Genomic DNA, 57,671 nt, shown 5'->3' on the forward strand with positions numbered 1-57,671 from the left:
TATCAGACTGCCTCAACGTCGAGAACTTTTGCTTCCTTACTCAGACTGTCCCCCTCCGGGTTGAAAGGGAAAGGGGTAAAAAACGTGGGAGTCAAAGAGACGCTTTTGACAGTCTCGTTCATATCAGCGATTGGAGGAATGCTTCGTTCTCGGAGCGTCTCCCCACGCACGAAAAGAGTGCCCCGCCCCAAGCCCTGAATTGTTTCAATTATGACATGATACACAGCGATTGAGGCTTCTTTTAATGGCTTTTTGCAGCTTCCTCTTCGGTACTGGCTGTGTCCAGTAATGCCGCGTTGATGCCGTTCAAGAAAGCTAACGCACTGGCTTTGATAATATCCATGTCCATGGCCCGCCCGGAATAGGTTTTGCCTTGATAATCGATTTGAATATTGACCCGGCCGATGGCTTCTTTGCCGCCGGATATGCTGTTAATTTTGTAATGCTTTAATGTCACGTCCAACCCGGTCAATGTTTTGATGGCGCTATACAACGCATCAATCGGGCCATCCCCCACGGCGCTTCCCTTCAACGGCTGGCCGTTCCTGCTTAATTCGATTGTTGCGGTTGGATTCAGATTGTTGGTGATCACCTGGAATGAATCCAATTCGTACAAGGAATGGCCACTGTGCGCTTGTTCACGAATGCTATTGACCAAGTAGAAGATATCGTGATCATATACTTCCTTCTTCATATCGGCGAGAGCAATAAATTTCTGGAACAGCGCTTCGAACTCGGCCGCTTCGCCTGTTGCAAAGCCCATCTTCTCCACCGCATGCTTGAAGGCATGCCGTCCAGAGCGCGCAGTCAAAATCAATTCCATGCTCTCTGCGCCGACTTCCTCAGGGGACATAATCTCATACACGTTCTTATCCTTAAGCAATCCGTCCTGATGTATGCCGGAGGAATGAGCAAATGCGTTATCACCTGTGATGGCTTTGTTCACCTGAACATCGAGTCCTGTCAGATAGGTCAGCAACCTTGAAGTTCTGAGCAGCTCTGTCGTTTGAATACGCGTCGTGCACTGATAGCGGTTCTCTCTTACTTTCAGAGCCATGACCACTTCCTCCAAAGAAGTGTTGCCTGCTCTTTCGCCCAATCCGTTGATCGTGCACTCGATTTTATCCGCTCCGTTCTTGATCGCGCTGAGCGTATTCGCAGTGGCCAGCCCGAGATCATTATGGCAATGGACGCTAAGAATGGTTTTGTCGTTTATATTTTTCAAGCGTTCGTTGATTCTATGGATCAAGTCTCCGAATTCTTCCGGCTCCGCGTATCCGACCGTATCGGGAACATTGATCATGGTTGCGCCTGCCTTCACAACAGCCTCGATGGTTTTCCACAAATATTCAAAATCCGCCCGGGACGCATCCTCCGTGGAATATTGCACCTGGGGCAGCAGTGTTTTGGCATATTTGACCGCATCCACCCCCATTTGCAGCACGGCATCCTTGGAACGGTTGAATTTTTTCTCCACATGAATGTTCGACGCACCCAGCACAATATGAATGAGCGGGTCCTGCGCCAATTTCACGCTTTCATATACGGCATCAATATCGCTCTGCACTGCCCTGGCCAAGGCCGTGATCGATACGCTATCGCCCACACTGCGAGCAATCTCCTGTACGGCTTGAAAGTCTCCTGCTGAAGATGCCGGAAAACCTGCTTCGATGATATCTACCTGGAGCCGCTTCAGTTGCTGGGCAAACTCCACCTTTTGCTTCACATTCAATTTTGCGCCCGGAACCTGTTCTCCATCACGCAAAGTAGTATCCAGTACGATAACGCTGCGATTCATCTGAAGTTCCTCCTCCATCCATTATAGAAGCATCTATAATCAAGCGGTGTTGGTCAAACCCGGACTTTCACCAACCAAAAAAACCCCGTCTCTATTATAGAGACGAGGTTTAACCCGCGGTACCACTCTAATTCATATCCAATATGGAAAATGATCTCTTTCGATGGCTGTCACCATCTATCCTTGTAACGGCGGAATCCCGGCTAACCCTACATTGTCAGGCCAGCAGTTCATAGACGAGTTCAAGGTGCTCGACACTACCGCTTCTCACCACCCAGCGGCTCTCTGAAAGGTTGTGTCACCTTTACTATTTCTAATCAGCACATTTTGGATATGGAATTTACAGGTGATTATAATGGGCTTAAGCGCACTTGTCAATGGGATAGTAAAGTTGCTCTTGCAAGATTACAGTGCTATAATACTGAACGGACGTTCGGTGTATGAATTGAGGTGAGTACCATGAACCAGAAACAGCTTCAAAGCGAACAAACGAAGAAAAAAATAGCAGATGCGGCTCGGATGCTTTTTATACAAAAAGGCTATAAAGCGACTTCAATTGAAGATATTGTAGGAGCAACCGGCAGCAGTAAAGGAAATATCTATTACCACTTCAAGAGTAAGGAAGGCTTGTTCCTTTATCTTATGGAGGAATGGGATCGCGAGTGGAGCCTCAATTGGAGCCAAAATGTGCACCTCTATAAAACAACCGCTGATAAGCTCTACGGCATGGCCGAGCAGCTAGCATCTGACGATTTAAACCACCCGCTGACGAAGGCTGCGGATGAATTTTTCCACAATGAAGAAAAGACATCTGAGGTAGAGTCCAGAATGGCCAAGATGATGGCAGATCATTTGGAATTTAATCAGAAGCTGCTGCAGGAAGGAATCGACAGTGGTGAATTTTGCCCGAATCATGCGGAACGCCTTGCCGTTATACTGGAAGCACTCTTGTTCGGAGCCAGCCAATTATCGCGTAACCTTACTCCAGATAAAACGCGCATGCTCTATCAAGACGCCATCACTGTCTTTCTAAATGGCATGTCCCGGAATACGCTAAAGGGGACCGGTGACGAGTAATCGTACTTTATTCTTCTGCGCATCAATACAAAACGAACGTTCAGTATAGGAAAATATGGAGGACCCTTACGATGTCATTGCTTCTTAGAAATAGGGGAGCGATTCTGCTCCTCATGCTTAATATTTTCATTATTTTCACAGGTATTGGCTTGATTGTTCCTATTATGCCTAGTTACATGAATATGCTGCATATTAATGGGAGCATGCTGGGCTTGCTGGTCGCTGCTTTCTCAATTACGCAGCTTATTTTCTCACCGCTGGCAGGCCGGCTGTCTGATACTATTGGCCGCAAGAAGGTTATTCTGGCCGGTATGCTGCTTTTTGCCGTCTCGGAGTGGATGTTTGGCGCTGTCAGCACGCTGCCCCTCCTCTTTCTTGCAAGAATGCTGGGCGGGATTAGTGCTGCCTTAGTTATGCCTGCCGTTATGGCTTACACGGCGGATGTCACCACCGACGAAGAACGCGGTAAAGGGATGGGGTTTATTAACGCGGCCATCACAACAGGCTTTATCATCGGCCCCGGGATTGGCGGATACATTGCGGAATTCGGGATTCGTATCCCCTTCTATGCTGCTGCAGTTGGCGGCTTGCTCGCCATGCTTCTTAGCGCTCTCTTTCTGCCTGAAGTTTCGAAGGACGCACACGCCCAAAATGCGGTTAAGCCAGTACAAATCGGTCTGCTGAGACAACTCATGAACTCCTATCGTGCGCCTTATTTTATCAGCCTGATCGTCGTGTTCGTCGCTTCCTTCGGACTGGCTAATTTTGAAACGGTGTTTGGACTGTTTGTCGATCATAAATTCGGCTTTACGCCAAAAGATATTGCCTTCATTATTACATTTGGTTCGGTCGCTGGAGCCGTCGTGCAGATTACCATCTTTGGTTGGATCATTAACCAGTTCGGGGAGAAAAAAGTGATCACCGTGAGCCTCTTCGTCTCTGCTCTCTTCACCGTCCTTGCGCTCTTGGTGCACAGTTTCTGGTTAATGGTTGCCGTTACCTTTGTTCTATTTCTTGCGATCGATCTCTTGCGTCCCGCCATCGGCACGCAAATGTCCAAGTTCGCTGCTGAGCAGCAGGGTTACGTGGCAGGTCTAAATTCAGCCTTTACCAGCCTTGGCAATATCATTGGTCCAATCGTGGCAGGCGCGCTATTTGACTTTAATATAGGCTATCCTTACTTGCTGGCTGGTGTTGTTTTATTTTTGGGCTTCATACTTTCCTTTAGGTCCAAAGAAACGCCACATAGTGCAGTGAAATCTGAGAACTAAGATATAAGCATCCAGAGATAAAAGCCGGACTCCCCGATTTTGGAGGTCCGGCTTTTTACGGTCGCTTGAGGCTGCTTATTCTGGCTTCCATGATTCATTGTTCCGCTCAGAGAGAGTCGCCACGCAACCGTTCTACAGCTTAGCCTGAACGATCAGGCGCTGATCTCCTCCAGGAGTACAAGTGATCAATGTCAAAATGGCCTCCTGTCCCCTTTCGGAGAGTACGGAAAGGTCAGTCGGCTCAACCACCTTAATCCGATCGACGGTGTAAATAAAGCTTCCTGAAGGGGTGGATACCGAAATGGTATCGCCCATCTTCACTTCATCTAGCCTGTTGAACAGCCGTCCTTCGGTTCTTGCCCGGTGAGCCGCTACTGCTGTATTCCCTACGGCCCCAAGCTCCGCAGTTCCGGTCATGTGCACAGCCGCATGGCGCATATTTTCCTCGGTTGCTCCTTCCAGAACTGGGAGTTTAACATCGATAACTGGAATCTCAATAACCGCAATGGGTGTCTTTCCATCCACACTCTGCAACAGCTCAGGCTGAACAATCGGCTCTGATTCAACGGCTTCCGTCTCCTCCAGGAGGCGGGATGCCCGTTGAAATTCAGATGCCAAAGACCGGGCCTGACTGTTGTTTTGCTGCTGTGCTTCCCACAGCTCCGTCTTCTGCATCAGCTCATTCTGCTTATGATCTTCAATCTGCTCGATCAGCTTGGGAGCGATGATGATCAGGACTCCGAGCAGAATCAGCAGGTATGGCAGCAGTTTACGCATTTGTTTTCATCCTCCTCTTATTCAACAAGTATATAAAAAAAAGCACCTCATGTCCTCCTTTCCAAGCGACTTCTCAGACAAAGCGGTCCGAGACGAGAAACTGCACCATTTCCGAATGCTCGCCACTCAGGCTGATGATATTCGTCTGCAGTGCAACACCCGCTACTTCAGATACATCTATCGGAACAAGAAGCCGGTCGCGTACTTCATTACGTACGCATACTCCTGGCAGAAAGCAGACCCCGACTTTGTTCAAAACGAGCTTCTTGGCCATCTCTGCGTTATCGGTATGAATATGAATCGCAGGAGGCTTGTTCAGGCTTTGGAATACCCGGTGAACCCGCAGCCAATCCAGAGCCCCGCATTCAAAGAAGACGAACGGCTGATCAACGATCATGTCTGCCGATGCTTCTGTTATCCCTGCCAAAGGATGGTCTGCATACACGTATAGACGAATCGGGTCCTCGTAATACTTCACGGATTGCAGGTACGGATGACTTACACTGCGGACGAAGCCGATATCGAGCTCCCTGTTCAGCACCTTGGCTACAATGTCATCGGTAGTGGATGTTGTCACCTTGATTTGCAGCCCCGGATATTCCGCCTTTAGCTTGGGCAGCAGCTCTGGAATAATATAGTTGGAGACGGAGACGGTGCATCCAATCCGCAGCTCATTCGGGATCTTCCCCTGTCTTTGGATATGCTGCTTCCCCTTCTGGTAAATTTGCAGTAGTTGCTGAGCATAAGGCAGAAACTGCCTTCCTTTCTCGGTCAATTGCACCTGCTTGCCCAACCGATCAAACAGCCGGCAGTCCAGCTCACGCTCCAGCGTTTGAATTCTTGCGGTAACCGACGGCTGTGACAGAAATAATATTTCTGCGGCCTTATTAAAGCTTCCGTAATGAAATACATAGACAAAAGCCTCGATGTTTTCAATATTCATACACACTTCTCCTGCTTGAATCAGAATAGGATTTACCTCTCCAAAGCAAAAAGAGACCTCCAAAGCAAATAACCCGTGCATCTCTCTCAGGTTACATGCCTTGCAAGGTCTCCGGTTGACCGGTTGATTATCCTATACTTTACAGTTCTATAGCCAAGTATGTCAATAAGATTTTAGATATTAAACTCCCGAATCGTGACGTAGGCCTCATAAATGATATACTGCAGCCTTTAAGCGTCGTACGCCTGTTTGATTCGCTCGATTTGCCCTAGATGATTGTGTACATGCTTCGTAAAACCGTTAACGACATCGGCGACCCGCACGGTTTCCCCTTTGGCGTTAACGGCGGCTTTCACCCAATCTTCGTCGCTCAAACGTTGAAATAGATGGCCGTTGTATTCGAGCAGGTGTCCGAATAGCGCCAAAATGTCGGCCTTTTCTCCCTCATTCGCTTTCTGCCCGCTCACCCACGCATCTTGATCGAAAGCCGGCAGCTTTACCGTCGTGCCTGCCAGAATGTCACGGATTCGGAATGAGACGACGATATTATGATCGGCAAGATGAGCCAGCACCTCGGTCACGCTCCACGATTCCGGGTCTGCCTTCCAGGTTAATTGCTCTTTATTTAATTCTTCTGTAGCTTGAGCTAGCTGTCGGCGCGTATCAAGGTATGCCTGAATATCAACTTGACTCATCTGATTTCCTCCCTTTCTATTCCCACCTTCTCACTTGGATATAACCAAACTTTACCATCCTTGTTCTCATGTGACTAATAGAATCGATCTATGTTTGTATTGAAAAGATTAATTGGACGCTATGGAATAGCAGTGTTAGGGTTGCAATATATTTGACTTTATCAATCGGAATAATTGTAATTACACCCCGAACAACGATGACAAAGGAGTGAACGAAACATGATCAGTGTAAAAGCACCCGATCATTATTGGAATGAACCTGACATTTTGTTGAAAAGCGGTCCGCTGATCGCACCCTATGGCAAGAATGCTTTTGTTGTCACAGGGCAAAAAGCCCTGAACGCAGTAGGCCACGCATTCTTCGAAAGCTTGAAGCAGGCGGGAATCGCCCACACGATTGCCTCCTTCGGTGGAAAAGTCACGATAGCTGAAATCGAAGTGTATACCGCTCAAGCTTCCGCCCAGCAAGCGGATGTGATCATTGGGGTTGGTGGAGGCAAGGCTCTTGATCTTGCCAAAGCGGTCGGCGGCAAGCTCCGGCTGCCGGTCATTGCTGTCCCGACTATAGCAGCAACTTGCGCATCCTGGGCGGCTGTCTCCATACTCTACGACGATCTGGGCCGTTCCTCGGAATATTTGATGAATGAACGTTCACCGGCATTGGTCCTTGTGGATACGAGGGTGATTGCTTCTGCCCCTAAACGTTATTTAGCTTCAGGCATTGGCGATACCATTGTGAAATGGTATGAAATCGCCGTGAATTTAAGCGAAGAGTCTGGCGAGCTCGATATTCAAATCGCAGGCCAGACCGCCAAGCTGGCGCTGGACAGATTGCGCAGCCACGCGTTGGCTGCTTATGAAACGGCTGGAAGCGGGAAAGTGACCCCTGCCCTTACAGAGACGATCAATGACATCATCGTCCTCGCGGGCCTAGCCGGAACCGTTCAGGGTTCCAAGCCCCGTGCCGCGATTGCCCACGCTATTCACAACAGTTTAACCTTTGTCCATCAGACCAGTGATACCCTTCACGGCGAGAAGGTAGCTTTCGGACTGCTTGCTCAGACGGTGCTTGAAGGAAGAGCTGGGGACGAAATCGATGAGCTGGCGGTATGGCTGCATAGCTTCGGGCTTCCAATTACACTTCGTGGACTGGGGATCACCGGGGACTCGGCAAGTATCACGCTTGAAATCGCCAAAAGGGTTCAACTGCGGGAAGATGCGACGACAGGCTTAGCCTTCGCTGTAAATGAAGCAAGCCTTGCCGAAGCCATACAACAAGCGGATCAATGGGGGCAGCGCATTCAGCAGGAATCTGTTTACGCTAATTCATAAAACGTTATTTATAGAGGAAAGGTGGAATCCCGGTATGCTTCAGATCAAAACATGGCCTACTCTTTTTACTGTTTCCTTAATGAGCCTTATATTGGTGGCCGGCTGTGGCAGCAATTCTGCCTCCTCAGGGGATTCGAAAGCATTGACGACGCCCTCTTCAACTCCGGCGGCAGGGTCCGGCGAGCCTTCTTCCGTTGACCTCAGTAAAGTTACGTTACGTGTCGGTCAGACGGGCTGGAGCAATTTGGAGCTGGGCTTTAAGGCCGCAGGACTGAGCGATACCCCGTATCAGGTTCAATACAGTGTATTCCAGGGCGGTAATCTGCAGTTGGAGGCGATGGCGGCGAATAATCTGGATTTGAGCTCCACAAGTGAAATCCCCCCTCTTTTCGCTTCCCAGGCGGCAAACGGAGGAAACTTCAAAATCATCGCCTCGTTCGAGTCCACAACGCTAAATCAAGAGCTTGTCGTTCCAAAGGGCTCTCCGATCAAAAGTGTAGCCGAGCTGAAAGGGAAAAAGGTAGCTTATGTGAATGCTACAACAGCCCATTACTTCCTGGTGAAAATGCTGGAATCGGCAGGCTTGTCCTGGGAGGATATCGAACCCGTGCCATTATCGACATCGGACGGTTTAAGCGCATTAATCAGCGGCAAAGTGGACGCACTCGCAAGCTATGGCAACGCGATTATTACCGCTCATCAGAATGGGGCGACGGTATTGGCCAGCGCCAAGGATATTCTATCCGGAAATTTCTTGTATGAGGCCAGTCCCCAAGCGATTAGTGATCCGGCCAAACACGCTGCGATTGTTGATTTCTTGAGTCGTCTGAACAAATTTTACGCCTGGACCCGCAGCAACCAGCAGCAGTGGGCCGAAATTACGGCTGCTAACACCAAGCAGCCTGTCGAGCAAGCGCTCAATACACTGAAACAAGGGGAAGAACAGCAGCCATCCCGACTCTCCTCCAACTTCGAGAAGGCCATCGCTTCCCAACAGGAGGTTGCTGATACGTTGGCCGGGCTAGGTCTTCTAGAGAGTGATATAGATGTTGGCTCTATTTGGAGCAGGAAGTTTGAAGAGGAGCTGAAACAAATAACGGCGCAATCCGAGTAGAAATGATGACTTTAAGGAAGGAGAGTAGTGCCATTGAAATCACCTAAATCAAAACGGCTCTTCCAGCAAGCGGCCCCCTGGATTATTCCCCTACTGATTCTTCTCGCCTGGCAGACGCTCACCGGCACTGGCATGATTGCCAATAACGTGCTGCCGCAGCCGCTTCAAGTATTGAACGCTCTTATCAGCATGCTGAAATCCGGCGAGCTATTGACTCATATCGGAATTAGTGCCAAACGTGCGTTTAGCGGTTTTCTAATCGGTGGCGGCCTCGGATTTCTATTTGGTTTAATCAACGGCTTTTGGCGCACAGCCGAAAGACTGACCGACTCGTCCATCCAGATGATCCGCACGATCCCCCATCTTTCTCTGATTCCGCTGGTCATTATCTGGTTCGGGATTGAGGAGCCTGCCAAACTGGTGCTGGTCTCACTTGGCGTCTTTTTCCCGATTTATTTGAACACGTTCCATGGCATCCGGTCGATTGATCCGGGTTTGGTTGAGATGGGGCAAGTATATGGTTTAAAACGCTTCAGACTCTATCTGCATATCTTTTTGCCGGGAGCGCTGCCTTCCATTCTGGTCGGCGTTCGTTACGCTCTTGGCATCATGTGGCTGACGTTGATCGTCGCCGAGACGGTAGCGGCTAATTCCGGATTGGGGTATATGGCCATGAATGCGCGGGAATTTTTTCAGATGGATGTCATCGTCCTGAGTATCTTGATCTATGCGCTGTTAGGCAAGCTATCTGACAGCGCAGCAAAGCTGCTGGAGAAGTGGTGGCTGCAGTGGAACCCAAACTATTCGGCACGATAAATCAATGAAGGGAGACACAAAGCATGCCGCAGAAAACAGAGGGGTCCCATATTCATATTCATCAGATTTCGAAGCGATTTGACGAGCATCCGGTATTAACGGACGTAAATGTTACGATTGAGCAAGGGGAATTTATCGCGATTGTAGGACGGAGCGGATGCGGAAAAAGCACGTTACTCCGGTTAATCGCGGGCCTGGATCAGCCTTCCGAGGGCTCTATCTATCTTGACGGCCAAGGTGTCGACACAGGGCATGAGGATACACGAGTTCTGTTTCAGGAGGCGCGTCTTCTTCCCTGGAAACGCGTGCTTGATAACGTGCGTATCGCCGCCGTCAATCAAGATAAAGCAAGCGCTGCGGAGGCATTGGCATTGGTTGGGCTGGATGAGCGCGGAGGTGATTGGCCGAGGGTGCTTTCCGGAGGACAAAAACAAAGGGTCGCTTTGGCACGGGCGCTGGTAAGCCGGCCCCGTCTCCTGCTGCTGGATGAGCCGCTTGGCGCATTGGATGCTCTAACCCGAATTGAAATGCAGCAATTGATTGAACGGCTGTGGCTGGAACAAGGATTCACCGTCATATTGGTTACACATGATGTCAGTGAAGCCGTTGCTCTGGCGGATCGTGTGCTTCTGATCGAGCATGGGAAAATCGCGATGGACGTCACGGTAAGTATGGCGCGTCCGCGAGAACGGGATAACACCTTCGTTCACTATGAGAACCGCATTCTGAACCGGGTCTTAAACAAGGATACTCGGGACACAGAGCTCATGCAGTCCAGAAAGCTTACGTACTCCATTTGAAAGATAACTTTCGCGAAAGCGGGTGAAATGATGACCACGCCATTCGAAGCCTTTTCATTTGCCAAACGAATCCCTTCCACGCCGTCCATCGGCAGCACCACCGTCACAAAGCCGGATCATATCCATCTCTCCTTCGGTTTCGCCGCGCCACATTTATTCCCCATTGAAGAGCTATCCCAGGCGGCTTATGAAGCAGTATCACTGCATGGAAGAACAGCGCTGCAGTATTCTGGCTCAGGCGGCCCACGTAAAATCCTTGAATGGATTCAGAATCGCTCACTCGTTCATGGAATCCAGGCGGAATTACCGCAAATTCTGGTGACTTATGGCTCAACCCAAGGCATTGATATAGCGGCGAGGATTTTACTCGATCCGGGGGATCATGTATGGGTGGAATCCCCCTCCTTCTTCAGTGCGCTGCAGGCTTTCCGCGCTGCGGAGGCGGTGATCACCTCCTTCCCTATCGATGAGGATGGACTGCGTGTCGATTTGGTGGAGAATGCTCTTCTCGAAGCTAGGCGACAAAACAAGCCCATACCCAAATTCGTTTATACGATGCCTACCTATCATAATCCTGGCGGCGTCACCTTAACGACCGAACGGCGAGCACGCTTGGCGGAATTGGCCGAGACCTATAATTTTTTTATCGTTGAAGATGATGCCTACTCGGAACTGAACTTTACCGGCAACAAGTATCCTCCCCTCTATACGCTGCTGCCGGGGAGAGTTATCTATCTGAATACCTTCTCCAAAATTATTGGCCCCGGTCTGCGACTGGGATGGATGATCGCTGACAGACGGGTTATCGATAAGGCAAGACTGCTGAATCTTGGCGGCAGCATTGGCGTGTTTACACAGGAAATTTTGGCGCAATTGCTCGATCGTCTTGCCTTTCAGGAGCATGTGGATCAGTTAAGTCAGCATTACCACAAGCAAAGAGATATCATGGCGGAGGCTATCAAATCCAGCTTTGGAGATCATGTGACATTTCATTTGCCTGAAGGCGGCTTTTATATATGGCTAAGATTCGGCGAGGCTGTAAATACGAGCGACTTTCTGCGGGAAGCGGCAGAGCGAGGCGTCAGCTTCGTGGATGGAAAAAGCTTTTTTGCAAAGCCGGAAGGGTATCATTATGCAAGGCTATGCTTCAGCTATGTGAGCGAGGAGCAAATCTTGCGGGGTGTGAATATTTTGGCGGATGCTTATTTTGCTTATGAGGAGCAGCGACTCTTTGGAGTGACAAAGCAGCGGCATCTGTAGTGTTTGCGTTCTTTCGCAGGTTGTAAGGCGCTCCGAGAACGAAGCATTCCTCCAATCGCTGTTACCCCCGAATTTCAATGATTATACTTTTTAGCTGTAGAAATTCGGGGGTAAAGGCGAACGCTACCGCTTTTCCGGAATCGCTTCGTCCTCTCCGCTGCATCGTGCATATCCATACCTAAAACCAAAAAAAGATAGGGGTAGCGTCAGGAAAATGCGGACTTACAACGTTAAGCATATAAAAATCCCAATTCCCCTTTATGTATTACGGGAAATCGGGATTTCGTTATTCAACAAAAGCACCCGTTTCTGGAACAAGCATAACAGTATTTAAAATACTTACTGTCAATAAAGTGAAGTTATTCCCTGTTGGGGTAGTTCCCTTTTTCCAATTCCTTAAACGGTTCCGGCCGCAGCCTGTAGATTCGCGAATTGGCAACTGCCTGCACTTTGACAACCCCCGCCTTGCTTAATACATGAAGATGTTTTGATACCTGGGGCTGGCGAAGTTCAAGCCGATCAGTAATTTCTCTTACGGTGAAAGGGCCTTCGCGTAAAAGTTCAACAATGTGCAAACGATTGGGTTTGGCAAGAGCACTCCATTCTGTCGTATACATTGTTTTTTCTACAATCTGTCCATTCGAATTTTCATAAATCTTGGAGATCTTTTTCAAGTGGACCATCATTTCTTTGAATTTTTCATGCCGTCTGAAGTTCTTCCAAAAGCTCAGCCAATTTACCGTTAATGGTCATTGAAAGTCCTTCCTTCATGCCCATTTTCAACGTTGTCTCGAGTTCTTCGGCTGAATCAAACTCGATCCGAACCGTAAGATTGGTGCCTGAAGGAGCCAACGCAGCTTGCTCGAAGCCTCCCTAAGCTTTGTAAGACTATCTCTGCTTAAGCTAAAGCATAGCAGTTAAATACGAGTTATTTATGCGATGTACTAAGGGACGGTTGAAGCTGGTATCTCCTTTAATGCGTTAACGTCGACCTCGGGGCATATCCGCCCAGTTCGGCCACCAGTTCAGCCAATGCGTCATCCAGACGCTCTTTTAGTTTCTCCGTTAGCTTGAACCCACCGTCTTCCAAGCGGCCCACCCATTGATCCACGGAAAATACACCGCCGAGAATGCGGGTTCCGCCCAAGGCGGCAACCACTGACTTCAGCGCGTAATCAACAGCAAGCAGATGCATGACCGATTGTCCGATGAACAGAGGGAGCACGGGTTTGTCCGCAAATCCTTTTTGCGGGATCAGATCCAATATTGTTTTCAGTGCCCCCGAATAAGCGGCCTTATAGAGCGGACTCGCGATAACAATGGCATCAGCCTCCTCAATCACGGAAACAGCATTCTGGATGACCGGATGGCTGAAGTCGGCTCTAAGCAATTCCTCTGCAGGCAGCTCTGTTGCTGACACGACAGCAACACTGTAGCCGGCAAGCGTAAGCTGCTCTTCCAAATAGTCTGTCAGTCCGAACAAACGGGAGCCCTCCTTCGGGCTCCCAATAATAAAAACGATCCTGCTCATTTTGCTCCTCCTTGCCCTGCAGTTGCCTTCTTTCTGGCATAGCGGTTTTCTGGCACAGACAGCCCCAGATTGCCGCGCAGGGTGTCGCTTTCATATTCGGTTCTGTAAATGCCTCTCTCCTGCAAAATCGGCACGACCAGGTCCACAAATTCCTCAAGACCTTTTGGGACAGCAGCTGTAATCATAAACCCGTCAGCAGCCTCCGCTTCAAACCATGCCTGAATTTGATCCGCTACCTGCTCAGGGGTTCCAATGAAGCCGCTGCGCGGCGTCGCCGATTGAAGCGCCACCTGCCTAAGCGTCAGTCCTTTCTCTCTAGCATTCTTTTTAATTTTGTCCGTACCGCTTTGGAAGCTGTTTTTACCGAGATCCCCTACATCCGGGAACGGTTCATCCAGCGAATACTGGGAGAAATCATGGTGCTCAAAAAATCTGCCTAGATAATTCAGCGCATTCTCAATGGTCACCAGCCCGGCAACCTCCTGATATTTGCGTTCAGCCTCCTCCGGTGTGCTGCCGATTATCGGCGCAATGCCCGGAAAGATCAGCACCTCCCCCGGATTTCGCCCAAAGGCGGCCACACGATCTTTGACGTCCCGATAAAACTCCGCCGCCTCCGCCAGCGTCTCATGACCGGTAAATACCGCATCAGCTTCCCTTGAGGCGTAATTTTTACCAACCTCGGATGATCCCGCCTGGAAGATGACGGGCTGACCCTGCTTGGAGCGGGCGATGTTCAGCGGTCCTTTAACCGAGAAGTACTTGCCTTCGTGATTTAAGGGATGCATTTTTTGCGGATCAAAAAACACACCCGTTTCCTTATCCCGCACAAATGCATCATCCTCCCAGGAATCCCACAGACCGCGGGTGACTTCAAGGTATTCGGCTGCGATGTCATACCGCTTGTCGTGCTCGGGATGCTCTTTCCCGCCATAGTTCAGGGCCGAGCCCTCTAGCGGGGATGTTACGACATTCCACCCGGCGCGTCCACCACTGATCATGTCCAGCGAGGCAAATTGACGGGCTACTGTAAAAGGCTCGCTATAGGTGGTCGACAATGTGCCGACAAGCCCGATATGCTTACTCACGGCGGCTAATGTGCTCAGAATCGTGATCGGCTCAAACCGGTTCAGAAAGTGGGGAATCGACTTCTCGTTAATGTACAAACCATCTGCAATAAAAATCAGGTCAAACTTGCCCGCCTCAGCCTTTTGAATCCAACGTTTGTACAACTCAAAATCTACGCTTGCGTCAGGCAACGCGTCCGGATGACGCCACATCGACGTTCCTCCACCTACACCGTGCAGAAGCGCCCCCAGTTTTAGCTGTTTATGTTTGACCATATTTCATCCCCTCATTTCTGCGTACTAGTTCTCTTCCGGTGCCTTGGCATACTCCGCAAGCGTTCGTATTGCTGCACCGGCTAAATAATCCGCTGCAATCGGCAGTGCCCGTTCGTCCAGATCAAATGCCGGATGATGCCACTCCCGTTTGCCCGACGTGCCCAGAAAAACAAATAAACCCGGAACATGCTTCTGATATACGGCAAAGTCTTCACCCGCAGGTGATGGGGCAGGAATAACCGGCTGCAGCCCCAAACGCTCTGTCTCCTCCCAGGCCAGCTTCGCCAAGGTCTCATCATTGAGAACCGGAGGAGGCCCCTCGATCCAGCGAATGGATGCGCTAGTTCCATAAGCGGCTGCGACTCCTTCAACCACTTGAGTGAATCGTGTAAGCACCCGATTGCGAACCTCCTCATCAAACGTGCGGATCGTTCCCTCCAGCACTGCTTGCTCGGCAATCACATTCCAGGCCGTGCCGCTGTGAAGCTTGGTTACACTGATGATGGCACTATCAAGGGCACTAACATTGCGGCTGACAATGGATTGCAGCGCTGTAACCATATATGATGCCGTTACAATTGGATCATTACCTGCTTCAGGCACCGCCGCATGGGAGCCGATTCCCTTGACTTCAATTACAAATCCGTCTCCGCCAGCCATAAGCGGACCGTGCTTAATGCCGATTGTGCCTACCGGCAGATCAGGCTTGTTGTGCAGGCCGAATATGGCCCGGACGTTTTCAAGAGCGCCGCTTTCAATCACCAGGCGAGCGCCAGAGGCTTTTTCCTCAGCAGGCTGGAATAGCAAGCGAACGGTACCCTCAAGCTCTTCCTCGCGCTCTTTGAGCAGCCAGGCTGCTCCAATAAGCGAAGCGGTATGGAAATCGTGGCCGCAAGCATGCATTTTGCCCGGAACAACAGAGGCGAACGGCAGCTCTGTTTCCTCTTGTACAGGCAGCGCGTCGATATCCGCCCGAAGCGCGATGACGGGTCCTCCGTGCTTGCCGCCCACTTCTGCTATTACACCCGTCCGAAGCGGGTATTCCAGAATGCGTATGCCTAATGCTTCAAGCCAGCGCCTGATTCTTGCCGTCGTCTCGAACTCTTCATTCGACAGCTCTGGATATTGATGCAGTTCTCTCCGAATTTCCGTCAAGCGGCCAGCCAGTGATGCAGCGCTCAATAGCTTTGTCTCCTTGCTCACACACAACTACCCCTTCCGTTTATAAAGTCTTAACCTCTGCGAACGCTTCGCTGAGTAGCTCGTATGAGCGCAGCCGTTTTTCGAACGGTGTTATGTTGGTGGTGACAATGAACTCGTTAACGCCGGTTGCTTCCTGCAGCGCAAGCAATTTATCACGGACGGTCTCCTTAGAGCCTGCGGTGATCAAGGGCACCTTTTCCTCAATCGTGTACGGCTCATTGGCCTGGCGACCGAACTCTTCAGCTTGTTCCAGCGTGCTGAGCGTAACCGTGCGACCGCCGGCCAAATATACCTTCACCAGCTTTTGGGATGGAATCAGGCTTTGCGCTTCTTCATCGGTATCCGCCACGATTGCTGACAGCGCCATAATAATTTGCGGCTTCGTCCCCGCCCCGCTATTAAAATTGGCCCGATATCGATACACTGCTTCAACAGCGGCTTGCTCATCACCGCCAATAAATAATGAGAATACGTAGGGAAGTCCCAAGCTTGCGGCAAGCTCGCTGCTGCTGCTGGTCGCTCCCAGCAGATGAAGCACGGGGGCAATCGGTGGAATCGGAGTTGCCTTCAATCCGGCGAGCGGACCGCCTTCGTCCAGATCAACTGCCAAATACTTGCGCAGCTCAATAATTTTGTCTGTCAAGGATAACGGATTTACAATATTTGTTTGCAGCGCCTGTGTACTGCGAGGCAGTCCGCCAGGCGCACGGCCAATGCCAAGATCGATCCGGTCAGGGGCAAGCGAGGCAAGCACATGGAAATTCTCTGCAACCTTATATGGACTGTAATGCTGCAGCATAATACCTCCCGAGCCGATGCGGATGCGAGACGTCTTCGCCAATAGATACGACATCAATACTTCCGGCGACGATCCTGCCAGTTGCTCCGAATCGTGATGCTCCGATACCCAGAAGCGCTTGAAGCCAAGTTTTTCCGCTTTTTGTGCCAATATAACCGTATTCCTGAGAGCCTCCACAACTGTTTCACCCGGGGAAATCGGGCTTTGATCCAAAACGCTTATTGTAATCGTCATTGCTTTCTGCCTCCTAGATGGAATAGCTTGGCTCTTCCTTCGGTCTGCCGATGTGCATGACTCCGTCGCTCGGCCTTTAACTTGATCAAGCCACGCCTCCCTTTCTGTAAATGTTAATTCTACGTTCGATCATCCCGGTAATCCGCTCGATCAGAATCGTCAATGCCCAGAAAATGATCGCTGCGGCGAGGTATGCCTCAAAAAACCTCCAGTTGGTTGAAGCGACGATCTGGGCTTTTGCGTTCAAATCAACCACCGACACCGTAAATGCCAGCGTTGAACCGTGAAGCATACCGATGACCGAGTTGGATAAATTCGGCAAGCTAGCCGCCAATGCTTGAGGAAATACGATGCGGCGCAGCGCCTGAGACGTGGTCATGCCAACAGACCAGGCCGCTTCCACCTGCCCCCGGTCCACAGCCTGCAGTCCGGAACGGACTACCTCGGACATATAAGCGCCGGCTGTGATCGAGAAGGAGATGAAGGCAAAAGCGATCATGGGGATTTTTGCCGAGCTCCATCCTAGCCCCAGCAGAGCCGACAGTCCATCAACGATCATCGGCAAGCCGAAATAGATTAACAGCAAATGAGTCAGCATCGGTGTTCCGCGAATGAAGGTCACATAGGCTGTGGAAAACTGGGAAAGCACCGGGGTGCGCCGCATTCGAAAAAGTGCCGTGGCGGTGCCGATCACAAAACCGCAAGAAACAGAGACGACTGTAATGTACAGTGTAGTCGGGATCGCGGATAACAACTGGACGAACGCCGTCCAAATGAAGGAGGGATCCAGATTCATAACCGTACCCCCCCTTCTTGCCCAGGTTGGGCTTTCGTGGACAATCGTCCCGGTAAAAAGCGTCTGCGGGTGGCAAACGGGCTGCTGCTTCCCTCATCCCGTCGCAAATGCCGCTGCAGTCTCCGTTCCGCAATGAGCAGAATCCGCTCCAGTGTCATACTGATCACTAGGTAAATGAGGGCAAGCGAAAGATAGGTTTCAATGAAATGCTGGGTTAACGATCCAAGCGTTTGCGCCTTGCCGGTCAGCTCCATTACGCCCAGTGTAAAGGCAAGGGAAGTATCCTTAAGCATGGCAAGCACCAAATTGGAGAAGACGGGTATGGCAATGGCCAGCGCCTGCGGCAGCACGATCCGGATTAAGGCTTGATATCCCGTCATTCCGATCGCATAAGCCGCCTCCACTTGCCCGCGGTTTACAGCCAGGACCGCAGCCCGTATGTTTTCAGAAATGTAGGCCGCGGCATGAAGCCCAAACGTTAAGACAACAAAATACAGAACAGGCAGCTTCGTGATATTAACCGAGAGGAGCTTTAAAAACTCCGGAAGCCCGTAGTAGAACAAGAAAAGCAGAATTAGAATCGGCGTTCCGCGAAAAAAGGAAACGTAAACCGCCGATAAATGCCGCAGAATAGGAATTTTGTACAGGCGAGGCAGAGCCACCAACAGCCCCGCCACCATGCCCAGCACAATTCCTCCCGCTACGATGAGCAATGTAACGCCCAACGTGTCCAGCAGCTTGGGGATAAATTGAAATACATAGGTGATATCGAAGCCGTATTCCATCTTACGGTCTCACCTTTCCGTTAAAATGCTTATATCGTGTCACGAAGCGTTTTCTGTAAAGTCGTCGCCCAGCCACTCCGTGCTCAGCTTGCCCAGCGTCCCGTCGGCTTTGATCTCCTTCAGCGCGGCATCGATTTCATCCGCCAGCTTCTGCGCCTCGGGATCATTTTTGCGGAAGACAAACAGAATATCCGCTTCAGACAAGCTGTCGCCTACGATTTTCAGTTTGGCTTGAGGATCGATCAAAGATAGCGTAAAATCCGCGCTTACGGTGGCCACGACCCGCCCGCTCGTGATTTGGCTGACCGTATCGTTCGCACTGCCGTTTTGGTATACAATCTCGATTTTCCGCTCATGCTCCTTATTGTAATTTTCTAGAATTTGCGCGGCGGCGCTTGTCGCGCTTGTCAGCACCTTCTTGCCGGCCAAATCGTCCAGAGTCTGGATGGAGTTGTTATCCTTGGCGACGACAATTTTGTTTTGCCAGTGCGCATAGGCCTCTTTGTTGAACAGATATTTCTGCTCACGCTCCGGGTTCTCCTCCATCTCATGGGCCACGAAATCGATTTTGTTCGTTTCAAGGCTTAGCAGCAGGTTGGAAAACTCCATCGTTTGAAACTCGAATTCATAATCGGGCAGACGGTTATCAATTTCTTTTACCAGCTCGACGTCAAATCCGGTCAGTTTGCCATTCTCATCAATAAAGCATACCTGGGGGAAGCCTGTTCCCGTACCGACGATAATCCTTTTTACCTCAGCGCCTCCTGAACTTCCTGAGGCCGCATTTTCCCCGTTTCCGTTATTGCTGCCAGCCGTTGAGCCGCAACCCGCGGTCACGATTGCAAGCACCAGTGCTGCTGACAACAGCCGCAATTTCTTCATCCTGTTGACCCCCGCCTTTTGCTTTTGATCATGGATTGTTCATAAGGGTTCACAACTTTGCGCAGCAGATGACCGACGCCGTCACCGTTGCCGGGATCAAAGGAATAGATGCTTTCATACCCTCTTCGCTCGTACATGGAGAGCAGCCATGGATGCTTTTCAGCGGTCCCCAGTGTTACCGCAGACGCGCCGAGCTTGTCACGTATGATACGAGTTTCCACCCAGTCGAGAAGCCTGCCGCCATATCCTTTGCCCTGATCGGCTGGGTCAACGGCAAACCATTTGATGAAAGGTAAATCTGTAATATGCTTTACATCGTCTCCTTTCGAAAGGGTAATGGTTGCAACGATCGTGCCATCTGCCTCCAGCACATAACATTCATTTTGCACAATATTCCCCTGGATCTGCTCCAGACTGGCGTTTGCAGCCGGCCAATGCAGCTCCAACTCACGGATCGGAGAATAAGCAGCAAATATTAAAGCACGCAGCCGTTCTGCATCAGGCAATCCTGCTAAACGAAACTGTTCGCCCATGGATGAACCCCCTTGCTTTTAAATTAATAATTCCTATGCGTATAGTAAGAATTAATGTGTTATTAATGTACCACCGACACCTGATCAGCGCTAATAGACTTTCTCTATCGTTCGATTGAAAAATGTGAAAAGCATACAAAAAAGACCAGGTCTCGTCATCTCAATGGAGATGGAAAGTACCTGGTCTCACCTGTTAGGGCTATTTAATCTCTTTTGTTTTATCAGGGTAAAACCCGCTGGCAAGAGTGCTTAAAGCCATGGGAGCACGTATCCCTTCTGCCGCTGCTGAAAGAGGCAGCACAACAAAGTGTTTGTTCTTGATTGCGGTAACATCTGCTAATGCAGCTTTGCCGAGAAGCAGAGCTTTCTTCTCTTCTACGCTTGTACTGCCATAATCGACGATGACGATGACATCCGGGTTGCGATTTACAATCTCCTCCCAACTGACCGTTGCCCAGCTTTTTTCGATATCATCAAAAATATTTTTTCCGCCTGCCACGTTGATCAGGCTCGTCAGGTAGGTGTTGGCGGCAGTAAATGCGGTATCTTCTCCACTGTCATAGACAAACACCTTGATGGGTTCACTGACCGTACCGATGCTGTCCTGAATTTGCTCAACTTCCCGTTGCATCTCATCTACAAGAGCTTGCGATCTCTCTTCGACACGAAAGATGCGGCCGATATTCAGGATATCCTGATACACATTCTCCAAAGACGGACTGGGCTTGTTGGAAGATTCCTGAACATAGGTGTACACGCCTTGCTCGGCGAGCTCAGCCCTGGAACCAAGCGTCTTTTCGGTAAAAGCGCTTGTCCAGCCGGCATACGCAAAATCCGGATTCGCCGAATAAAAAACTTCCTGCGATGGATATTCTTCTGAAAGCACCGGGATGCTGTCGTATTGTTTTTTGTATTCCGGAAGGATTTGGTCATCCAGATAAGCAGTCCCTACCATGTATTGTTCCAAGCCAAGCGCCAGCATGACCTCTGTGGCGTGCTGATTCAACGTGACCGCTCGCTTCGGCGGCTCGGTAAACATAAGCTTTTCGCCCATATTTTCTATTATAACCTGCTCTTCCCCTGTGCTCTCCTGGCTGGATGGCGATATAGCAGCCGTTTCTCCGGGATTGCCTGCACACGCAGACATCAGAAATATGAGCGCTGCTCCAACGATCCCCAGGATCAATGATGTTCTAAGCTTAAGCGAGACATTCATTTACCGTTCCCCCCAAATGAGTATGTACTTCTGCGCAACAGCCAAATGAAGAACGGTCCCCCGCATAAGGCTGTAACAATACCAATCGGCAGCTCCTCCGGTGCCAGAACGAGCCGTGCAGCCACATCAGCCCAAATCATAAATATCGCGCCGAGCAGCATGCTTAATGGCAGTACCCGGCGATGATCGGGGCCCGTCATCATTCTGGCAATATGTGGAATCATCAACCCGACGAATCCAATCGAACCACTTACAGAGACAATCGCTCCCGTCATCAGTGCGGTAATGACCACGAGAAGGATACGGAAAGCAGCAATGTTAACCCCCAGCGTCACGGCGGCCTCCTCCCCCATGAGCAAGGAGTTTAGCGAGCGATGCAGGAACAGCAGCACCGTGGTTCCCGAAGCAACGATAAGGGCCGGGACGGTTAAATGCTCCCACTTCGAGCCGGTTAAACTTCCCATCATCCAGTACATTGCAGAGCGAATGCCATCCGCATTGGGAGCCAACGTGACGATAAAGTTGGTGGCGGCAGACAGCATCATGGAAGTGACAATACCTGAAAGCAGCAATCTTGAGGTTGAAATTTCTCCCCCTACCTTGGCCAGAATGAAAACCAGAATCATAGCGAGCAGTGAGCCGATAAATGCTGAGAGGGATAGCGTATGCGTACCCAAAAAACGGAAGGCACCGAAAATAATAACGAGCGTCGCCGCTACGGATGCTCCTGAGGAAACGCCCAGGATGTAAGGATCGGCCAGCGAGTTGCGGGTAAGGGCTTGAATAGCCGCTCCTGTAACAGCCAGTCCGGCGCCAATGATGCCTCCCAGCAGGACTCTGGGGAAGCGGATATTCCACACAATATGTTCCTGGGCTTTCGTCCCTGCACCTTCAATCCAGCCATTCAGGAAAGGGATATGGGAAAAGGCGATATTCCACACCTGCTCAGGATGAATCCGCACTGGCCCAAGCATGATAGCGATGGTCATTGAAGCGATCAGGACAGCCGTCCATACGAATAGCTGAACCACAAACCACCCACGTTTAGCTTGGTGCCTTCCATTCATTACCTTGTTCATTTGACTCCTTTCCTTTCTCGTGCTTCAGGACGATCTTAAATTACACAGCAAAAAAGCACCCTCAATGGTATGAGAGTGCCTGTACTGGATCAAGGAAAAGCGCAGGGCCGTATCCAATCTGCATTTTCATCACCCCAACAGGAAATGAAAGCAACTGAAAGAAAAGCCCGACGACATGATCGTGAACCGTGCCGGCCACTCCCTATCCGCGTAGGTTTGTGACAATCAAAGAAACAGGCAGGTCTCCTGACTTGCGGATCTTCGCCGTCTGTGGCCTTCCCATCGAATAACGACAGTGACACGAACTTCCAGACTGGCTCCTCGCTTACAGTGGCGGGACCGTGCCGGATTTGCACCGGCTTCCCTTTTAAGACGAGGTTGCGCATTGCACACAACTCGTCACCTGATCTTTTAAAATATAAGATAATAAACAATTCATATGGTAGCATGAATAGAAGTGACTGTCCATTTCTGGGATTAAGCCTTGGCGTACATTTCCGCAAGCGACTCATTCATAATGTCAAGGCCTTCCTCCAACTGTTCATTAGTTATGACCAACGGAGTCAGGAAGCGGACCACGTTGCCGTGAATACCCGCAGTAAGCACAATGACGCCTTTATTATAACAGGCACGGACAAGGCTGGCTGCAACCGCTGATGCAGGCTTGCCAGACAACGGATCGGTAAATTCAACCGCACACATCGCTCCAAGGCCGCGGACATCACCAATGACGGGGAACTGCTGCTGCAGCTTTTCAAAATGGGACCTGATCCGCTGGCCGATTTGCTCTGCTCGTTCACTAAGGTTTTCCCGCTCTATCTGATCAATGACGGCCAGCGCGGCCACGCAGCCCAGCGGACTGCCGCCATAGGTTCCCCCGATCTCCCCCGGATGGGGCGCATCCATCAATTCCGCTCTTCCGACGACCGCGCTGATCGGCAGGCCCGCGGCAAGCGATTTGGATAGGGTTATCAGATCAGGCTCTATGCCAAAATGCGTGCTCGCAAACATCGTGCCCGTGCGTCCGAAGCCCGTCTGGATTTCATCCGCGATAAATAATATGCCGTGCTGTCTGCACAACTCGTATACGCCCTGGACGAAAAGCTTCGGCGGCACAATAAAGCCGCCTTCTCCCTGCACCGGTTCCATAATGACAGCCGCCAGTTCTTCAGGTGCCGCCTCGGTCAGCAGGAAATCCGCGAACTGGTCGAGACAGAAACGCGCATAATCTTCCTCGCTCATGGTAGCCGGACGATGATACGGATAAGGGTACACCGCTTTGTATGTAGCCGGAGCGAATGGACCCATTTGAAATTTATACGGCTTGACCTTGCTGGTTAAGCTCATGCCAAGCAGCGTGCGTCCGTGAAAGCCGCGTGTAAAGGAGACGATGCCGGGCTTGCCTGTATATTTGCGGGCGATTTTCACCGCATTCTCCACCGCTTCGGCCCCGCTGTTCAGGAGCACCGCTTTTTTGGCAAAAGAACCTGGAGCAAGCGCTGCCAGCTTCTCAGCCAACTCAATGTAGGGCTCATACATGCCGACATGAAAGCAAGTGTGCAGGAAACGCTCTGCCTGCTGCTGTACGGCCTGAACGACTCTCGGTGGGCAATGGCCGGCATTCATCGTGCCGATCGCGCCAGCGAAATCGAGAAACACGTTTCCGTCCACATCCGTCAGCAGCACGCCGCTGGCGCTGTCCACGAACAGCGGAAAGTTATTGCCGACGCCACCAGCTACGGCCGCTTCCCTTCTGCGGAGCAGCTCATCCGTCTTCGGCCCGGGAAGCGGGCTCTGAATCTTAGCATACTTGCGCTCTTTCGCTATCATCATCGGTCTCCTTAATTGCGGTACCAGCCGAGCGGCTCAACCTGCAGACTTGTATTGATTTGTTTGACTTCTGTATAGGCTTCGTAGCCGAACGTCCCCAGCTCCCTGCCGATGCCGCTCTGCTTGTATCCACCCCAAGGAGCCTCATTATAGGTCGGATGATACGTATTAATCCAGGTAATGCCTGCCCGCAGCTTCCGGGCAACACGCTGTGCCCGAGCCCCGTTATTCGTAAATACTGCACCGGCAAGTCCGTAAATTGTATCGTTCGCCAGACGAATCGCTTCCGCTTCGTCCTGGAACGTCTGCACGACCAGGACCGGGCCAAAGATCTCTTCCTGGACAATGCGCATATCCGGCTTCGTATCTGTAAAAATGGTCGGCTGCAGGAAATAGCCCTTGCCGTACTCGCCATGGATCAGCCTTTCCCCGCCGCACACAAGCGTTGCTCCCTCTTCCTTGCCTAGCTCGATATAGCTCAGCACCTTTTGCAAATGCGCTTCCGATACAAGCGGCCCCATCTCGGTGCCTTCGTCGAGTCCGCTCCCGATAATGATGCGCTTCGTCCGCTCTACAAGCCGGACCATGAAGCGCTCATAAATGCTTTCTTCAAGCAGGAGACGCGAACCGGCGGCGCAAATCTGCCCTTGCCCAGCAAAGATGGCAAACATGGCATATTCCACCGCGGTCTCAAAATCGGCATCGGCAAATACGATATTCGGGGATTTACCGCCAAGCTCCAGCGATATTTTCTTCATATTGCCAGAAGCAGCCTGCATAATGCTGCGGCCAGTAACGGTTCCACCGGTAAAGGCGATTTTGTCTACGTCCGCGCTTGCCGCGAGCTCATGACCGACCGTAGCACCTGCTCCGAGCACCAGATTAGCGACCCCGTGCGGAAAACCGGTACGCTCGATGAGCTCGAACAGCTTGACAGTGGTCATCGGTGTGATCTCCGAAGGCTTGAACACGACCGTATTACCTGCGGCGAGTGCGGGCGCAAGCTTCCAGGCGGCCATCAGCAGCGGATAATTCCAAGGCACAATCTGGCCGCATACGCCGATTGGCTCACGAATAACGACGGCCTGCATCGGGTCTGCGACTTCATAGGTTTGACCGTGCGGCTTGGTCGCCAGCCCCGCATAATAGCGGAAACAAGCGATGGCGTCGTTCACATCTCCTTCTGCTTCCCGCAGCGGCTTTCCGCTGTCCAGTGTCTCAAGCCTCGCGAATTCCTCCTTCTCCGCTTCCAGCGAATCCGCCAGCTTGAACAGCAGCCGTGCCCGCTCTGCTGCAGGCGTCTCCGGCCAGCCTCCTTCGTCAAACGCTCTGCGCGCCTCAGCAATGGCAACCCGCGCGTCTAACACACCACCCTCTGCCGCCTGTGCAATGATTTCCCCATTCGCCGGATTTACAATCTCCCTCGTTTCGCCTGATGCGGCTTCCACCCAACTTCCGCCAATATACATCCGTAACATCGCCATTCCTCCTGCTCCCTGGAAATGTGAAACGGTCTTTCATAACCCGCTGGCAGGCTGCTGCTGTGTAATGCAATGGATATTGCCGCCGCCAAGCGCAATTTCCCTCGTGTTCACCTGGACAACCTTTCTGTCCGGAAATAATGCTTGAAGCTGGGCGAGCGCATCCTGGTCGCGCGGGTCACCGAAGGCCGGGATTACAACGCCGCCGTTGCAAATATAAAAGTTCACATAGGTGGCGGCAAAGCATGTGCCCGTCGCCCGGCTGTAGCTGCGGCGCGCCCTATCGATACGCTGCGCCTCCTCGTCCGTAATCGTAAGCGGCGCCGGAATCGGAATGCGATGAATCTCCAGCTTCCGACCACGCGCATCAACGGCCGCGCTCAGCGTTTGGTATGCTCTTTGAAGAACATCATACTGCGGATCATCAGGATCATCCGTCCAGCTCATCGCCACAACGCCAGGGCGTACAAATGCGGCGACTTCATCAATATGACCGTCCGTTTCGTCAAAGCGCATACCTTCCTCGATCCAGATCATCGTATCGACGTTCAAGTATTCTTTCAGCAGCTCTTCGATGTCATGCTTGGACAAGCCCGGATTCCGGTTGGGGTGCAGCAGGCACTGCTCGGTCGTCAGCAGCGTTCCTTCCCCATCGACATGAATGGAGCCTCCTTCGAGAATGAAGTGCTGGGCGTCATAGCGGTCCTTATACTCCATCTCCAACACTTTCTGCTTGACCAGCAAATCTTGATCCCACGGAAAATACAGCCCTCCCTGCAGGCCTCCCCAAGCGTTAAAGCCCCAGTCGACACCCCGAACCTCGCCCTTGTCATTCTTAACGAAGGTCGGGCCGATATCCCGCATCCAGGCATCGTTGGAAGACAGCTCAACGACCCGGATCGGAGATGGAATGATGGCACGAACATGCTCATATTGTGCTGACCCGACTCCAATCGTCACCGGTTCAAACTGGGAGATGGCCAGCGCTACATCCACGAAGGCGTCCTGCGCAGGCTTGGCTCCTAATCTCCACGTATCGGTCCGGGTGGGCCACAGCATCCACGTACCACGATGCGGCTCGTATTCGGCGGGCATGCGAAACCCGTCGGAGCGCGGCGTGCTGTTTATCGTTCTTGGCATCCCAACCACCTCTTGCTTATGCTTTGGTCTTCTCCAGTACTTTGCGGAACGTTGCGATCACCCGGTCGATTTCCTCCTTGCTGATCGTAAGCGGCGGTTCGATCCGAATCGTCTTGGAATTAATGAGCGTACCTGCAACGAGAACCCCTTCGTCAAACATGCCTTTGGATATTTCATAGCCGACTTCGTCCCGATGGAATTCAATCCCGATCATCAGCCCGATGCCGCGTATTTCCATGATCTTATTCTCGTGGCCCTCGGCCGCCTGGCGAAGACCGTCCAGAAGATAACGACCCGACTCTTCTGCCCGTGCGGGCAGCTCTTCTTCAAGCAGCACATCGATAGTCGCAATCGCCGCTGCACAGGCAAGCGGGTTTCCGCCGAAGGTCGTTGTATGCATAAACGGATTGGAGAACAGACTTTTGAATACGTTTTCAGTAGCGATAACCGCACCTGCAGGAATCACACCACCGCCGAAAGCTTTTGCAAGGCAAAGGATGTCTGGCACCACCCCATACAGCTCACACGCAAACATTTTGCCGGTACGACCCATGCCGGTCTGCACCTCGTCAAATACCAGAAGGGCATCGTATTCATCGCACAGCTCACGGACCTGACGCAAATAGTCCGGCGGCGGCAGGATGATTCCTCCCTCACCTTGAACAGGCTCAAGCAGGACCGCGGCAACATCTTCCCCGACCAGGGCGCAGGACTCGAACGTTTTGCGCATCATATCCATATCCCCGAACGGAATATGGCGAAAGCCGGGAATCAACGGCAGAAACGGCTTGCGGAACATGCCTTTGGCTGTGCCGGATAGTGAACCCAGGCTTTTACCGTGGAAAGCCCGGGTTGTCGAAATGATCGTCGTCCGCTCACTGTACATTTTGACAAGCTTCAATGCAGCCTCCACGCTTTCCGTGCCGCTGTTTGTAAAGAAAGAATATTTGAGATCGCCTGGTGTTATGCGTTCCAAAATTTTTGCCAGCATGGCGCGTAAGGGATCCAGCAAGTCCTGGCTGTGCAGTGCCTGCCGCTTCAGTTGATCCTCGACCGCCTTAATCACCTTCGGGTGCCGATGACCGACATTGTAGATACCGAAGCCTCCCAGGCAGTCAATGTACTCTTTACCGTTGACGTCTTTAAAACACGAACCTTCGTCGGACCATTCCACAGCCGCGAACTGTCCTCCCTGCGTCACTGTCTTCCGGTACTCAAGAAATCCGGGATTTACATTCTCACGAAAGCCGTCGACGGTCTCTTTTGTAATCCATGCCGCCTCTTCCTCCGTTACTTCCTGTTTCGCAATCATCTCAAGCACCTGTTTGATATAGGTTGTTGTCTCGATCCCCATGGATGGTGCCTCCTTGTATACGTTTAAATGCATGAAATTTACTTATATAGGAAAATGAATGAACATCAGTCATTTTAGTGAGAATGAAGGCCTGTCAGCCATTCATTAGCGGTGGAGCGGGGATTATTTGTCGTGCAGCATGGATCTTTTCAGAAATTGAAACACTTCAGTTTGCGATTGTTCGCGTGTAATGTCCTGGTCGCGTCCGATGAAAAAGCGCTCGGCTGCGTTTTCCACCAGATTGATCACCAATTTACTCGTCCAGGCAATGTTCAGATCTGCAATGACCTCCTTGTTGTCCATGGCCTGCAGCATTTCATCCTCGAACCACTCGTAATAAGGCTTGTAGATCGTTTCCCAGATTTCCATCGAATGATCGATAGCCAACCCGGAATAGACGAGTACAATGACATCCTTATATTCATCTGTGATGTTGTATATTTCCTCGATAAAAATCCGTAGAAACTCCGAAAAATCCTTGCGGCTCTTGGTTTTGTCCTTGACCTTCTCCATCGTAATGGAAATCAGGTTCTGTGCGATTGCCGGAATTAAGGCATTTTTCGAACGGAAATACAAATAAAACGTTCCCTGCGCAACCCCCGCTCGCTTGACGATATCCGAGATGGACGTGCTGTGCAGTCCTTTTTCCGAGATGATCTCAATGGCAGCCTGCAGAATCGCATTGTATTTATCATGTACTATTGTAGTTGACAACGACTTGCCCTCCAATGACTGAATATCATTCATTTTCCATTTCCTGTGCTCTACTTTATCGTATCTGCTGGGGCAAAGCAACCTCATACTGTGGTTTGTCAATGTTAAATTTCAATGCCGGCTAGTGAATATAACTCAACTTTCGCAGAGCCCAAATCCAATTAAACCTTTGTAGCTACTTGGTTCGGAGGAATTCGAATCCCCTTCTTGCAAGTTTGCCGATTTCATGCTGCAAAAGTTAAGGCTTGACAGTCAAGCCACCCGTCGATCGTGGCAAGGCATGTGAACTCGCTGTCCGGGGGCTTTGCACAATTATCCCGTTGGATCAGGTAAATCAGGTAAAGAGAAACAGAAAACCGGGAACCGAACATATACTTTAGGCACGTTAAAGAAAATAACGGATCCAATGAGGCACGAAAATGTCTGTGGTTACGCGATTCAGGGCCATTGAATGGGTCTATTATTTTTGGATGTGCCTTATGGAGAAGCAGATCGGTTCGAAATCATGAGGCGATCTTAGGAGAAAGCAGAGCGTTTAGGTGATGTGAAACTAACCGAGAGAGGAGGAGGAGGAGCAAGGCACCGAAAAAATAAAAGACCCGTGTCGTTGCCGCTTGAACCCGAATGCTTCCGCTTTCCTCGTTCATGCTAACCCACACCGTTCAAGCAACGCACCTCATGCTCACCTTTCCTCGTTCAAGCACTGCGATCAGGCCACAGCCGCAAGAGGCTGATCCGTTTGGCGTGCGATCATCCGACGGTAGGTAATCGCCGGAATCGCCACACCGATGTACAGTAACTTCTGCTGCATCGTTCCTTCTGCTCCGGACAGGTGCAGTCGGCGGCGTCCAGTATACTCGTTGAGGTACGCCTGCAGATGCTTTGGTCCCAAAGCTACATACGTACTCTTCAGCGATTCCCACGCCTCTCTCACCACTTTCCGCAAGGGCGTATACAGCCGATAGGCTTGAGGGAACGATTGTACCGCCGATGTACGAATATCTACCTGTTCATGGATGAACGCAGCGAGTTCGTGACGATTCGCTCCGTTCCCCTCTCCCCTCATCTGGGGGACCAGGCGGATTTTGACCTGCTCCAGCTCGCCCGACTCCGTGACCGTGCACCCGGCTACGACCGCCGAAGCATGCGGATGAGGAAACTGTGGCCGGGACAGATTACGCCCATACAGGTCGCTGTTCACCTTCACGTCTCCGCAGAGCAGCTCCCGGGCATCGAACTCCCCGATGGCATGGCGTATTTTGTGCAGCATCAACCAGGCGGTCTTGTAGGTGACCTGGATCACCTGGCTCAGCCGCATCGCCGAGATGCCGTCGGGCAGCAGGAACAATTCCAGCGCCTGGAACCACTTGGTCAGAGGGAGATGGGTTCGTTCAAAAATCGTGCCGACCAAAGCCGACGTTTGATGCGCACAACTGGCGCATTCGAACATGGGGATGCGCCGGGAAGTCAGACGACTGCAGCGGGTATGAGCGCAACGCGGGCAGACGAAGCCGTTCGGCCACTTCATCGCGATCAATGCCTCCATGCAGGCCTGCTCGTTGGGGTAACGACTGCTAAAGGATTGAAGTTCTGTTTCCACTTGGACTTCCATGTCTGCTCGCCCCCGAATCAACAAAATAAGAACATAAGTTCTTTTTCTCATTATACCAAACGTATGTTCCTGTTTCAAGCCGAACTTCCCACTTGAGCCACCTTTTTTCGTATCACGTTTCTCTTTCCTCTTTCCTTCCCCCAGGCCCCCTCAAGCCCCAACCCTCGACCCCCGCATTCTGATCAAAAGGGATAATCATGCAAAGCTGTATGGGAAGGCAGCAAGCAGCAGGCATTAGGCATTAGGAATTAGGCAACGGACACCAGACACCACTCCCTATAGACACCTATCTCACTCTGGTTACTAGACTTTGAGGGGGGCGAATCCCCTTCTTGCAAGAAAGCTAGCAAAAAAACTGTCTGCTTTGATTCAGCGTCAACCCAGCAGTAGATCTCCGTTTTACACCGTTATATCAGGGCCTGTTTGCCGATTTCATGCTGCGAAAGTTGAGAATATAAGTCATGATCTCGGTTGTTTTTTTTCGACTTCCGGGGCTTGTATATTCGATGTCCCTGCACTCTCTTGTTTTTTGGCTGCTTCAGTAAAGTCAGGCAAATAATAAAGAAAAAAATCAATAACCGGCGCTACCTGTCTCTGTGCCTTTATCTCAGTAAGCTCAGGCAAATATTGAATAAACTCATCAAAAAATTGATCATTAAAAAGTAACGGTTGCTCTTTTTTATCCAAATTCATCCGTCTCCTCCCGTCGAGGTTAGACCCTCTCCTTTTAGAGGATATAACAGAAGCCCAATAAAAAAATCGTACAAAAGGGCAACCCCTGATGTACGATCGGGCAATATATATCAGCTTGTTACAGGTGTAAAATTCCCCGTTCCAAAGAAACTGCCACCGCTTCCGAGCGAGAGTCAACACCCAATTTGTTATAGATATTGGTGAGATGAGCCTTGACGGTCCTTTCCGAGATCCCCAGATCAAAGGCGATTTCCTTGCTTCGGCAGCCACGGGCAATCGATTGCAGAACCAACATTTCTTTATCCGTAATAAAGGTTTGTTCTCGAACCGGAGCAGAGGGCGTCTCCTTTGTGGCCCTGACCACAAACACTTTTGCCGTAATTTCCGGCTGAAGCAGTGTTTCCCCGCGCAGTGCGGATTCAAGCGTCCGAAACAGATTTTCCCGGCTTGTATCCTTGAGCAAATATCCTTTCGCCCCCAGTGACAAGCCTTTTATCATTAAATCATCTTCGTTATAGGTCGTCAGAATAATGACAGGCGTCTCGTTATTTCTTTCTTTCAGCGCCTCCATAGTTTCAAGCCCGCTCATTCCGGGCATGTTCAAATCCATTAATATGACATTTGGAGCCAGCTCCTCGACTAAACTGAGAGCTGCACGGCCCTCTTCTGCTTCACCGACCACTTCGTATTGGCTGTCCGTTTCGAGGATTAGCTTTAACCCTTCCCTGACGACCCAGTGGTCATCCACTATTAAAACTTTACATTTCATAACGAGTCTCCTTCGAAAATGGCATTTCTATTTTGAGCGATGTTCCTTCCTGTGCTGAGCTGTGAATGCTAATACTTCCAGCAAGCAACCGCACACGTTCATGTATACCGATCAAGCCATAATGGCCTGCTTTTTTGCCGATGGTTTGGATGTTAAATCCTTTTCCGTCATCTCTTATTTCCATGAGCAGCATCTGTTCAACAGTGAGAATACCAATGAATACATTTTTGCTATGAGCATGCTTGGCCACGTTGGTTAAACACTCTCTTACGATGTGCAGTGCATGCTCTGTAACCAGCGTAGATAGTGGTGTTTTTACATCAAGCTCCAGTTTGACGTGAATGCCTGTAGCCAGGGTAAAACGCTGCGCTTCTTCCCGAACAGCTTCTGTAAAATCGACTTCGGCGGCGGATTTGGATCTGAGGTCATCAATGGCCCGCCTCGCTTCAGAAAGAGCCCACCTCGACTGGAACATGGACTGTCGCACAATTTCGTGCGCTCTTCTCGTCCCCCCCTTGGTCAAGTGTGCATCGATGGCTTCCAACTGCATAATAATACCCGCCAGACCCTGAGCAAGCGTATCATGCAGGTCACGAGCCATGCGCTGCCGCTCATTGGCCAGAGTAAGCTCTTCGACTTTCTGATGTGCCATCTCCAGCTCACGCAGAAAGGTCTGGCTCCGAACCCTTGCATGAACCTGCCTGAAGAAAAGCATTGCATAGGCAATGACCACAACAACTAACATAATAAAGACTGGCATAAGCAGCCCGATTTTTTCCTCGGTGTGAAACCAGATCAGTGCAGCACAGAACAGGAGATAGAGAGCCAAGAACAGCACCGTTACTTTAAGTGGCTGATAATAAATACCCACGCTTTGACCAATCAGAACGGGGATCAGGCACACCAGCACTAAAACAAAGCCGGTAGGCAGAAGAAATGCACTCAAAAAAATGGAAGCCCCTTGCAGTACAAAATATAACCAGGGCTTGAAGCCCACAACCCTATGTGCAAACCAATATAAACAGGAATGTGCTGTCATTGTCCCGGTGAATAAAATGCTGTTCAGAAGCATGGGTTCACTCAAGAACTGAAATATCATAACCTCCATATAAATGATGACCACCCAAATCAGAATCGGAACCCTGGAAATCGTGATTCTCTCCGATTCATCCAGAATGGCTGTTGTGGTTTTATTACTCATCCTTCACCTCTATATATCTATACCAAAACGAATGGTCATTTCTATACAAACATTATTATATAATACGGGATAACGCCAACAAAAAAAACGTACACAAGGGCAGTTCTTGTGCACGTTCGGGCATAGCGGGTTATTAGTCCTTCTCCAACAATGACGGCAAGATTTGTGTTAAATGATGCTTCATATGCTCCAAATAATCCTCAATTAGCCACTCCAATGTTTTTATCTCCCCGTTTGGCAGCTCCACGGCCTGGGACGAGGCTGTTTCCCTTGGCAGACTCGCAATGACCCGAACAATGGAACGATTTAGGCTGACCCACAGGGTGATGACCTCATCGATGGAGGCTTGCTGGTAGTTTTGCTTTGCCACCCACTGCTCCTGGTCATAAGGGGTGACGGCGAACGTCCCGCCCACGTACTGGGCCTGAATAAAACGTGTGACGTTGTTGATGGCCGAATCACAAAGATGGCCGAGAATTTGCAGGTTTGACCATTTTCCTGCTGATCGGGGGGGGATCATGTCCTCGGCGGGTATTTCCTTAAGTATTTCAGGTACTCTTCCTATAAGCGCTTCTATCTGGGCAATTGTGTTCAAAGTCATCTTATCGCTCCTTTTTGTTAGAAACACTTCTAAGAATAACATGAAGCCTGAAGTTAAGAAATAGCCCGTTTTAACCGTCCCCCGAAAGAAAATCTCCACTTCTATCTCCTTTCTAAGTAAGCTACTTGCTGGCAGAACAAGCTTCTTGCCATCTCCACATTGCCGGGTCACAAAAATTGGCATACACGCACAAGCCCTGACCAAACCTCTTCTCCACTCATACCATGTACAAGACATCATACTTCGTACAGGGAGTTGAGAAAATGCCAGTTATTCGCGGGATCCGATTAAACAATGCGCCCGAGATTGATGTTCTTATACCCGCCATTGAAAAAGATTTGGCCACCCTTCCCTTCGTCATCGATCATCTACGCCGTTATGTACAGCATCCTATCGGTCGCATTTATATTGTTTCGCCTCCTAGCAGCAAAATTAGAAACCTTTGTTCCAACAAAAATTGCACTTTTGTAGATGAGAAAACAGTCCTTCCAATTACCAAAAAAGATATAAACTATCAATCAGCCCGCTGGGATCGGTCAGGCTGGTTGTATCAGCAGCTTCTTAAAATGAACGGAGATCATATCGTGAACGCAAAGCATTTTTTGGTGATTGATGCGGACACGATACTGATCAGACCCCATTCTTTTGTGAAGGAAGGGAAAACGATATTTTACTGTCGTGACTGGAGCCAGCCGGAATATTTCAACACCTACCGTAAGCTGCTGGGGATGAAACCGCCGCGGCCCCGCTCTTTTGTTACCCACTATATGCTGCTCGAAAAGACGAAGCTCGCTGCTTTGAGAAAGAAAATTGAGGCCATCCATCAGCTGACATGGTACAAAGCAATTATCCGCAGCATCGATAAAAAGAAGCAATTTGGTTTTTCCGAGTATGAAACCTACGCCAATTATTTGTACACAACGAATCCGGATCGGATGATCCTTAGAAGCTCCAAGAATAAAGGCCTGAATATGGATGCCTCTTCTTTAAAAGAGGAGGAAATCGTTAATCTGGCACGTCAGTACCGCTCTCTATCCTTCCACAAACGTAAAATTTACAGCAAAGCTCCCCGGGCTAAGGTAAGGAAATAACAAATAAGTTTCTTTATCCACTTTCCGGTATGAAAAAAAGCGGACTTGACATCCGCTTTTTTCCATACTGACGCTCCGATAATTCGCCAAAGGGTAGCTGGTTTGCTTAAATCCAGAAGGATTTACTGATAATAACCAAAAGGATAAACAAAACTAATATAGCACCTGTAGAGGTCCAAAGTCCTCCTCCGTATCCACATCCACATGCGCTCATTCTAATCTCCTCCTTGTTTGAGATATAGTTTAGTGTATGTGGTGAAATGTCCTTAGAGCGGGCTTTTTGGCAATAAAAAACTCCTTTAGGCACCTGTCCCCTAAAGGAGAGTAGAATTCCCCCCCCCCCCGACTCGTTCTTGTTGGCTATTTCCTGTTCATTGCTATAGATGCCCAGGTTCCCCTCGCTTGGAAAGTGCTTTTAACAAATCAAGGAGCAGCTTAAATGTTTGCTCCCCTATCTGTTTGGTAAGCCTTATTTGCCTCTCGCTTACACTGACTACATCTTCAATGGTATCGTACCCATGCCTGCGCAAGATACTGATTAGCCTGTTAATCAATATTTCATTGCCGGCATACATTTTGGATATCTCTAAAAAACAGGTAATATCTCTGGCAAGAATTCTGTCGTCTAGCGGTAATCTGTCTTTTAGTACGTACTCCTCAATCATCATGGATATGTTTCCTCCTGGCGACTTAGATGCTGTATGTTTGATATGAAATGGTACAGAATGGACCGCTTATTTATGTAGGAATGCATAATTATACGATCTAAACTTGAATTTAGCTTAAAATTAAGATATCATCCTTTCCTCTCCTCCTCCTCACTTAATAACCTGCTCACATCAAGGTACAATGAAAGATCACTGTTAGACGAAAGACTGGGGCTATCTAGTTTATCCAAAAACAGATACTTCCTCGTTATTTTTCGTCATAACTTTGTAATTATTTCATAGTTCTAATGGCACATTTATACACAGTGTATCATAGGTCTATTATCATATCATACGAAATATTTCCGCAATTCATCGGGGTTAATGCGAAAAAAAGCAAAAAAACGATCCACCCGTTTGATCAGGCGGATCGCTTCCTGCGAGTATTATAAGCGCTGTATACGGTGTGAGCTTTTTTTCGCAGGAGCCTTTCTCATAGCATGAACGCTTTTTCTACTGAAGATCGCCAGTTTCCTAGCCGATGTTTTTCTCTTCAAGAGACGTCGACGCCTTATTCGGTTAATCCTTCTAATAGAACGGTATTTACCACGCGTTATTCTTTTCCTCCGCAATCTGGATATTAACCGTAATCGTAGTGATCTGCGGCGCTTCCGTTTGGAAGGAGTTGCAGGGGCTGCAGAAGGTACGGGAGTGTTCACCAAGACCGGCGCTGCCGTCTCACCAGCCGGTTCGGGAACCTGAATGACTTGAGCTGGCGGAGCCACCGATGACTCATGAGATGGTTTGGAAACAGGCTCCAATGTAAATTCCCCGGCCCAAGGGGTCATGGCAAGAAATGAGCTATAGAGCGGCGCAGCAGGTGAATTGGCACCCCACCACTTGTTCTCTTCTCCGGCGAAATGAATAATTTTATTCTCCGGATCAAGCTCGGCGTGAGCGAATGTATTAAACCGCTGATCCAATTGTATATATTTGGAGCAGTACAAGGCATTCAAAGCATCCTGATCGGGCATCGTTGTCGTCGAGTAATTACGCAAGAAATGGAGCAATTCTTCATACCAAGTCTTTTTATTACGGATATTTTCCAAATGAAACAGAATAACACCTGAGTTAAAATAAGTTGCGCCGTTCAACCCCATTGAAGTAAAGTACTCATCTAAATTTAATCCCTGGTCCAGCACAGCGCCCAAATAATTTTCTCCCAGATCAACACTCCATAATTCATTAATATCCATATTGACCCAAATGTCGCAGTCCAGATAAATAATTCTGTCAACCGGAACAATTTGCGGCAGCAGCAAGCGATACATACTAGCGATCGTCCAATGGTCAATCCTATGAACCTGAGTTGAAATTTCGAGCAAATCTTCAGGAAGTGAAACATGATAAAAATTGATGTTTTGATGAAATGACTCTGTCAACTGTGTAAGCTTTAACTTATTTTCTTCAGTTAAGGTCTCATCATGCACAATGTGCACATTGATTGGCTGCTGCGTATTGGAAAAAATGGAGGAAAGAACAACACCCGCATGCGCAGGATATTTTCCGTCTCTATCATTGATCGTCAAGGCCAGCTCAATCATCCGCAAGGATCACCTACCCCTTAAAGTATTGTTAGGCATAACGCCTGTTACATTGGACTACTTTAAGTGTATGTTTACCCTGGTAGGTGGATTGGACTTTTCCCTAATCACATACGATTTATTTTGAATCCTTGTGCACGCCGGGAGTGCTTCTCATAACGGATGCATGGTCCCCCAGAATGTGTCGGGCCGGCTGCTCCTGAATTTCTTGTTCTTCCATACGGACAGCAGATCCAAATACGCTTCCCTCCGCATGAATATGAAACAAATGCACCTGATCCGTCAAAATACTATTGGTCAGGATACAGTCTTCGACGATACTGTTTGGACCGATATACACATGGGGCCCAATAACGCTGCTCGTTATACGGGCGGTTGGATGAACTCTGACCGGCGGAATCCATTTCACGGAAGCATCCATACCCGGTGGTATCTTAAAGTTCTCGGGGTCATGGTCCATTTTATAGCGGTTGGCCTGAAGCCAGCGCTCATGGGTTCCGATATCAAAGAAAGGCGCAGTCGTTACATTGTACGCAACATGTCCACCTTCTGAAATGATCATTTGAATAGCATCCGTTAACTCATATTCCCCACGACGGGAGGGCGTGAGTCTCTCTATGGCCGACCAGATGGATCCGGTAAAAACATACACACCCACTATCGCCAAATTGGATTTGGGCTTCAGCGGTTTCTCTTCCAAGCTGACGATCTGCTCATTCTCAATGACCGCAACTCCAAATTGACTAGGGTCCTTGACTGGCTGAAGCAGTATGGAAGCCGCCGATTCATTGCTTTCCAATGATCGAATGAGTGGTTCGACTTCTCCCTCGTATAAATTATCACCAAGCATCAATAAAAACGGGGAATCCTCTATAAAAGACCGTGCGCTATTAACCGCATCCGCTAGCCCTTTGGCTTCTTCCTGAAGCAGATAAGTCAAAGAAGCATTCCACCGCTCCCCGTCCCCGATTGATTTTCGAATCTCTCCTTGAGAAGAATTTACTACAATTCCAATGTCGTTAATTCCAGCCGCAACAAGTTTATCGATGATAGAGACGAGAATGTATTCACCATTAACTGGTAACATGCACTTTGGTTTGGTATAAGTCGAGGGCTGAAGTCTTGTTCCTTTACCGGCGCATAAGATTAATCCTTTCACAAACATCCCCCTAACCCAAAATTCTGTTATTATGTTATATTTTATGCACAAACTATTAAGAGGACTGGGTATATGTAAAGCAGCTAATACCCTATTAATCTATGAACCGGTGATGCTATTCCATTTACTGAACTGTTAGCACTCTCTGCGCAAGATCCTGCGTTAAAATATTGGATACGCCTCGGATTGACTATACCATGCAGGAGTGATCCGCGAGAAGTTCTCATGATCCTCCATGACCCTGTAGATTTTGGCCAGCATAAGCTCCAGCTCCTCCGGCTTTACTTTCAGAATCCATACAATTGATGAGATCAATGTCATAGCCAAATATAACGAGTATAACTGCCAGAAATATTCACCAGGCTCTTTGCGGTCATGATATCCAAAAATCTGTCCAACCGAGAAAGGCACGCTAACCTCAGAGCTAAACATACCAACCTTCACAAACTCATGGATAGGATCTCCCCAGTCAAACCTGTCGAAATCAATGACGCCTGAAAGCTTGCCGTTGTTGACGATCAGATTTCCGACATGGAAATCATCATGCTGGAACAGGTTCGGCCTGTCCTGCATGATGTGCAGATGTTCATCAATAAAGGCAAGCAGCCTCTTCTCCCCCTTGATCATGGTTCCGCATTTGGCATATTCTATCCTGTATCGGTGATGCTTTGCAGCCATTCTTTCATACCATGGCGTCATGTTCTCGGGGCAACGAAGCTGATGGATTTTTCGCAGCTGCAAACCAGCCTCAATTCCAATGTTAAACTGTTCTTCTGCAGTTAAAAGCGGAAGCTCCTCGGCTGCTTCATTACCCTCAATGAACGAGACGATCATATAGCCAAGTCCCTGGTCAGGCAGAACGCCTATTTCAATAGGCCTGGAGCATTTTACGCCCTGCTGCTCCATCCAATTAAGACATCTGAACTCCAGCCTTTTGTTATGTTTTTGATCGATACTGAAGGCTCGTAATATGTACAACGCGCGCTCGTCGCTATCATAAACAATATATTTATCATCACCGGAGTATCCCTTATGGATCTTTTCGAGTCTTGTGCTGCTTTGAAGCAGTGGAATCCGATCCCGTAACTGGTAAGCTTCCTTCACATGCTCACTCCTTACTGTTTAAATGAACACAATAACGCATTGCTGCATCTGTTGAAACCATATGGCTTACTTGAACTGACGCGCACGGGTGAAACGGCAATGAGTCGTCCATAAAGCCTTTCGGGCGGATTGCTTTAGCTCTCCCTGTTAAAGTACTGCGTGCAGGTCTTCGGGCTTAAATTTAGCATGAGGTTTCTGCTGTGTCATTTGCGGAATCCAAAATCGAAAACTGGACGAGGCAAGGGTTTTATCCTTGCCTCGTCCGGTTGTTTTTCGTTCCCTTTACCATCATCAATTAAAAATCAGATAAATAAATTATGGCCGCTTTGCTCAGCTTTGCCAAGGTAAGCCCCTACTCCTCCGATCCCTACCCCATCAATCAACTCCTGGCGGTCTATACCCATTAGATCCATGGACATCTGACAGGCAATAATCTCCACTCCCTGATCCATGGCTGTCCGGATCAGCTCCTCTAACGAGGGCACATTTTTGCTTTTCATCAGCGAACGGATCATCCGGGAGCCCATGCCCAGCATATTCATTCTGGACAAAGCCAGCTTACGACTGCCGCGTGGCATTAACGTTCCGAAGACTTTGCCTATCATGCTTTTCGAAACAGACACCTTATGATGCTTGCGGATGATATTCAGACCCCAGAAAGTAAAGAACATGGTTACTTTCTTGCCGCTTGCCGCTGCTCCGTTAGCAATGATAAAAGAAGCAATTGCTTTATCAAGATCACCGCTAAATACAACCATTGTGCTTGCTTGACCGGAAATCACCGACGCTTGGCCGACAGCGGGCTCCGAGCTTTTGTTCCCTTTGCTAAGGTAAGCCTCAATCATGCCATCCGGCCGCTTGCTCAGTTGGAGGAGTTCATTGCGCGACATCTGTGCCCATGCCTTAATATCCTCTTGGAAGCCCGGATCCGACGCAGTAACTTTGAGGACTTGCCCTTTCTGCATCGTGTCGATGGTTTTCTTGACCTGGATCAGAGGTCCCGGGCAACTGAGTCCGCAAGCATCCAGCACGGTATCGGGAGCCATAGGCATAATGACTGCCGGCGCAGCCGCAGCGATTTCATTTTTGGCGGCTGCATGATTGGAGACTGCATGTTCAACCGCTTTGACTGCAACCTTTTTCGGTGTATATCTGCTCATTTGGTACGTTTTGTAGCCGCCGGTCAGATTTTTTACGCGAAGCCCTTTTTGTGCAAGAATCCGGGATGCTGTATAACCTCTCAAACCAACTTGACAGTACACCCATATTTCCTTAGATGCATCCAATTCGCTTACACGGGAGCGAAGATCATCTACCGGAATATTTACGGCTCCCTCAATGTGGCCGTTCATATACTCTATCTCTGTCCGGACATCCACCAGCGTAACCTTCTCATGGTCACGTTCAGCCAACGCTGCCGGAACAAACACCTCCGTCATGCCATGCAAAACATTTTCCGCTGCATAACCCGCCATGTTCACCGGGTCCTTCGCCGAGGAATATGGCGGGGCATACGACAGCTCCAGCTCAGCCAAATCCGTGACGTTGCCTCTAAACCGGATCACCGTAGCAATATCATCGATTCGCTTGTCCACCCCGTCATAACCGACAGCTTGTGCTCCGAGCACCGTACCCTGCTGATCGAACAGAAGCTTCAATGAGATGGGTGTGGCACCTGGATAATAAGAAGCGTGTGAGTTTGGGTGCACATACACAACGTGATAAGGAATGTTGAGACGCTGCAATGTTTTTTCGTTATTGCCGGTAGCTGCGCCGCTCAGACCAAAGACTTTAATAATAGATGTTCCTTGGGAGCCTTTGTAGGTTGTGCCAAGAGCGCAAATATTGTCAGCCGCTATTCTTCCCTGTTTATTGGCCGGTCCTGCGAGCGGAATTGCAGTTTTCTGGCCATTCACGAAATCAACAACCTCCACGGCGTCACCGACTGCATACACATCTTGCAGGTTGGTCTCCATCCGTTCATTAACCAGAATATGCCCCCGCGGGCCGAACTCCAATCCGCTGTCCTTCAGAAATGCGGTGTCCGGCGCAACACCGACAGCCAAAAGCACAATCTCGCTCTGAAGCATCGTACCGCTCGACAACCGGGTTATCATCTGCTCGCCGTTTTCCTCGAACCCCTGAACCATGTCAGAGAATATCAGTTGCACACCTTGATCCTCCAACTCTTTGGCCAGCACGGAGGCCATTTCGGAATCAAATGCAGTCAGCAACTGCTGTCCTGCCTGAATTAAAGTTACCTCCAATCCGGCCTCTCTAAGGTTCTCCGCCATTTCCACTCCAATAAAGCCGCCGCCAATGACAACCGCAGAGCGGGTTCCTTCTTCTTCAACTTTACTCTTGATTTTATCAGTGTCCGGGATGTTTCGCAGCGTGTGAATCCTGGAACTTTGTATGCCCGGCAGCTCCGGACGAAGCGGTTTAGCCCCCGGGGACAGAATCAGCGCATCATAGCTTTCTTCATAGCTGCCAAGCTCCTGATTTTTTACATAAACCTTTTTATTGATCGGATCAACGGAAACAACCTCGCTCTGTGTCCGGACATCGATATTGAAACGCTTATGCATGGCTTCAGGTGTTTGAATCAGCAGCTTGGAACGGTCCTGAATGGAGCCGCCAATATAATAGGGCAATCCGCAGTTGGCAAAAGAAATATACGGATCCCGCTCAAACATGATGATTTCAGCTTCTTCATCCAGTCTGCGGAGACGCGCCGCGGCCGAGGCTCCCCCTGCCACTCCGCCGACGATTAGTACTTTTTTACTCATGATTGTCATCTCCTAAAAATAATGTGATTAGCTGTTTGATTTTGTCATCCTTTACGGAGTAATTGATCTCAAGGCCGTTGCGTTCAGTCTCCACGATGCCCAGGGAACGAAGCTTCTGCAGATGCTGGGATACGGTAGATTGTGGAAGCTCCAGGCACTCCTGCATATAAGAGACATTGCAGCTTCCTTTCTCAAGCAAGCCTTTGAGGATGCAAAGTCTGACCGGATGGGCGATTGCCTTTAGGGTTTCTGCTGTCTGGCTGTATGCCTTGAAATTTTTATGCATAAGGGCCCGCCTTTACATCTTTGAATTTGTATATTCGAATATTACGATATATAATGCTGAAAATCAAGCTCTCTCAAAAAATCGACAAAGCCCAATGTTTTCATCATAATGCTGCGTGCAGCTCTGAGGGTATAATCTTATACCTGACTTTGTAGCTTAAATACGATAAAATGATAATTAAACGATTAGGGGGGGCGTTACCATGGTAACCAATCATAAGCGGACAGACTTTGGAAGGATATCGCCTGCTCGTCCATAAACTGCGTGTTTCCTTCCTAAATGAGGGTATATTTTGAACGATTATAAGGCAATTAAAATGATTGACTTCTCGGCTGATCAGATTGATCAAATCCGAATACTGGAGCAACTGTGCAAAAATTTTGATAGATCGAGCTTAAGGGTCGGCGTAGAAAGTCTGAAGGCAGACGGAGGAGACCATGCTTTCTTATGCCTTAATGGCAATCAGATTATCGGCTTTGTGAGCTGGTATACATCGGATGAAATTGAAGCCAATATCAATGGTATGGTTCATCCGGATTACCGGGGTCAAGGCATTTTTCGCAAATTAATGAAAAGTGTTGCCGCTGAGCTAAAAGAACAGGGAATTGGAACCTGCCGGCTCAGAGTCCCTGCAAATTCCCGACCCGGCATTGCTTGCATTCAGCACTTGGGTGCTGATTTTTCAACATCTGAGTTCACCATGAATCTGACCCGTTCTCCGGCTGATACACCGCATCCTTTCCGCTTGGTTGTGCGGCCAGCGGAGGCCCGGGATTTCGAGTTTCTGGTGCAGTGCTCAGCACAAGCCTTTGGCGACTCCGAGTCCTGGACACGGAATTATTTTTTGCATACAAATAAGCCTGAACGTGTTACTTACATCGCATGGGACGGTCCGGCACCGGTCGGAATCATTAGGGTCAATCATCTGGACACGGCTACTGCTGTTATCCATGACTTTTGTGTGCTTACCTCTTGCCAGGGAAGAGGTTACGGGCGCGAAATTCTTACTCGTGCAGTCAACATACTGCTCACCAAGCGTTACTCCTCCATTCGACTTGGTGTAGTCACCGATAACAGGCGTGCTTTAAACCTGTATCAGTCTGTGGGATTTGAGGTGACTGCCGAGTCACATTATTATGTAACCCCTGTCGCTAATTTAAGCTAAAAACGAACAACCAGCCTCGAATTACGAAAATCACCATTTTTCATTTAAAAGAGCAAGTATCGGTGGCCTGATCTCCACTAATACTTGCTCTTCCCTTTCACTTTGCCCCATTTGAACTGTCGTCTCATACATAGTTACTCGTGGTCGACGACTGTTCTTGACCTCTTTCCAAATCAGAAATCGAGATTCGTTTTCAGGTTTGGATTAAGTAAGATCATGCACGCAGTAGCGGAGAGAACGAAGCAATTCCGGAAAAGCGAAGCGGTCGCCTTTGGCCCGAAGGGTCAACAGCGATTGCAGGAATGCTTCGTTCTCGGAGCGCCTCCCAACATACAAAAGTAATACCTAAATCAAACCATGCTCAGAATTTCGATCCCCTTCACAATCTGCTCATCCGATGGCGTCGAGAAGTTGATGCGGAACGCATTGCACGGCTCATTTTCCTGTACGAGGAAGGCTGTGCCCGGAACCACCGCCACTCCTTTGGCCGCCGCTTTTTTACAGTACTCCAGCATCGGTACCGATTCAGGCAAACTGCACCACAGGAACAGGCCGCCGTCCGGATTTGTATACGTGATGCGGCTGCCCATCAGCTTTTCCAGGTTCTCCGTCATGAGCTCACATTTGCGCCGGTAAATTTCCCGAATGCTCTTGATATGACCTTGATAATCGTATTCCGTCATGAATTTATAAGCCAGAATTTGCGGCAGCATGGCCGTATGAACATCTTCTCCCTGCTTGGCTACGACCATTTTCTGCATAACCTCCGAAGGAGCTTGTACAAAACCGACACGCAAGCCGGGGGAAAGAATCTTGGAGAAAGAGCCGACATAGATCACAAGACCCTCGTCATCCATAGACTTGATGGTTGGCACATCTGTCCCTTTGAACCGCAGCTCTCCATAAGGATTATCTTCCAGAATCATGACTCCATACTTCTTAGCAAGTTCATAGATGGCCTGTCGCTTTTCCAAACTTGTCGTGATGCCGGTCGGATTTTGAAAGCTCGGAATCAGGTAAATGAGCTTTACGTTTTTCTCCGTTTTAAGCGCATGCTCCAGCATCTCTATATGTATCCCGTCACTCTCCATCGGAACCCCGACAAGTCTTGCTCCCGCAGCCCGGAATGAGTTCAGTGAACCGATAAAGCTTGGACTTTCACAAATAATCGTGTCGCCTTCGTTGCACAGCACCTTGCAGGCCAACTCAATTCCCTGCTGCGCGCCGGATACCATAAAAAGATCATCGTACTGCTGTCCCATAGCCAAGCGGCTTTTTAACTGTTCCTTAAGCGTCTCACGCAGCGGCCCATAACCTTCGGTCACTCCATACTGCAGAGCAGCCACAGGGTCTTGTTCTAGAATAGCTTGTGTAAAGGAACTGATTACCTGTACCGGAAAGGTTTCGACAGCCGGGTTGCCTGCGGAAAACGGAATGACATCCTTACCCGAGCTTGCTTTTAAAATTTCACGGATAATCGAGGGTTGAAGTGCGGCGATGCGGTCTGAAAATATATAGTCCATTTTACTTTTTACCTCCTGGAATGACTTAGAGCACTCGGGCATCTATATTGATTATAGAGCAAGGGAAAAAGCCCGGCAATGCCAGGCTAGTGAGCAAACTCCCTACATCTTCTTAAGTGGATAACCCGGCATCGGCTCCAGTGGAGGCACCTCCCCATATACAGGCTGTACCCCGTGGGGTGAAGCGGCCCAGTAAATGGCATTGGCGATCACCTGCAGCACCTTCGGATGATAGTAAGTGGGATACGTTTCATGGCCGGGACGAAAATAGAAAATTTTACCAAGACCACGCTGGTACGCACATCCGCTCCGGAACAGCTCCCCTCCCTGAAACCAGCTAATGAATACGAGCTGATCGGGAGCCGGAATGTCGAAGAACTCGCCGTACATCTCTTCCGGCTCGATCTCGAAATATTCGCCAATTCCATAGGTTATCGGATGAGACGGATCCACAACCCAGATCCGCTCCCTTTCAGCGTCCTCCCGCCATTTCAAATCACAGGTCGTTCCCATGAGCCGCTGAAAAATTTTCGACCGATGTCCGGCATGCAGCACAATCAGCCCCATCCCTTGAAGCACCCTCATCTGAATCCGGGTTACAATCTCATCGGACACTTGATCATGGGCCAGGTGCCCCCACCAGATGAGCACATCCGTCTGGTTGAGCACTTCATGGCTGAGTCCATGCTCCGGCTGCTCCAGCGTGGCCATCCGCGGCCTAAATCCGTAAGGTCCGATTCCGGCTGCAAGCGCTTCATGTATACCTTTTGGATAATTGCGTGCTACTAACGGATTTATTCGTTCATGAACGTACTCGTTCCAGATGGTGACACGTATAGGTACGATCCGTTCAGGCGTTCCATGCTGTGCATTCATTTTCATAGATGATTCTCTCCTTCCTGCTGCGCACAGGGCACAATTGTGGCTGCTACTCATGGTATTAAGCAGGGCAGAGAATCATACGTATAAAAAATGGCGATTATTTATTTTACTACAAGGAGTTGCAGCCGGCGTGAAAATCCATGTAGCAGACGCAGGAGATACATTGTATCGATTAGCGATGCGTTACCAAATCGGCGTCGATCAATTGATGTCAAGCAATCCGCATATTGACCGGCCTGATCGTATTATATCCGGGAAGCAGGTTCGGATCCCCTCTCCCATTATCCCCTCCGCCCCCGGGGTGTCCGCTCCTTTTTGTCCACCTCCGCCAGAGGAAGCAATTATTCACAATTGGATCCCTCTTTCATCCGCGGAAGAAATGGCCGCGACCGAATACGATGTTCTTATCGTGGGCTCCGGGCTAGGGGGCGGCGCAGCTTTGTGGCGGTTATGCGAGCAATGGGGCGAAAACGGCAAACGGATCGGGATGGTGGAGCGGGGACCGCAGTTTCTAGCGACCCACATCATGAACGTGCCAACGATGGACGGAATCAATTTCCGATTATTCCGCCCCTCGCAAGTTACGGATCTGATTGGCAACCAGCTTCCGCAATTTAGCGGACTTAAGCTAATTTACGCATTAGGCGGCAGAGGCACTTTATGGGGGTGCGTCACTCCCCGGGTTCCTGATTTTGATATTGTAAAGAACTGGCCAGTCTCCCCTTACGAAATGAATTTGTATTACAACATTGCCGAAGAGGTTATGAGTGTCACACGGGACTATACAAGAAATTCTTTGATCACACAAATTTTGCTGGAGCGACTTCGCAGACAAGGCTTTGCCAATGCAGATGATATCCCCCTTGCGGCTGATCTGGCTCCAACTATACTGGGCAAGGTCAATTCCAATGTTTTTTCCAGTACCATTAACCTACTGGCGAAAGCCTTGAACCACCGTGCCTTTGATCTGGCGGTCGATACTTACTGTGCCGAAGTCCTGACTGAAGGAGGAAGAGCGGCAGGCATTCGTGTGATCACCCCGGACAAAAGGTCTCATGTTATTAAAGCAAAAACGGTGATCCTTTCCGCCAGCGCCCTGCAGACACCGCGTATCTTGCTCAATTCCGGCATCCAGGGGAGCGCCATTGGCAGGTATCTGCTCAACCATTCTTATCTGGTTGCAGCGGCCAATCTTAATACCACCAGCTTTCCTGATCCACTGGGAACGCTAGGCATTGTGATTCCCGAGCTTGAGGATCGTCCTTACCGGATTCAAGTTCAAGGACCGGAGCAATATTTTGACTATCATTATCTTACCAGACCGGATAAAGATGTCTGGAGAATCACCGATTACTATATATCCGGTGTCGTGGAGGCAAGGTATGAAAACCGGGTCTTCATTGATCCAAGCCGGACGGATGCTTACGGGATGCCGGAGCTGCAGGTCAACTTCTCTTACAGTGCAAAGGATGAGGCTATTATTGAGCAGATGTATGACGCTGCTATTCAATCGGCTGGAGCGATGCAAATGCAACTGGAGACAATAGACGGTGTTCCGGCCATCTGCTTGATGCCGCCGGGAGCCGATAACCATGATGCCGGCACCTGCCGAATGGGCGAGGACCCAAACACCTCGGCGACGAACCCGTTCGGGCAAATCCACGGCGTTCCGGGTTTGTATGTTGCGGATGCAAGTGTACTGCCTTCGATGGGAGCCACTAACCCGGCACTGTCTATCATCGCGTTGGCTATACGCACTGCGGATCAAATTGTGAAAGAAAATCCGTAGCTTCCAGGGTATAGCTACAGCCTATTTCCGCTTTCGAATAACCGCAGTTAAGGTAAGAATCAGGAGAGGAAGCGTTAAGGAAAAAAAGTTCCATACCGGATGTATCACAGATACAAAATTGAACCATTCAGTCGTGCCGTTAAAGGTGACCAGCGTATTAAGAAAACCGATCAAGGCTAAGGGCAGGATCAATATTGTCCTGTCCTTGATACGGAACAGCTCGCACAGTATGGCATTCAATACGTAAAGAGCAATGGCAACTTTCATATAAGAGTCAGCAATAAGTGACATCCCTATCACCGATTCGATCCGCTGGATAATCTCCTGGAACTCGATAAGCCGGGCGAGCGCAAATAAACTATACATGGTGTCCCCTGTCAGCGGGCCCAAGGTCATGATGGCACACACCGTTGAAATGCACAGAATAATTATATTTAGCCCCAGAGAAAGAAACATATATCTTCCTGTCTTCCCCCGCTGATCGGCGCGTACACATGGAAGCAGCATAGCGAATACAATCACCTCCATATAAGGAAAACCTGACGCAGTGTATACCCCGTGCATCACCGGTATTATCCCTTTGGGTAGTATCGGGAGCAAATAGTCCACATGATAGAGAGGAATTGCCAACAGCAAGACTGCGACCGTACAAAAAATCACTATCCCGATAATTAATGTAAACATCCTTGCCATCACTTCAATACCTGCACGAGCAGTCAATGCAGCCACCATAAAAAGCAGGAGGTTAAATACATACAATGGTGTTTCCCTTAGCATGGAGGTGACCATAAACAACCCGGCATCCAATACAATGGCCGATTGCATGTAGTGCAGAAAGAAAATGGCCATAAAACCGAATACGTAGGTAAAAAACGGGCCCACCAGCTTCCTGCTGTAAGCCATGTAATTCAATCCGGGATACTTTCGGTGAAGATACAGCATGCAGGTCAGTACTCCGGCTCCGACTATACCCGCAATCATGAGGGACAGCCAGGCCCCATTACCCGCCCGCAAAACAAGCGGACCCGGAACATTAATAATGGCAGATCCCGTCATAAAAACAAAAAACAGAATGCTTAACTGGCCGGAACTTATTGTCTGTTCCTTATCCATAATTCCTCCCCTTTCGCCGAGTGGGTATATCTCACATTTTTACATCCAGAAAAGAATCTATTTTCTTTGCCAGCTCCTTGATGAAGCCCGGTACGAAATCATACGTATCCGGCCAGTCCTGATTCACGATAAAATCGAGCGATAGATATAATGATCCGACTAGAAGGATCACGTACACCAACCGATCTCTTGGAGCTGCCGCCTTGTTCCGTCGAAGCAGCCCATACACCAAAACTGCAGTGTAAACCAAAACCATAAGAAATATCCGTTCTCTCATATGAAAGCCCCTTTATTTCTGCCCGGTATGCTACAAAAGCGGTATTGTATTGCTTGCCCCTGGGGTAGTCAGCTTCATCTTAACGTTCACATGAAGCGGTAGCTTGGTGAATTGGTAATCCCAATCATCCTTTATGACTGCCCAAGCTCGCGGATATTTACGATAAATCAGGTTACTAATGCCAACCGCCTCAATTTTCTGCTTCTGCAGTTCATGGTAGCTTGCCTGCATAATTTGCTTAAGCTGGCTTTCAGCAGCTTTCAGCAGCTTCTTCTCTTCTTCCGGTGTACGCACATAACTGCACTTTAATTCTGAGATCGCGGCTTCTACATCGGTATGAGCCGTTACAGAGGATGGCTTACCCGCCGTCCATTCAACTGTCAGTTTTGTCTTCTGTTTTAACACTTCTAACGATTCCGTCCGCTGCTTCTTACCCGGACAAGGGAAACCAATAATGCCCGACTTAAATTCATCCCGAAGCATCGCAAGCCCTTGAGTCTTCCCCGCTGAAAGCACACCCACCATTTTACCATTTTTAGTAAGTGCAATACCGGCATTCGAGAATACTTCCTGCTTGGGCTTCACCTTATACAAATAGGAAATATAGCCGTCCACATGTGCATTTCGTGCTTGAATCCCTAATTGCAGCAGCGTAGTGACTAATGTTTTACCTGATACGCTTTGGGAAATTCGGTTTGCCCGCAGCAGCTCCTGGCTTGTAGACTTTTCGATCCTTGGCCGCAGCATGAGCGCGGCGTCCGCCCGGCCGCCTGTAATCAGCACCTGCACGTCACCTCGAGCCTCATGATCGCGATAGAAGAAATCGAGCAGCTTGCCAATATCCTGTGACCGGGCCAGCTTTTCACTTACAAGAATAACTTGCATGTGACTCCACTGTGACTTCCTTCCCAGGTGCATCGGAATATCGCGAACCGCTGCCATAATGTTTTTGTTTTTGGCCTTGACATTAACGGTCGACGGGACTGAAGAGAGTTTCTCTCCCCTGCTCCCTGAACCAGGACGATAGATCTGGGCAGTCATTTCAATCTGGTTATCTTTAGCGGCATCGAGAGCAACACCAAGGACAAATCCCAGCTCTACCAGTTCATGCTTGCTCCAGCAGCCGGAAGTAAGCAGCAATGCCCCTATCAGTAGAAAAAAAATCCCATATCTGTACATACTCTCACCCCATCTCTTGCTTAATTTTTCTCCTACTTACCTCCCCTGCCGGTTAAATTGCCGGTCTCTCAGACCTCGCTGCAGTATCCGGATCGGCGCGCGGATAAACACATCCTTCAAGGGCGAAAACCTCAGAGGAGCTAATGGCGAAAGATAAGGCTGACCAAGTGATCGCAGCTTGGTCAGATGAAGCAGAAACAGAATCAGCATAATCATCACGCCGAATCCGCCAAGCAATGATGCGGAGATCATCAGAGGAAACTGTAGAATCCGCAATGAGATGGCGATACCATACTGAGGAATGGCGAAGGAGGCAATACCTGTAAGGGCCACTATAATGACCATGATCGGTGATGCAATACCCGCGCTGATCGCAGCATCTCCTATAATTAGAGCTCCAACAATACTGACCGCAGAGCCAACGGGTCTGGGGAGTCGAACCCCCGCTTCGCGCAGCAGCTCGAAGAAAAACTCCATCAGTAATGCTTCAAAGAAAGCAGGGAGAGGAATCCCTTCCCGCGAATCGATGACAGCAAGGAGCAATACCGTAGGCACCAGCTCCGTATGATACGTTGTCAAGGCAATATAAATGCTCGGCAGCGTTAATGCGATAATAAAAGCAAACACCCTCAGGAAACGAATCAAAGACGAAATGAGTGTCCGCTGGTAGTAATCCTCGCTGGATTGGAAGAAATCCGTAAACAAGCCTGGACACAACAGAACACCGCTGCTCCCCTGAACCAGCACTGCAATTTTGCCCCTTAGCAGCGCGGCAGTCACCACATCGGGTCGTTCTGTATATTGGTGCTGCGGGAAAGGGGAATAGGTCGAGTCTTCCAAAATCTGCTCAATATAGGATGTCTCAAGCACCTCCATTTGCTTGACCGCTTCAAACCTTCTCTCGAATTCATTCAGCAGTTCGCTGTCCACGACGTCGCTGAGGTAGGCATAGACAATATCGGTGTTCGTCTTGCCTCCGCCGTTAGCTTTAACCATCCTGAAGCTCGGTGTTTTAAGGCGGATCCGCAAAAGGCCCATGTTTTTCTCCAGACTCTCTACGGTACTCTCGCGTGGCCCCTGCACAACGGATTCGTTGACAGGTTCTGTTACCTGCCTCGTTTCTACCGAAAATGCCTTATAGCTTAACGCTTTATCCCACTGATCGAGGAAGATGACTAAGTGTCCGTCGAGGATATCCTTCACAATCTGATCTACTCGGTCAAGCAGAACCGCCGACTTTTGCGAGACGCCATCGTGCTCGAAAAACATCACCAGATCCTCAAGTGTGCTTTCCATCCCCGGACCGACCTCGTGATCGACGAGATCCTGAAGCGTATATTTCATATAGTTTTTTGTCTTTTGCATTAGTGTTTCATAGTAGAAGGTTACAGCTTTATAGCGAAACTCCGGACCGTAGGACCACTCCTTCATGATCAGATCAACACTCGAACCAAAAATAGACTGGATCTGTCTCACATTTTCATCAAGATGCTTTGAAATGGGCGCCTCAGGCCCAAAGGGATTTTCAGTCTTCAATTTCGTTTCCATTCATATCACCTGTTGTCATTTTTACCTAGTTTGCTTGGTTGGGCTGATATTATGCATTCATGGAAAATGAACCCACATTGGGACCAGCCTAAGAAGCGAAAAAAAGATCGCTTTCCCCGGCCAATATAGCCAGCAGTCTGCGATCTTTCTTAGTTTTCTTACCATTACATAATGTTCATGGGTCAGGATAAATTAAGGCTCTGCCTTAAAGCTTGTAAATCCAGACCGTCTACGGCAAAGGCCTCACGAACCAGCTCCGGTGCGACAAACTCATCATATTTGCCAAGATAAGGCGCCTCATCCGGCTTGAGCAATTCCAACAAATTCACGGTCGTATAGGTTAGGAAAACAGAAATAAGCCCATTATCTGCCTGGAAAGGTGCACTGCTTTCCAGACAGATGATGGGCTGTATACTGTTGTAGTTTTAGCTTAAGGAATAGAGATCCAAGCTCTGTTATTAAGTTGCTGTACCTGGATTTCCGTCTCGAAAAAAGAAGACAGCGTGTCATTCGTAAGAACTTGTGTGCTCGGTCCCTGCCGGAATACTTCCCCTCTGCGGATCATCATAGTTTGATTAAAGACAGGCATGATTTCCTCAATATGGTGGGTCACATACAGTATCGTGGGTGCTTCCGGCTGCTCGGCGATTTGCTGAATACTGGCCAAAAGAGACTCTCTGGACAGGAAATCCAAACCATTGGTAGCTTCATCTAAGATAAGTATTCTGGGCTCTGCCATCAAGGCCCGTGCAATTAACAGCTTTTGCTTTTCCCCCTGTGAACAGGATTGATAGGAACGGTCAAACAAATGACCGCAGCCCAGCTGTGTCATCAGGGAGAAGGCCTGTTCTACCTCCTGATCTGTTGTTTGTTCATATAAACCAATCGAGGCGTGCTTCCCGCTGATTATGATATTTTGCGTTTTATCATTGCTGTGCAGCTTCTCCTGCAGCGAAGAGCTGACCCAGCCGATCCGTTTGCGCATTTCCCTGACATCGACCGTTCCGTACAATTCCCCAAGTACAGACACCTTCCCCAGTGTTGACCAAATATAACCGTTGATCAGATTAAGAATCGTAGTTTTTCCGGAGCCATTCAACCCCAGCAGCGCCCAATGCTCGCCTTTTTTTACTGTCCAATTCATATTTTTCAGGATTTCGCTCTGTTCTCTGCGATAAGAAACTTGCTCAAGCTGGATAACTATTTCCATAATATATGTACCCTCTTTCTTATTAACATGGTATCATCTGACGTTTATAAATCATCCAGCTACCTTTCAACCTCAATAGTTCCGTTGTGGGAGGTATCTTACGCGATACCCCGTCAATGTTCCGTTTTTGCCGATGACACGTGGGAACGCCGATATTCGTTCGGTGTCTGCTCCATCATTTTCTTGAATAATGTGATGAAATAGGGCGTATTGGAAAAGCCGACTAAGCTCGCTATTTCGGTGACTGATTTATTGGTGTTTATCAAAATGTCTATCGCCTCGTTAATTCTCTTCGTCTGGATGTATTCAACAGGCGTTACCCCTGTTATCCGCTTGAACGTCCGCTGTAAGTGATAAGGACTGCCATGACAAATATCGGCCAATGTATCTAGTGTAATCGTTTCACGATAATTTTGATCAATATATTGTATCATTTGGTCCACCCACTCCTGGTCGGGCAACCGATCGCCGGTTGGTCTGCAACGCTTGCATGGTCTGAAGCTTTCAGCCAGAGCCTGCCCTGCATCTGTAAAAATCCGGACATGCTCCTTCCTGGGAGCCCTTGATCTGCAGGATGGTCTGCAAAAGATGCCTGTTGTCCTGACTCCGTAAAAAAACTGTTGGTCGTAAGCCGCATTGTTTTGAATAATGGCTTGCCAGCGTTCATCCGTCAGCGGATGATCATCAATTGAATGGATCATTGCATCACCCCTCAACCTCAGTATAACCTCATAACGTCGATCATGCATGCACTTCACAATAGAAAAGCAAGATTACGAAATCAGTGCATTGCCGCCACGGCTGTCTGTCAATTAGAGAGCAACATCCCGTAATTCGATATGTGATAAAACTGGATTGCAAGAAAATTGCAAGAAAAAACTTCACCAGGAGATGATGAAATGGAAAAACTGACTAACAAAGTTGCATTAGTAACTGGAGGAAGCCGTGGCATCGGCAGAGCTATTGCCCTCAGGCTTGCGAAGGAAGGAGCGACCGTTGCCGTACACTACTTGTCCAATCAAGCTGCCGCGGAAGAAACGGTCACTGAAATTGAGCGCAACGGCGGTTCCGGATTCATGGTAAGAGCGGATCTTGGCACAACCGAAGGAATACGCTTGCTGTACTCCGAACTGGACCGGGAGCTTTCGGAGCGATTCGGCAAAACCAGCATGGATATCCTTGTAAATAATGCAGGGATGGGTCTTGTTGATGCTATTGAGGATACAAAGGAGCATCCATTTGATCATCTGATAGCATTAAATGTAAAAGCACCGTTTTTCATCATTCAGGAGGCCCTGTCCCGTCTCCGGAATGAAGGACGCATCATCCAGCTTTCCTCGGCGGTTGCGCGAATATCCTTGCCTATGGTTCCTGCGTACAGCATGACCAAGGGGGCGATCAATGCCCTGACGCTTTCGCTTGCCAATCAGCTCGGTCCGCGCGGCATAACCATCAATGCCATTGCACCCGGATACGTAGCCACCGACATGAATGCAGGTATGCTCGATGACCCGGCAAGCCGAAAGCTTGGGGCAGATTTTTCAATTTTCGGACGCTGGGGTGAACCGGAGGATATTGCAGATATTGCTGCTTTTCTTGCGTCCTCGGACAGCCGCTGGATTACCGGACAGATCATCGACGCAAGCGGAGGATCACATCTTTAACCGCTTGCAAGCATAGACTTTCAGCAAAAAACCAACCTGGGTGCCCAAGTTGGTTCATGCTTACCGCCTTCTGACTGTCTTTTTCTGCTTTATTCTTTGACTGCTTAGCAAGCCGTTGAATCTTTTAAGTAACATGACCCGCTGAAACATGGTTTTATCCTTCAACTGATCGAAAATATAAGCATCCGGGCGTGTGTTCACTTCAATAATCCAGGGCTTCAAGGACGAATCCAGTCCGAAATCTATGCCGATCTCCATAAACTTCGGGTAGCTTTTATGAAATTCGGTTGCAATCCGGTAACCAAGGTCTTTTAAAGATTCGATATAATTAGCGTTCTTATCGTCGCTTAAAAAAGGACGAAGCAGGGCTTCAAGCCGCATCGGTGTCCCGCCGTTATGGAAATTGGTCACAGCTTTCTGGGGATGAGCGAGCCTGCCGATGTAAGCGGTGACCTCCCATTGCTTTTTTTCATTTTTTTGCACCATAATGCGGAGATCGAAGATAAGTCCTTTATAAGTAAGCAGGTCAATGCCTTTTTGCACAATATGCTCTCTTCTGTACTTCGTTTGCTGTAGAGATGTGAACATATCTTTATAAGCTGCAAAGCTGCGAGTGCTGGTTCCGACATGATAAGTGAATTTGGAGTTATGGTGTTTGACGACCTTAATGACTCCATTTCCACTTGTGCCTTTAACCGGCTTTACGTAGGCCACCTTGTGCTTGCTTAACATGTCCAACAATGACTCATAAGAATACAGACTCGTATCTGGAACGTATTTGCGGAGTGCAGGGTGTTTGAGCAGAAACTTTGTCTTGGACCATTTGCTGCTTAGAGTAGTAAGCTGCTGTCTTGCATTGTCTGCTTGACCAGGCATGCTTCCTATCACCTCTTCTTCATCGTTGTAAGTCCCAAGATCAACTGTCTATTAAATGAGCTTCTTCAAGAAGATACTGAACAATCCGGCTTTGATAATGAATTCTTTTCGTTAACGGCAAGCTCCAGCAGGTCTCTACAGTAATGGCCTTGGCGTGAAGCAATCGGCTTGCTGCCGTGCGTCCCGAGCCTTCTTTATGTTTAAGACGGACTGTAAAATGCTTTGTTGAATCTATAATGCTGCTGTTCAATTTGCTTACGATTCTTCTCGCCGCAGGTATGGCTTTGCTGCCGGGATTGATAATGAGCGTCTGACCCAATCGTTTTGGATTTATACTGGAAAGACCATTAGCTTCATGAAGATCAATGTACCAATCAGGCTGCAATTTTACCGCCAGTTCAAACAGCTCTCCGGATAATGGATGCACCGCTTTTGCTTCGGAGCTCTTGGGAAAGGTTCTATTTAAATCAGGCCTGCCGCGGATACGCTTGTGGTATGCTGCCTGATTGAATATAGGGACAAGGATCAATTTGCCTCTGGTTATAAGAAACTCTCTTTGCCGCAATTTTGACAGCAGCTGGTCAGCGGCACGGATGCTGGCAATCTCATTGCCGTGTACCCCTGCGGTCAGGATCACGGTTGGACCTGGTTTTTTGCCTTTGACCATGTAATATGGAGTTTTATACCTGGTATGTGAAGCGAGCAAATGTTCACTGATTTTCATAGGATATCACCTCCCGCACCGGATAAAGTATCATACGGGTCAGCTTGTTTAAGAGACACGGACAAACCGTCTGAGAAATTTGCGGAATTGGATGAACTGCACCCCGTCAAGTAGACAGCACAAAAAGTAAAAGATAGTTAAGCGGCCTTGGTCCTGAATTCATTGGGACTGAGGCCGTTTAGTTTTGCCTGCGCAAATGCAGCGTCAACTGGCGATATCCAAGGGTTCGCTCCACCTTTTCATATAGGAGGAGCGTAAACCTCCTTTGTTCCATAACAATGCTCCCCATACAGTAACAGGTTTTTGTTTTTCACCTGTCTACTATATGGGGAGCATATCAAATTTGCGGTTTCCGATTGTTCTTTTTAACTCAACTTTCGCAGAGCACAAATCCAATTAAACCTTTGTAGCTGCTGGGTTCTGAGGAATTCGAATTCTCTCCTTGCCAGTTTGCCAATTTCATGCTGCGAAAGTTGAGTTAAGTGCTTGACAGTCAAGCCGCCCGTTGACTGTGGCGAGGCATGTGAACTCGCTGCCCGGGAGCTTTGCATGATTATCCCGTTGGATCAGGTACATAAAAATAGAAAACCGGGAACCGAAAATATACGAAGTGAGGCACGAAAATGCCTGTTGTTACGCTATTCGGGATCATCAAATGGGTCTATTATTTTTTTGATCGTACCTTATGGAGCAACAGATCGGTTCGAGATGAGGCGATCTTAGAAGAAAGCAGAGCGTTTAGGTGATGTGAAACTGATCTGAGAGTCTGAGCAAAAGGGATAATCATGCAAAGCTGTATGGAGAGACAACAGGCATCAGGTAAAGGACACCAAACGCCATACACCATAACACCATACCCTATAGACACCCGTCTCACTCTGGATGCCAGACTCTGAGCGGGACGAATCCCCTTCTTCCAAGAAAGCTAGAAAAAAGCTGTCTGCTGATTCAGAGGCAACTCCAGCAGTGAATCTCCGTTTTGCCCAGTTACATCAAGGCCTGTTTGCTGATTTCATGCTGCGAAAGTTGAGTTTTTAAGTTGGGGGATGCACAAAAGCAGCGGAGAGGACGAAGCAATTCCGGAAAAGCGGCAGCGTTCGCCTTTGGCCCGAAGGGTCAACAGCGATTGTAGGAATGCTTCGTTCTCGGAGCGTCTCACCCACCAGAGGCACAGCTTTTAAACGGCATTAAACGGATAATCCGCTACCACGACTCCATCTACAAATGGTCCAATGCCTTGCAAAAACTGCTGGTGCAAAGGATGCTCTATGTAGCTGCGGCACGCCTGCTGGTCCTCGAAGGTAATGCGAATGGCTAACGAATAACCGTGCCGATTCTCCGTCTCCTCCGTAACATTGATAC

At 49.2% G+C, this 57,671-nt stretch carries 54 protein-coding genes, 1 pseudogene, 1 riboswitch and 1 other annotated feature (1 of these 57 running past the window's edge); of the genes and pseudogenes, 12 read left to right on the forward strand and 43 right to left on the reverse strand.

Translation table 11 applies throughout. From position 1 onward, the window contains the following. Positions 1-241: 241 nt before the first annotated feature. Positions 242-1,798 carry a 2-isopropylmalate synthase gene (locus OIN60_RS09815; protein ID WP_305754697.1) on the reverse strand — a complete coding sequence of 519 codons (1,557 nt, stop codon included), beginning with the start codon at positions 1,796-1,798 and terminating at the stop codon, positions 242-244. Between the two features lie 95 nt (positions 1,799-1,893). Beyond that, positions 1,894-2,128, reverse strand: a binding site (T-box leader). 129 nt (positions 2,129-2,257) lie between these two features. Between OIN60_RS09815 and OIN60_RS09820 the strand changes: the two genes are divergently transcribed. Both OIN60_RS09820 and OIN60_RS09825 read left to right on the forward strand, forming a co-directional pair. Further along, positions 2,258-2,875, forward strand: coding sequence for a TetR/AcrR family transcriptional regulator (locus OIN60_RS09820; RefSeq protein ID WP_305754698.1), 618 nt, complete (start codon positions 2,258-2,260; stop codon positions 2,873-2,875). A gap of 71 nt (positions 2,876-2,946) precedes the next feature. Continuing rightward, positions 2,947-4,146 carry an MFS transporter gene (locus OIN60_RS09825; protein WP_370872457.1) on the forward strand — a complete coding sequence of 400 codons (1,200 nt, stop codon included), beginning with the start codon at positions 2,947-2,949 and terminating at the stop codon, positions 4,144-4,146. Between the two features lie 132 nt (positions 4,147-4,278). Here the strand turns inward: OIN60_RS09825 and OIN60_RS09830 are convergent, their stop codons facing one another. From OIN60_RS09830 to OIN60_RS09840, 3 genes are all read right to left on the reverse strand, one after another. Then, on the reverse strand, positions 4,279-4,923 hold the full coding sequence (locus OIN60_RS09830) for a class D sortase (protein WP_305754699.1): 645 nt from the start codon (positions 4,921-4,923) through the stop codon (positions 4,279-4,281). A 73-nt stretch (positions 4,924-4,996) separates the two neighbouring features. After that, complete coding sequence (locus OIN60_RS09835; RefSeq protein ID WP_305754700.1) at positions 4,997-5,866, reverse strand: LysR family transcriptional regulator; 870 nt, start codon at positions 5,864-5,866, stop codon at positions 4,997-4,999. A gap of 230 nt (positions 5,867-6,096) precedes the next feature. Next, positions 6,097-6,561: a DinB family protein gene (locus OIN60_RS09840; RefSeq protein ID WP_305754701.1), complete on the reverse strand. Its 465-nt coding sequence runs from the start codon at positions 6,559-6,561 to the stop codon at positions 6,097-6,099. Between the two features lie 219 nt (positions 6,562-6,780). On the opposite strand from OIN60_RS09840, the gene OIN60_RS09845 reads away from it, so the two are divergent. The 5 genes from OIN60_RS09845 to OIN60_RS09865 are packed head-to-tail and all read left to right on the forward strand — an operon-like array spanning position 6,781 to position 11,883. Beyond that, complete coding sequence (locus OIN60_RS09845; protein ID WP_305754702.1) at positions 6,781-7,893, forward strand: iron-containing alcohol dehydrogenase family protein; 1,113 nt, start codon at positions 6,781-6,783, stop codon at positions 7,891-7,893. Between the two features lie 34 nt (positions 7,894-7,927). Beyond that, positions 7,928-9,007 (forward strand): ABC transporter substrate-binding protein, encoded by a 1,080-nt coding sequence (locus OIN60_RS09850; protein ID WP_305754703.1) that lies wholly within the window; start codon positions 7,928-7,930, stop codon positions 9,005-9,007. 33 nt (positions 9,008-9,040) lie between these two features. Next, positions 9,041-9,823: an ABC transporter permease subunit gene (locus OIN60_RS09855; RefSeq protein ID WP_305754704.1), complete on the forward strand. Its 783-nt coding sequence runs from the start codon at positions 9,041-9,043 to the stop codon at positions 9,821-9,823. 23 nt (positions 9,824-9,846) lie between these two features. After that, entirely contained in the window at positions 9,847-10,623 is a 777-nt protein-coding gene (locus tag OIN60_RS09860) for an ATP-binding cassette domain-containing protein (protein WP_305754705.1), read from the forward strand. Positions 10,624-10,650: 27 nt separating this feature from the next. Then, positions 10,651-11,883 (forward strand): aminotransferase-like domain-containing protein, encoded by a 1,233-nt coding sequence (locus OIN60_RS09865; protein ID WP_305754706.1) that lies wholly within the window; start codon positions 10,651-10,653, stop codon positions 11,881-11,883. A 386-nt stretch (positions 11,884-12,269) separates the two neighbouring features. Here OIN60_RS09865 and OIN60_RS09870 read toward each other — a convergent pair. The 21 genes and pseudogenes from OIN60_RS09870 to OIN60_RS09970 all read right to left on the reverse strand — a co-directional run. After that, positions 12,270-12,500: pseudogene (locus OIN60_RS09870) on the reverse strand (ArsR/SmtB family transcription factor); the annotation flags it as partial. 356 nt (positions 12,501-12,856) lie between these two features. After that, on the reverse strand, positions 12,857-13,414 hold the full coding sequence (ssuE, locus tag OIN60_RS09875; RefSeq protein WP_305754707.1) for an NADPH-dependent FMN reductase: 558 nt from the start codon (positions 13,412-13,414) through the stop codon (positions 12,857-12,859). Further along, on the reverse strand, positions 13,411-14,757 hold the full coding sequence (locus OIN60_RS09880) for an LLM class flavin-dependent oxidoreductase (protein ID WP_305754708.1): 1,347 nt from the start codon (positions 14,755-14,757) through the stop codon (positions 13,411-13,413). The genes ssuE and OIN60_RS09880 overlap by 4 nt, the downstream gene beginning before the upstream one ends. A 24-nt stretch (positions 14,758-14,781) precedes the next feature. Next, positions 14,782-15,939, reverse strand: a complete 1,158-nt coding sequence (locus tag OIN60_RS09885; protein WP_305754709.1) for an amidohydrolase — start codon at positions 15,937-15,939, stop codon at positions 14,782-14,784. A gap of 40 nt (positions 15,940-15,979) precedes the next feature. Continuing rightward, positions 15,980-16,993 carry an LLM class flavin-dependent oxidoreductase gene (locus OIN60_RS09890; RefSeq protein WP_305754710.1) on the reverse strand — a complete coding sequence of 338 codons (1,014 nt, stop codon included), beginning with the start codon at positions 16,991-16,993 and terminating at the stop codon, positions 15,980-15,982. A gap of 85 nt (positions 16,994-17,078) precedes the next feature. Next, complete coding sequence (locus OIN60_RS09895; RefSeq protein WP_305754711.1) at positions 17,079-17,789, reverse strand: amino acid ABC transporter permease; 711 nt, start codon at positions 17,787-17,789, stop codon at positions 17,079-17,081. Continuing rightward, the gene (locus OIN60_RS09900) at positions 17,786-18,574 is read right to left on the reverse strand and encodes an amino acid ABC transporter permease (protein ID WP_305754712.1); all 789 of its coding nucleotides are present in this window, start codon (positions 18,572-18,574) and stop codon (positions 17,786-17,788) included. The genes OIN60_RS09895 and OIN60_RS09900 overlap by 4 nt, the downstream gene beginning before the upstream one ends. A gap of 39 nt (positions 18,575-18,613) precedes the next feature. Next, positions 18,614-19,456: a transporter substrate-binding domain-containing protein gene (locus OIN60_RS09905; RefSeq protein WP_305754713.1), complete on the reverse strand. Its 843-nt coding sequence runs from the start codon at positions 19,454-19,456 to the stop codon at positions 18,614-18,616. After that, entirely contained in the window at positions 19,453-19,989 is a 537-nt protein-coding gene (locus OIN60_RS09910) for a GNAT family N-acetyltransferase (protein ID WP_305754714.1), read from the reverse strand. Before OIN60_RS09910 ends, OIN60_RS09905 begins: the two co-directional genes overlap by 4 nt. Positions 19,990-20,188: 199 nt before the next feature. Beyond that, on the reverse strand, positions 20,189-21,205 hold the full coding sequence (locus OIN60_RS09915) for an ABC transporter substrate-binding protein (protein ID WP_305754715.1): 1,017 nt from the start codon (positions 21,203-21,205) through the stop codon (positions 20,189-20,191). Further along, entirely contained in the window at positions 21,202-22,194 is a 993-nt protein-coding gene (locus tag OIN60_RS09920; RefSeq protein WP_370872490.1) for a FecCD family ABC transporter permease, read from the reverse strand. Before OIN60_RS09920 ends, OIN60_RS09915 begins: the two co-directional genes overlap by 4 nt. Positions 22,195-22,503: 309 nt before the next feature. Beyond that, a riboswitch (cobalamin riboswitch) is annotated at positions 22,504-22,706 on the reverse strand. Between the two features lie 55 nt (positions 22,707-22,761). After that, positions 22,762-24,117 (reverse strand): 4-aminobutyrate--2-oxoglutarate transaminase, encoded by a 1,356-nt coding sequence (gene gabT, locus OIN60_RS09925; RefSeq protein ID WP_370872458.1) that lies wholly within the window; start codon positions 24,115-24,117, stop codon positions 22,762-22,764. 8 nt (positions 24,118-24,125) lie between these two features. Continuing rightward, positions 24,126-25,598: an aldehyde dehydrogenase family protein gene (locus OIN60_RS09930; protein WP_305754716.1), complete on the reverse strand. Its 1,473-nt coding sequence runs from the start codon at positions 25,596-25,598 to the stop codon at positions 24,126-24,128. Between the two features lie 33 nt (positions 25,599-25,631). Continuing rightward, the gene (aguA, locus tag OIN60_RS09935) at positions 25,632-26,735 is read right to left on the reverse strand and encodes an agmatine deiminase (protein WP_305754717.1); all 1,104 of its coding nucleotides are present in this window, start codon (positions 26,733-26,735) and stop codon (positions 25,632-25,634) included. A 16-nt stretch (positions 26,736-26,751) separates the two neighbouring features. Next, complete coding sequence (locus tag OIN60_RS09940) at positions 26,752-28,089, reverse strand: putrescine aminotransferase (RefSeq protein ID WP_370872459.1); 1,338 nt, start codon at positions 28,087-28,089, stop codon at positions 26,752-26,754. A gap of 123 nt (positions 28,090-28,212) precedes the next feature. After that, positions 28,213-28,803, reverse strand: a complete 591-nt coding sequence (locus OIN60_RS09945) for a TetR/AcrR family transcriptional regulator (protein WP_305754719.1) — start codon at positions 28,801-28,803, stop codon at positions 28,213-28,215. 709 nt (positions 28,804-29,512) lie between these two features. Beyond that, entirely contained in the window at positions 29,513-30,415 is a 903-nt protein-coding gene (locus tag OIN60_RS09950; RefSeq protein ID WP_305754720.1) for a transposase, read from the reverse strand. Positions 30,416-30,874: 459 nt separating this feature from the next. Next, a complete protein-coding gene (locus tag OIN60_RS09955; protein ID WP_305754721.1) occupies positions 30,875-31,108 on the reverse strand; it encodes a hypothetical protein in 234 nt (77 codons plus the stop codon). A 118-nt stretch (positions 31,109-31,226) separates the two neighbouring features. Further along, entirely contained in the window at positions 31,227-31,877 is a 651-nt protein-coding gene (locus OIN60_RS09960; protein WP_305754722.1) for a response regulator, read from the reverse strand. Continuing rightward, complete coding sequence (locus OIN60_RS09965; RefSeq protein ID WP_305754723.1) at positions 31,867-33,078, reverse strand: sensor histidine kinase; 1,212 nt, start codon at positions 33,076-33,078, stop codon at positions 31,867-31,869. Before OIN60_RS09965 ends, OIN60_RS09960 begins: the two co-directional genes overlap by 11 nt. Before the next feature lie 133 nt (positions 33,079-33,211). Further along, positions 33,212-33,679: a DinB family protein gene (locus OIN60_RS09970; RefSeq protein WP_305754724.1), complete on the reverse strand. Its 468-nt coding sequence runs from the start codon at positions 33,677-33,679 to the stop codon at positions 33,212-33,214. Positions 33,680-33,942: 263 nt separating this feature from the next. Between OIN60_RS09970 and OIN60_RS09975 the strand changes: the two genes are divergently transcribed. Continuing rightward, entirely contained in the window at positions 33,943-34,770 is an 828-nt protein-coding gene (locus OIN60_RS09975) for a DUF6492 family protein (protein WP_305754725.1), read from the forward strand. A gap of 106 nt (positions 34,771-34,876) precedes the next feature. On the opposite strand, the gene OIN60_RS09980 is transcribed toward OIN60_RS09975, so the two are convergent. The 5 genes from OIN60_RS09980 to OIN60_RS10000 all read right to left on the reverse strand — a co-directional run bounded on the left by OIN60_RS09980 (position 34,877) and on the right by OIN60_RS10000 (position 39,284). Continuing rightward, complete coding sequence (locus tag OIN60_RS09980) at positions 34,877-34,984, reverse strand: sporulation protein YjcZ (RefSeq protein ID WP_305754726.1); 108 nt, start codon at positions 34,982-34,984, stop codon at positions 34,877-34,879. Between the two features lie 163 nt (positions 34,985-35,147). Further along, positions 35,148-35,438, reverse strand: coding sequence for a hypothetical protein (locus OIN60_RS09985; protein ID WP_305754727.1), 291 nt, complete (start codon positions 35,436-35,438; stop codon positions 35,148-35,150). A 425-nt stretch (positions 35,439-35,863) separates the two neighbouring features. Next, positions 35,864-37,021, reverse strand: a complete 1,158-nt coding sequence (locus OIN60_RS09990) for a glycosyltransferase family 8 protein (RefSeq protein ID WP_305754728.1) — start codon at positions 37,019-37,021, stop codon at positions 35,864-35,866. Between the two features lie 118 nt (positions 37,022-37,139). Then, positions 37,140-38,180: a sugar phosphate nucleotidyltransferase gene (locus OIN60_RS09995; protein WP_305754729.1), complete on the reverse strand. Its 1,041-nt coding sequence runs from the start codon at positions 38,178-38,180 to the stop codon at positions 37,140-37,142. A 162-nt stretch (positions 38,181-38,342) separates the two neighbouring features. Continuing rightward, positions 38,343-39,284: an aminoglycoside phosphotransferase family protein gene (locus tag OIN60_RS10000; protein WP_305754730.1), complete on the reverse strand. Its 942-nt coding sequence runs from the start codon at positions 39,282-39,284 to the stop codon at positions 38,343-38,345. On the opposite strand from OIN60_RS10000, the gene OIN60_RS10005 reads away from it, so the two are divergent. Next, the gene (locus tag OIN60_RS10005; RefSeq protein WP_305754731.1) at positions 39,285-39,398 is read left to right on the forward strand and encodes a hypothetical protein; all 114 of its coding nucleotides are present in this window, start codon (positions 39,285-39,287) and stop codon (positions 39,396-39,398) included. Between the two features lie 188 nt (positions 39,399-39,586). Here the strand turns inward: OIN60_RS10005 and OIN60_RS10010 are convergent, their stop codons facing one another. Both OIN60_RS10010 and OIN60_RS10015 read right to left on the reverse strand, forming a co-directional pair. After that, on the reverse strand, positions 39,587-42,073 hold the full coding sequence (locus tag OIN60_RS10010; RefSeq protein ID WP_305754732.1) for an FAD-dependent oxidoreductase: 2,487 nt from the start codon (positions 42,071-42,073) through the stop codon (positions 39,587-39,589). Beyond that, on the reverse strand, positions 42,066-42,359 hold the full coding sequence (locus tag OIN60_RS10015; RefSeq protein ID WP_305754733.1) for an ArsR/SmtB family transcription factor: 294 nt from the start codon (positions 42,357-42,359) through the stop codon (positions 42,066-42,068). Before OIN60_RS10015 ends, OIN60_RS10010 begins: the two co-directional genes overlap by 8 nt. A 292-nt stretch (positions 42,360-42,651) precedes the next feature. On the opposite strand from OIN60_RS10015, the gene OIN60_RS10020 reads away from it, so the two are divergent. Beyond that, positions 42,652-43,524, forward strand: coding sequence for a GNAT family N-acetyltransferase (locus tag OIN60_RS10020; RefSeq protein ID WP_305754734.1), 873 nt, complete (start codon positions 42,652-42,654; stop codon positions 43,522-43,524). A gap of 350 nt (positions 43,525-43,874) precedes the next feature. On the opposite strand, the gene OIN60_RS10025 is transcribed toward OIN60_RS10020, so the two are convergent. Continuing rightward, positions 43,875-45,047, reverse strand: a complete 1,173-nt coding sequence (locus OIN60_RS10025; RefSeq protein ID WP_305754735.1) for an aminotransferase-like domain-containing protein — start codon at positions 45,045-45,047, stop codon at positions 43,875-43,877. 102 nt (positions 45,048-45,149) lie between these two features. After that, on the reverse strand, positions 45,150-45,929 hold the full coding sequence (locus tag OIN60_RS10030) for a ThuA domain-containing protein (protein ID WP_305754736.1): 780 nt from the start codon (positions 45,927-45,929) through the stop codon (positions 45,150-45,152). A 130-nt stretch (positions 45,930-46,059) separates the two neighbouring features. Here OIN60_RS10030 and OIN60_RS10035 point away from each other — a divergent pair, with 130 nt between their 5' ends. After that, on the forward strand, positions 46,060-47,718 hold the full coding sequence (locus tag OIN60_RS10035; protein WP_305754737.1) for a GMC oxidoreductase: 1,659 nt from the start codon (positions 46,060-46,062) through the stop codon (positions 47,716-47,718). 21 nt (positions 47,719-47,739) lie between these two features. Here OIN60_RS10035 and OIN60_RS10040 read toward each other — a convergent pair whose 3' ends face one another. The 6 genes from OIN60_RS10040 to OIN60_RS10065 all read right to left on the reverse strand — a co-directional run bounded on the left by OIN60_RS10040 (position 47,740) and on the right by OIN60_RS10065 (position 53,746). Beyond that, positions 47,740-48,831, reverse strand: a complete 1,092-nt coding sequence (locus OIN60_RS10040; protein WP_305754738.1) for a GerAB/ArcD/ProY family transporter — start codon at positions 48,829-48,831, stop codon at positions 47,740-47,742. Positions 48,832-48,862: 31 nt separating this feature from the next. Next, positions 48,863-49,108 carry a hypothetical protein gene (locus OIN60_RS10045; RefSeq protein ID WP_305754739.1) on the reverse strand — a complete coding sequence of 82 codons (246 nt, stop codon included), beginning with the start codon at positions 49,106-49,108 and terminating at the stop codon, positions 48,863-48,865. A gap of 30 nt (positions 49,109-49,138) precedes the next feature. Further along, positions 49,139-50,287, reverse strand: a complete 1,149-nt coding sequence (locus OIN60_RS10050; RefSeq protein ID WP_305754740.1) for a Ger(x)C family spore germination protein — start codon at positions 50,285-50,287, stop codon at positions 49,139-49,141. Between the two features lie 36 nt (positions 50,288-50,323). Beyond that, positions 50,324-51,835 carry a spore germination protein gene (locus OIN60_RS10055; protein ID WP_305754741.1) on the reverse strand — a complete coding sequence of 504 codons (1,512 nt, stop codon included), beginning with the start codon at positions 51,833-51,835 and terminating at the stop codon, positions 50,324-50,326. A 430-nt stretch (positions 51,836-52,265) separates the two neighbouring features. Further along, entirely contained in the window at positions 52,266-53,045 is a 780-nt protein-coding gene (locus OIN60_RS10060) for an ABC transporter ATP-binding protein (protein ID WP_305754742.1), read from the reverse strand. Between the two features lie 113 nt (positions 53,046-53,158). Then, positions 53,159-53,746, reverse strand: a complete 588-nt coding sequence (locus tag OIN60_RS10065; RefSeq protein ID WP_305754743.1) for a bifunctional transcriptional activator/DNA repair enzyme AdaA — start codon at positions 53,744-53,746, stop codon at positions 53,159-53,161. A gap of 198 nt (positions 53,747-53,944) precedes the next feature. On the opposite strand from OIN60_RS10065, the gene OIN60_RS10070 reads away from it, so the two are divergent. Then, entirely contained in the window at positions 53,945-54,709 is a 765-nt protein-coding gene (locus tag OIN60_RS10070; RefSeq protein WP_305754744.1) for an SDR family oxidoreductase, read from the forward strand. Between the two features lie 60 nt (positions 54,710-54,769). Here OIN60_RS10070 and OIN60_RS10075 read toward each other — a convergent pair whose 3' ends face one another. The 3 genes from OIN60_RS10075 to OIN60_RS10085 form a co-directional block, all read right to left on the reverse strand. After that, positions 54,770-55,585 (reverse strand): YheC/YheD family protein, encoded by an 816-nt coding sequence (locus OIN60_RS10075; RefSeq protein WP_305754745.1) that lies wholly within the window; start codon positions 55,583-55,585, stop codon positions 54,770-54,772. 40 nt (positions 55,586-55,625) lie between these two features. Continuing rightward, the gene (locus OIN60_RS10080) at positions 55,626-56,309 is read right to left on the reverse strand and encodes a succinylglutamate desuccinylase/aspartoacylase family protein (protein WP_305754746.1); all 684 of its coding nucleotides are present in this window, start codon (positions 56,307-56,309) and stop codon (positions 55,626-55,628) included. Positions 56,310-57,486: 1,177 nt separating this feature from the next. Beyond that, positions 57,487-57,671: the 3' portion of a Dabb family protein gene (locus tag OIN60_RS10085; protein WP_305754747.1), read on the reverse strand. 124 nt of this gene lie beyond the right edge of the window; 185 of the gene's 309 nt are visible here — the last part of the coding sequence; its start codon lies off the right edge, out of view; its stop codon occupies positions 57,487-57,489.

Source organism: Paenibacillus zeirhizosphaerae, from assembly GCF_030705605.1.
Classification (GTDB): Bacteria; Bacillota; Bacilli; order Paenibacillales; family Paenibacillaceae; genus Paenibacillus; species Paenibacillus zeirhizosphaerae.

What these genes read in the sequence shown, in the direction of transcription:
- OIN60_RS09815 (WP_305754697.1), bottom strand. Translation starts at nt 1,798, where the DNA reads ATGAATCGCAGCGTTATCGTACTGGATACTACTTTGCGTGATGGAGAA.
- OIN60_RS09820 (WP_305754698.1), top strand. Translation starts at nt 2,258, where the DNA reads ATGAACCAGAAACAGCTTCAAAGCGAACAAACGAAGAAAAAAATAGCA.
- OIN60_RS09825 (WP_370872457.1), top strand. Translation starts at nt 2,947, where the DNA reads ATGTCATTGCTTCTTAGAAATAGGGGAGCGATTCTGCTCCTCATGCTT.
- OIN60_RS09830 (WP_305754699.1), bottom strand. Translation starts at nt 4,923, where the DNA reads ATGCGTAAACTGCTGCCATACCTGCTGATTCTGCTCGGAGTCCTGATC.
- OIN60_RS09835 (WP_305754700.1), bottom strand. Translation starts at nt 5,866, where the DNA reads ATGAATATTGAAAACATCGAGGCTTTTGTCTATGTATTTCATTACGGA.
- OIN60_RS09840 (WP_305754701.1), bottom strand. Translation starts at nt 6,561, where the DNA reads ATGAGTCAAGTTGATATTCAGGCATACCTTGATACGCGCCGACAGCTA.
- OIN60_RS09845 (WP_305754702.1), top strand. Translation starts at nt 6,781, where the DNA reads ATGATCAGTGTAAAAGCACCCGATCATTATTGGAATGAACCTGACATT.
- OIN60_RS09850 (WP_305754703.1), top strand. Translation starts at nt 7,928, where the DNA reads ATGCTTCAGATCAAAACATGGCCTACTCTTTTTACTGTTTCCTTAATG.
- OIN60_RS09860 (WP_305754705.1), top strand. Translation starts at nt 9,847, where the DNA reads ATGCCGCAGAAAACAGAGGGGTCCCATATTCATATTCATCAGATTTCG.
- OIN60_RS09865 (WP_305754706.1), top strand. Translation starts at nt 10,651, where the DNA reads ATGATGACCACGCCATTCGAAGCCTTTTCATTTGCCAAACGAATCCCT.
- ssuE (WP_305754707.1), bottom strand. Translation starts at nt 13,414, where the DNA reads ATGAGCAGGATCGTTTTTATTATTGGGAGCCCGAAGGAGGGCTCCCGT.
- OIN60_RS09880 (WP_305754708.1), bottom strand. Translation starts at nt 14,757, where the DNA reads ATGGTCAAACATAAACAGCTAAAACTGGGGGCGCTTCTGCACGGTGTA.
- OIN60_RS09890 (WP_305754710.1), bottom strand. Translation starts at nt 16,993, where the DNA reads ATGACGATTACAATAAGCGTTTTGGATCAAAGCCCGATTTCCCCGGGT.
- OIN60_RS09895 (WP_305754711.1), bottom strand. Translation starts at nt 17,789, where the DNA reads ATGAATCTGGATCCCTCCTTCATTTGGACGGCGTTCGTCCAGTTGTTA.
- OIN60_RS09900 (WP_305754712.1), bottom strand. Translation starts at nt 18,574, where the DNA reads ATGGAATACGGCTTCGATATCACCTATGTATTTCAATTTATCCCCAAG.
- OIN60_RS09905 (WP_305754713.1), bottom strand. Translation starts at nt 19,456, where the DNA reads ATGAAGAAATTGCGGCTGTTGTCAGCAGCACTGGTGCTTGCAATCGTG.
- OIN60_RS09910 (WP_305754714.1), bottom strand. Translation starts at nt 19,989, where the DNA reads ATGGGCGAACAGTTTCGTTTAGCAGGATTGCCTGATGCAGAACGGCTG.
- OIN60_RS09915 (WP_305754715.1), bottom strand. Translation starts at nt 21,205, where the DNA reads ATGAATGTCTCGCTTAAGCTTAGAACATCATTGATCCTGGGGATCGTT.
- OIN60_RS09920 (WP_370872490.1), bottom strand. Translation starts at nt 22,194, where the DNA reads ATGACCATCGCTATCATGCTTGGGCCAGTGCGGATTCATCCTGAGCAG.
- gabT (WP_370872458.1), bottom strand. Translation starts at nt 24,117, where the DNA reads ATGATGATAGCGAAAGAGCGCAAGTATGCTAAGATTCAGAGCCCGCTT.
- OIN60_RS09930 (WP_305754716.1), bottom strand. Translation starts at nt 25,598, where the DNA reads ATGGCGATGTTACGGATGTATATTGGCGGAAGTTGGGTGGAAGCCGCA.
- aguA (WP_305754717.1), bottom strand. Translation starts at nt 26,735, where the DNA reads ATGCCAAGAACGATAAACAGCACGCCGCGCTCCGACGGGTTTCGCATG.
- OIN60_RS09940 (WP_370872459.1), bottom strand. Translation starts at nt 28,089, where the DNA reads ATGGGGATCGAGACAACAACCTATATCAAACAGGTGCTTGAGATGATT.
- OIN60_RS09950 (WP_305754720.1), bottom strand. Translation starts at nt 30,415, where the DNA reads ATGGAAGTCCAAGTGGAAACAGAACTTCAATCCTTTAGCAGTCGTTAC.
- OIN60_RS09955 (WP_305754721.1), bottom strand. Translation starts at nt 31,108, where the DNA reads ATGAATTTGGATAAAAAAGAGCAACCGTTACTTTTTAATGATCAATTT.
- OIN60_RS09960 (WP_305754722.1), bottom strand. Translation starts at nt 31,877, where the DNA reads ATGAAATGTAAAGTTTTAATAGTGGATGACCACTGGGTCGTCAGGGAA.
- OIN60_RS09965 (WP_305754723.1), bottom strand. Translation starts at nt 33,078, where the DNA reads ATGAGTAATAAAACCACAACAGCCATTCTGGATGAATCGGAGAGAATC.
- OIN60_RS09970 (WP_305754724.1), bottom strand. Translation starts at nt 33,679, where the DNA reads ATGACTTTGAACACAATTGCCCAGATAGAAGCGCTTATAGGAAGAGTA.
- OIN60_RS09975 (WP_305754725.1), top strand. Translation starts at nt 33,943, where the DNA reads ATGCCAGTTATTCGCGGGATCCGATTAAACAATGCGCCCGAGATTGAT.
- OIN60_RS09980 (WP_305754726.1), bottom strand. Translation starts at nt 34,984, where the DNA reads ATGAGCGCATGTGGATGTGGATACGGAGGAGGACTTTGGACCTCTACA.
- OIN60_RS09985 (WP_305754727.1), bottom strand. Translation starts at nt 35,438, where the DNA reads ATGATGATTGAGGAGTACGTACTAAAAGACAGATTACCGCTAGACGAC.
- OIN60_RS09990 (WP_305754728.1), bottom strand. Translation starts at nt 37,021, where the DNA reads ATGATTGAGCTGGCCTTGACGATCAATGATAGAGACGGAAAATATCCT.
- OIN60_RS10005 (WP_305754731.1), top strand. Translation starts at nt 39,285, where the DNA reads ATGCTCACTCCTTACTGTTTAAATGAACACAATAACGCATTGCTGCAT.
- OIN60_RS10010 (WP_305754732.1), bottom strand. Translation starts at nt 42,073, where the DNA reads ATGAGTAAAAAAGTACTAATCGTCGGCGGAGTGGCAGGGGGAGCCTCG.
- OIN60_RS10015 (WP_305754733.1), bottom strand. Translation starts at nt 42,359, where the DNA reads ATGCATAAAAATTTCAAGGCATACAGCCAGACAGCAGAAACCCTAAAG.
- OIN60_RS10025 (WP_305754735.1), bottom strand. Translation starts at nt 45,047, where the DNA reads ATGGACTATATATTTTCAGACCGCATCGCCGCACTTCAACCCTCGATT.
- OIN60_RS10030 (WP_305754736.1), bottom strand. Translation starts at nt 45,929, where the DNA reads ATGAAAATGAATGCACAGCATGGAACGCCTGAACGGATCGTACCTATA.
- OIN60_RS10040 (WP_305754738.1), bottom strand. Translation starts at nt 48,831, where the DNA reads ATGGATAAGGAACAGACAATAAGTTCCGGCCAGTTAAGCATTCTGTTT.
- OIN60_RS10045 (WP_305754739.1), bottom strand. Translation starts at nt 49,108, where the DNA reads ATGAGAGAACGGATATTTCTTATGGTTTTGGTTTACACTGCAGTTTTG.
- OIN60_RS10050 (WP_305754740.1), bottom strand. Translation starts at nt 50,287, where the DNA reads ATGTACAGATATGGGATTTTTTTTCTACTGATAGGGGCATTGCTGCTT.
- OIN60_RS10055 (WP_305754741.1), bottom strand. Translation starts at nt 51,835, where the DNA reads ATGGAAACGAAATTGAAGACTGAAAATCCCTTTGGGCCTGAGGCGCCC.
- OIN60_RS10060 (WP_305754742.1), bottom strand. Translation starts at nt 53,045, where the DNA reads ATGGAAATAGTTATCCAGCTTGAGCAAGTTTCTTATCGCAGAGAACAG.
- OIN60_RS10065 (WP_305754743.1), bottom strand. Translation starts at nt 53,746, where the DNA reads ATGATCCATTCAATTGATGATCATCCGCTGACGGATGAACGCTGGCAA.
- OIN60_RS10070 (WP_305754744.1), top strand. Translation starts at nt 53,945, where the DNA reads ATGGAAAAACTGACTAACAAAGTTGCATTAGTAACTGGAGGAAGCCGT.
- OIN60_RS10075 (WP_305754745.1), bottom strand. Translation starts at nt 55,585, where the DNA reads ATGCCTGGTCAAGCAGACAATGCAAGACAGCAGCTTACTACTCTAAGC.
- OIN60_RS10080 (WP_305754746.1), bottom strand. Translation starts at nt 56,309, where the DNA reads ATGAAAATCAGTGAACATTTGCTCGCTTCACATACCAGGTATAAAACT.